The following is a 56,696-nucleotide window of genomic DNA, read 5'->3' on the forward strand; positions in this document are numbered from 1 at the left end:
GCGGCGGCCGTCGCCCCGGTGGCTGGCCCACGGCCGCCCCGGGCGCGCCCGCGCCGAACACCCCGTCGGCGCATACCCCGCCGACGAGCACCCCCGCCCCCGGCGCCCCTCCGGCGGCCCAGCCTCCGGCGACGTCGGCTCCCGCTCCCGCCCCCGCCTCCGCTCCCACCGGCGGTGGCCATCTCGACCCCCGTATGCTCTGGCCGAACATCCTGGACGCGGTCAAGAACCGCCGGCGCTTCACCTGGATCCTGCTCAGTCAGAACGCCCAGGTGGCCGGCTTCGACGGCACGACCCTCCAGCTCGGCTTCGTCAACGCCGGAGCCCGGGACAACTTCCTGAGCAGCGGCAGCGAGGACGTGCTGCGGCAGGCGCTGGGCGAGCAGTTCAACGTCCAGTGGAAGATCGAGGCGATCGTCGACCCCTCGGGCGGCTCCGCGCCCCCGGCGCCCGGCGGCGGCCCCTCCGGTTTCGGCGGCGGTGGCGGCTACAGCAGCGGCGGTGCCGGCGGCTACAACTCGGGCGGCGGCACGGCGACAGCCCAGCGCCCCGCCCCGTCCCAGCCGGCTCCCCCGGCCGGCCCCGCCCAGCAGTCGAGCGGCCCCGCTCCCGCCACCACCTCCACCCCGGCCCCCGCGCCGGCCGCGTCCGCCCCCCAGCCCTCCGCCCCCCAGCCGCGGCACGTCTCGGTCGAGGAGGACATCCCCGAGGACGACGATCCCGACCTCGACGAGTCGGCCCTCTCCGGCCAGGAGCTGATCGTGCGGGAGCTGGGAGCGACGGTGGTCGAGGAGTTCACGAACGAATAGCCGGGCTCGTGCGGCGACTTCCGTAGACGACGCCGCCGTCCTTGGAGGAACCTCCAGCTCAAGATCCCTCCTCGCCTCGGCGGCCCGCACAAAGGGAACCCGGTGCCTCCCGTTAGGCTGACCCCCGTGAAGGTCCTCGTCATCGGCAGCGGCGCCCGCGAACACGCCCTGTGCCACTCCCTGTCCCACGACCCCGACGTCACCGCGCTGCACTGCGCCCCCGGCAACGCCGGCATCGCCGAGGTCGCCGAGCTGCACCAGGTCGACGCCCTGGACGGCGCCGCCGTCACCGCGCTGGCCACCCGCCTCGGCGCGGAGCTGGTGGTCGTCGGCCCGGAGGCCCCGCTGGTCGCAGGTGTCGCCGACGCCGTGCGCGAGGCGGGTATCCCCGTCTTCGGCCCGTCCGGCCGGGCCGCGCAGCTGGAAGGCTCCAAGGCCTTCGCGAAGGACGTGATGGCGGCGGCCGAGGTGCCCACGGCCCGGTCGTACGTCTGCACCACACCGGAAGAGGCCGACACGGCCCTCGACGCTTTCGGGCCCCCCTACGTCGTCAAGGACGACGGGCTCGCCGCGGGCAAGGGCGTCGTCGTCACCGACGACCTCGAAGCGGCCCGGGCGCACGCCGCGGCCTGCGAGCGCGTGGTCATCGAGGAGTACCTCGACGGCCCCGAGGTCTCCCTGTTCGCCGTCACCGACGGTGAGACGGTCGTCCCGCTCCAGCCCGCCCAGGACTTCAAGCGCGCGCTGGACGGCGACGAGGGCCCCAACACCGGCGGCATGGGCGCGTACTCCCCGCTGCCGTGGGCCGACCCGAAGCTGGTCGACGAGGTGTTGCAGACCGTGCTGCAGCCCACCGTGGACGAGATGCAGCGGCGCGGCACACCGTTCTCCGGCCTGCTCTACGCCGGTCTCGCGATCACCTCCCGGGGTGTCCGTGTGATCGAGTTCAACGCCCGCTTCGGCGACCCCGAGACCCAGGTGGTCCTGGCCCGGCTCAAGACGCCGCTGGCCGGCCTGCTGATGGCCGCCGCCACCGGCAACCTCGCGCACCTGGAGCCGCTGCGCTGGAGCGACGACGCGGCCGTGACCGTCGTCGTCGCCTCGCACAACTACCCCGGCACCCCGCGCACCGGCGACCCCATCACCGGTCTCGACGAGGTCGCCGCGCAGGACGCCCCGCACGCGTACGTGCTGCACGCCGGGACCCGCCAGGAGGGGGACACCGTCGTCAGCGCCGGCGGCCGCGTCCTGTCCGTGACGGCCACCGGCAAGGACCTCACCGAGGCCCGCGACCGCGCCTACACGGCCGTCGGCCGCATCCGCCTCGACGGCTCCCAGCACCGCACGGACATCGCCGCGAAGGCGGCGGGCGCGTAACCGGCGCACGCGAGGCGGGGAAACCACCCCGCCGCCGATGAACCCCACAGGCCCCGGATCCGTCTCAGGATCCGGGGCCTGTCGTATGCGAGGGGCAGGGCCGCAAGCACGCGGGAGGCGGGGCCGCAAGCACGCGGGAGGCGGGGCCGGAATTATGCGAGAGGTGGGGGCCTGATGCTCGCTGTCCGTCATCCACCTCTCCCCAAAGCCATTCCATCGAGTGACCGATGCCCTATCCGGCTGACGGGGGCCGGAGCCCCAACTAGGGTGCGGCGCAAGCGTTCCGGCACTTGGCCCACCGGCATTGCGATGTCAGTGGCGGGTGCCACAGTGGGGGAGTGAGCAAGGGCAGCATCAGGTCAACGGGGAGGGGGTGAGGTCGGTAGTGACCGGAATGGGTGTGGAAGCAGGCGCGCAGGCCGCGCGGGCACGGGCACTGGCCGTGCTGCGCATCCGCAGCCGTGCCCTGGCCGTCGCCCTGCTGCCGGCCGCCGTCGCCGTGATCCTGCTCGCGGGCGCCGCCGGCGACCGCCTGGAGGGCCCTGTCTGGGACACGGCCCGCTGGGTGCTGACGCCGTTCGCGGTGCTCGTGCTGCTCGCCGCCGCCGGCATCGCCCTGGTCGTCGCCCGGGCCCGGCCCGCCATGAGCCCGACCGTCCCGGTCACCGAGGAGGCGGCGCCGGATCTGTACCGGATGGTGCGCGACCTCGCCGACCGCCTCGACGTCCCCGCGCCCTCGGCGATAGCGCTCACCCCGGACTGCGACAGCTGGCTGGAGGACCGTACGCACCCGGCCCACGGCCCGCCCCCGGCCGAGGAGCACCACGACATAGCGGGAGCGGGCAGGCAGGCGCACCGCCGGCACCCCGTCGCGCCGGTCCTCGTCATCGGCTCCCCGTTCCTGTGGTGGATGCGGGTGGGCGAGCTGCGCGCGGTCCTCGCCCCGGTCATCGCCGGTACGGGCCCCTCGGCCCACCCGGACATAGCCGCCGCCCGGCGCTTCGTGCGGGGTCTGGACGCCGCGGTGGCCGTGGCCTCGGCGCCCCGCCGCGAGCCGGTCTCGCGGGCGGTGCTCGCCGGGATGGGCTGGGTCGCCCGGCTGCTGCTGCGCAGCTGCCGCGTTCATGCCGCTGAGCTGGAGCGCGGTGTGGCCGCCGCCGCCGCGGAGCGTGCACAGGCTGTGGACTACGGGCTGCGGATCGTCGCCCAGGAGCAGGTGGGCCTGGCGTACGCGGGCTGGGACCGGCTGCTGACCCGGGTGGCGCTGCCCGCCTGGCGGATGGGCCGCTGGCCGTCCCGGCTGGACGCCGGTGTGGTCGCTGCGCTCACGGAGCTGTCCCGGCGTGACCGCCTGGCCGAGGGATTCGCGTCCCGGCTCGGCGAGCGGCCCGCCTGCGACCTGCTGGAGGAGCCGGGCACGGTCGACGAGGCCGCCTCCCTCCTCGCGGCCCGCCTCTTCCACGGCGGCCCCGCCGGGTCGGGGCCCGACTGGTCGCCGGTGGACTGGAGCGAGTACCCGGACGAGGTCGTCGACCGCAAGTGGCGCCTCGACGCGGCCCGCCTCCACCGCGTCCTGGACACCATGGGCGTCCGCCCCGCCCCCGGCCCCACCGCCCCCGCGACCGGCGCCCCCACCCTGTCCCGCGTCCTCGACCACCTGGCGGACCCGGGCACCGCACGGACGACCGGGAGCACCCCGGCCGGCAGCCCCGCAGGAGGCCCGGCCGTCTCCGGGCCGGACACCGCCCCCGCCCGAACCCCCGGCGCACCGGACCCCCTCGACGACGAGGACCTCTCCGGTACGACGGCCCCCAGCGCCACCCTCGCCGCCCGGCTCAGCGCCGAACTGGCCCGTGAGGAGGCCGCCCCCTCCCCGGCGGCCCCGTCGCCCGCCTCGACGTCGCCCGCCTCCGACGACGCGGCGCTCTGGGACGACCGGGCCCTGCCCCTCTTCCCCCTCCAGCCCCCGCGCACGGCCAGGGAACTGCTCGCCGACCACCTCACCGCGATGGTCTGCTGCGCCGCGATGGACACCGCCGGCGCGGCTCCCGGCCTGGACTGGCTGGACGGCCCGACCCTCCTGATCGACGGTGAGCGCACGGCCGATCTGGCCCCCAAGGTCCTCACCCTCATCGAGGACGGCGACGCCACGCCTCTGCGGGTCTGGCTCTCCCAGCTCGGCATACGCCCGGAGAAGCCCGTCCGCCTCGGCTGACCGCCGGAGCACCCCCTTCCGGTTCTGGCCAATTCGAAACGAACAGTGACGAAGCGCGCGCGTTATGTGATGTGCTGGGACCGTTCGCGTGCGGGGCAAGGGCTTGCGACATACGACAAGCACATAGGCACGACGGCATCACAGCCACCGCGGAACACCACAGCGCACCACAGAACACCGCACACACCACACCGGCACATGGCACACCGGCAGGCGCCACCACGGGGGCAAGGGGAGGGGAAGCAACCATGGGTTCGGAGCAGATCCGCCGCTGGGAGTCGGGAGCGCTGGCGCACGCCGTGACGGATCCCTTCGGGCAGGGCCCCGTCCCGTGGCTGCGCGGTCACGTGACGTACTTCGACGACTCGGGTCAGGTCGTCCCCTGGTACGTGGACCAGGACGCCCCCCACCCGTCCAAGAAGGGCAGCCGCTCGGGCGGCCCCCGCGCGGCCGACGACGTCCACCGTCAGATCAAGGGCTTCACCTCCACCGGAGCGGTCGCGCCCGGCGAGGCCATCGACTTCCACATCACCGTCGACCCGCCCCAGCAGTTCGCCGTCGACATCTACCGCATCGGTCACTACGGCGGTGACGGCGCCGCGAAGATCACCACGAGCCCGCGTCTGTCCGGCATCGTCCAGCCCGCGCCGCTCACCGCGGACCGCACGGTCTCGTGCCACCACTGGTGGCTGTCGTGGCGCCTCCAGGTCCCGTCGTACTGGAACGTCGGCGCGTACGTCGCCGTCCTGACCACCGCCGACGGCTACCGCTCGCACGTCCCCTTCACCGTCCGCCACGACCAGCCCGCCGACCTGCTGCTCGTGCTGCCCGACGTCACCTGGCAGGCCTACAACCTCTACCCCGAGGACGGCCGCACAGGCGCCAGCCTCTACCACGCCTGGGACGACAAGGGCCGGCTGCTCGGCGAGTCCGAGGCCGCCACGACGGTCTCCTTCGACCGTCCGTACGCGGGCGCCGGCCTCCCCCTCCACGTCGGTCACGCCTACGACTTCATCCGCTGGGCCGAGCGCTACGGCTACGACGTCGCCTACGCCGGCGCCACCGACCTGCACGCGGGCCGCGTCGACCCGGCCCGCTACCGGGGACTGGTCTTCCCGGGCCACGACGAGTACTGGTCGGCGGACATGCGCCGGACCGTCGAGCGCGCCCGCGACGCCGGCACCTCGCTGGTCTTCCTCTCCGCCAACTCCATGTACTGGCAGGTGGAGCTCGGTCCCTCCCCGTCCGGAGTCCCCGACCGGCTGCTGACCTGCCGCAAGCGCCGGGGGCCGGGCAAGCCGGTGCTGTGGCGGGAGATCGACCGGGCGGAGCAGCAGCTCCTGGGCATCCAGTACGCCGGGCCCGTCCCCGAGCCGCACCCGCTGATCGTGCGCAACGCCGGGCACTGGCTGTGGGAGGCGACCGGGGCGCATGAGGGCGACGAGATCGAGAACCTGGTGGCGGGCGAGGCGGACCGCTACTTCCCGCGCACCCCGCTCCCCGAGCACGAGGAGCGCATGCTGCTCGCTCACTCCCCGTACACCGACAAGGAGGGCGTCCTCCGCCACCAGGAGACGTCCCTGTACCGCGCGCCCTCCGGTGCCTGGGTCTTCGCAGCAGGAACGTTCGCCTGGTCCCCGGCCCTGGACCGCCCCGGTCACGTCGACCCGCGTGTCCAGCGCGCCACCGCCAACCTCCTGGACCGCATCTGCAAACGCGACTGACCCACTGTCCGCGATCAAGCCCGGGTACGGGAGAATCGAGCCACTTGGACAGAACCACGGGGAGGAACCGTGTCCGGATTCGTCGAAAAGCCCGAACCGATCCAGGTTCCGGGCCTGGTGCATCTGCACACCGGCAAGGTGCGCGAGCTGTACCGCAACGAGGCGGGCGACCTCGTGATGGTCGCCAGCGACCGCATGTCCGCCTATGACTGGGTGCTGCCGACCGAGATCCCCGACAAGGGCCGGATCCTCACCCAGCTCTCCCTGTGGTGGTTCGACCGGCTCGCCGACCTGGTCCCGAACCACGTCCTGAGCACGGAACTGCCCGCGGGCGCCCCCGCCGACTGGGCGGGTCGCACCCTGATCTGCAAGTCGCTGCAGATGGTCCCGGTCGAGTGCGTGGCCCGCGGCTACCTCACCGGCTCGGGCCTCGCCGAGTACAACGAGACCCGCACGGTCTGCGGTCTCGCCCTGCCGGAGGGCCTGACCGACGGCAGTGAACTGCCCGCCCCGATCTTCACCCCGGCCACCAAGGCCGCCGTCGGCGAGCACGACGAGAACGTCTCCTACGAGGAGGTCGCCCGCCAGGTCGGCGCGGACACCGCGGCCCGGCTGCGCCAGGCGACCCTCGCCGTCTACTCCCGGGGCCGGGACATCGCCCGCGAGCGGGGCATCATCCTGGCGGACACCAAGTTCGAATTCGGCTTCGAGGGTGACGACCTGGTCCTCGCGGACGAGGTCCTCACAGCGGACTCCTCCCGCTTCTGGCCGGCCGACCAGTGGCAGCCGGGCCGTGCGCAGCCGTCGTACGACAAGCAGTTCGTCCGGGACTGGCTGACCTCGCCGGAGTCCGGCTGGGACCGTAAGAGCGAGCAGCCGCCGCCGGCCCTGCCCCAGCAGGTCGTCGACGCGACCCGCGCCAAGTACGTGGAGGCGTACGAGCGCCTGACCGGTACGACCTGGGCGTGAGGAAGTAGCGCACGAAGAAGCCCCCCGGCCGGAGCCGGGGGGCTTCTCGATGGAGCGAACGACGAGGTTCGAACTCGCGACCTCAACCTTGGCAAGGTTGCGCTCTACCAACTGAGCTACGTTCGCATGCGCCGTGGCGCGAGAACCACTATACCCAACCTCGCTCCCGCGCGAGCCGCACGGCCGCATGCCGGTTCTCCGCCCCGAGCTTCGACACGGCCGACGACAGATAGTTCCGTACGGTCCCCTGCGACAGCGCGGCCCGCTCGGCGATCTCCGCGACGGGCGCCCCGTCGGCGGCCAGTTCCAGGACCTCGGCCTCCCGCGCGGTCAGCGGCGAGTCCCCGGCGGCGATCGCGTCGGCGGCCAACTCCGGGTCGACGTAGCGGTTCCCGGCGTGCACCGTCCGGATGAGCTCGGCGAGCCGCTGCGCGCTCACGGTCTTGGGCACGAACCCCCGCACCCCCGCCTCCAGCGCCCGCTTCAGATGCCCGGGCCGCCCGTGGCTGGTGACGATGAGGACCCGGCAGCCGGGCAGTTCGGCCCGCAGCGATGTGGCGACCTTCACACCGTCGGCCCCGGGCATCTGGAGGTCGAGCACGGCGACATCGGGCTTGTGCGCCCGGGCCATCGCCATCGCCTCGGGCCCGGTGGCCGCCTCGGCGACGACGACCAGGTCGTCCTCCAGCGACAGCAGAGCGGCGAGCGCCCCCCGGATGAGGTGCTCGTCGTCGGCGAGCAGCAGCCGGATGGGTTCCACGGTTATCACGAGGTGACCTCACTCACAGGCCGCGCCGCGATGACGGCGGGGGCGGCGCCGGGAGGGGCGGGCGGCGACGGCAGCGGGATCTCCGCCGTCAGCCGGAACAGCCCGCGCCCCGCCGGGCCGGCCTCCAGCGTCCCCTCGATCTCCGCCAGGCGTTCCCGCAGCCCGGCGAGCCCCGAACCGGACGGCCCGGCCCCGGGTTCCTTCCCTGCCTCGCTCACGCCGTCGTTCTCCACGGACAACACCACGCGCCCCTCCAGCACCCGCAACCGCACGTCGCACCGCCGTGCGTCCCCATGCCGCAGGACGTTCGTCGCGGCCTCCCGCACCACCCAGCCCAGGGCGGACTGCACCGCGGCCGGCAGCCCGGCCACCGGTGCCCCGCCGACCGTGCAGTCGATGCCGGCCGCCGCCAGCACCCCTTGCGCACCGGCGAGTTCCGAGGTGAGGTCGGCTTCCCGGTAGCCGCGCACGACCTCCCGCACCTCGCGCTGCGACTCCTGCGCGAGCCGCTGCACCTCGACCATCTGTGTCACGGCCTCCGGCCGCCCCCGCTGGGCCAGCTGCACGGCCAGCTCGCTCTTGAGGGCGATCACGGCCAGGTTGCGCCCCATGACGTCGTGCAGATCCCGCCCGAACCTCAGCCGCTCCTCGGCGACGGCGAGCCGGCTCCGGGTCTCGCGGGCCTCGTCGAGTTGGTAGACGGCATTCAGCAGCCAGATGGAGAAGACGGCGGTGAAGGCGATGAACATGCCGCCGATCAGCACGATCAGCGCCGTGAGAAGCGCCGTGAGCGCGGGGGCGCCGAGCGCGAACGCCACGGTCCAGGTGCCTGCCGCGAAGCCGCCCGCGATGGCGAACGCGCGCCGCCGGTCGCGGACGCCGAGCGCGATGATGCCGGGACCGAAGATCAGGATCACCCCGAAGACGCCCCCGGCGGCGGTGTCGACGTCCTCGCCCTTGGGCCCGTGCTCGGCGATGCCGATCGCGGCGACGGCGATCGCGGCGGTCACGGCGGCCAGGGTGCACAGCAGCCCGGTGGGCTGGGGCCTGCGGCCTCGTGTCCAGTCGATCGACCGGGAGACGGCCACGAAGCAGAGACCGGCGTGCACGGCCACCACCGCCATGACGGCACTGCCCAGCCGTGCCCCGAGCGGAGCCACGGACGTGAGCCCGACGGAGAAGAACTCCATCACCGCGAAGAGGTGGAACGACCCCCGCGTGTACGTCTCGACCTTCTCCGGCGTGCTCTTGTGCCGCCACCACCTGCCCGGCGTGCGCATCGGCCCGTCACTCCCCCTCCGGTCAGCGCCGCGGTTCCCAGCGGAACCACCGCCGTACAGCAAACACCGCGATGAGGATCCAGGCCATCGCCGTCGCGAGAGCGCCCAGCGCCTCGTACCCGGAGAGATTCCCGGCCCAGCCGCCGCGCACCAGCGTGACCACGGGCGTCAGCGGCAGCAGCTCGCACACGGAGGCCACCTTGTCCGGCAGCAGCTCCAGCGGTACGAACATGCCGGAGCCCATCATCGAGACCAGCAGCAGCGGCATGGGCGTGGCCTGGGCGCTCTCGCCCGTCCTGGTGAAACTCGCGGTGGCCGCGGCGAGGGCCGAGCACATCACGAGCCCCAACAGCAGGCCGAGCACGACCAGATGGGGCGCCGACGGGGCGGACAGGTCCAGCAGGGCGACGCAGCCCGCCGTCAGCAGCAGGCACTGCGCCAGCCCGGTGAGGACGGCCGGCAGCGCGGAGCCGGCCAGGATCTCGGCGTCTCGCAGCTCGCCGGTGCGCAGCCGCTTCAGGACGAGCTCCTCACGCCGGACGACGAACACGCCGACGAGCACCGAGTAGACGGCGAACAGCAGGGAGAAGCCGACCGCGGCGGGCAGCACCAGCGTGCCGGTGCTCAGCCCCGCCCCGGCGAGGTCCATCTCCTCCGCCGCCGACCGCACGCTGACCGGCATCACCAGCGGTACGAACAGCGCGGCGACGAGCGCGCCCCTGGTGCGCCCCAACAGGGTCAGTTCGGCGCGGGCGAGAGCGGTCATCCGGCTCAGCGGGGTCGTCGCGGCCGTGGCGGGCCGGAGCGTCGTCTGCGTGGCGCTCATGCCGCGTACTCCTTCGTCGTCATGCCGGTGGCCCGATCCGCCGGGACGTTCTTGGCGATCCCGAGGAACGCCTCCTCCAGGGAGGCCGAGCGCACGTCCAGGCGGCGCAGCTCCACCCCGGCCTGCGCAGCCCAGACCAGCAGCTCGGTGGCCGTCCGCTGCAGTTCGCGGGTGCGGAGCCGGACGATCCGGCCGTCGGTCTCGTGCCCGGCCACGCCCAGCTCGGGAAGCGGCGGGAGATCGCCGACGAAGTAGCCGTCGGGCAGTTCGAAGGAGATCCGCGACGGTTCCGCGGCGGTCACCTCGGCCGGTGTCCCGGTGGTGGCGATCCGGCCGTCGTGCATGATCGCGAGCCGGTCGGCGAGGTTCTCGGCCTCCTCCAGGTAGTGCGTGGTCAGCAGCACGGTCGTCCCGCCGTCGCGCAGTGCGCTCACCAACTCCCAGGTGGCCCGGCGGCCTTCGGCGTCCAGGCCGGTGGACGGTTCGTCGAGGAAGAGCACCTCGGGATCGCCGAGCAGGGCGAGGGCCAGGTCGAGGCGGCGCCGCTGGCCGCCGGACAGCTGCTTGACCCGGGTGCGGGCCTTCGTCTCCAGGCCGACCAGCGCCAGCACCTCCGAGGGGGGCCGGGCCCCGCTCACGCAGCCCGCCCACATCCGCGCCGTCTCCGCGACGGTGAGCTCGGAGGGGAAGCCGCCTTCCTGGAGCATCACGCCGGTGCGGGGCCGTACGGCGGCCCGTTCGGTGTACGGGTCGTGCCCGAGGATCCGTACCCGTCCGCCGGCCGGAGCGGCGAGTCCCTCCAGGAGTTCGACGGTGGAGGTCTTGCCCGCGCCGTTGGTGCCGAGCAGCGCGAAGATCTCCCCACGTCGGACGGAAAAACTGATTCCGCGTACCGCCTCGAACCCGCCCCCGTACACACGTCGCAGGTCAGTGACCTCAATCACGTGTTCGTGTCCGTTGGTTTCCATGCTTCAAGCGTCCCGGCCGGGCGGGCCCGGGAGCAGTGCGCGCTGTCATCTTTCGGCATGACAAATGTCAGGCGAACGCTCGCGTGCACGAAGAAGACCCCGGTCCTGATGGACCGGGGTCTTCTTTCCCGAGCGGACGACGAGGTTCGAACTCGCGACCTCAACCTTGGCAAGGTTGCGCTCTACCAACTGAGCTACGTCCGCATTTGCTCCCGATCAGCTTTCACCGACCGGTGCAGGCACCAGCCTACCTGATCCACAAGAGTGGTTGGTATGGCGATGCAGAGCGGGTGACAGGAATCGCACACTGCGCCTTCCCCCTGGAAGGGGGATGTTCTACTACTGAACTACACCCGCATGTTTCCGTGAGCTGGGCCTTTCGGCCTCGCCCCTCGGCGTGCTCCAGACTCTAGCTGATCAGCCCGGGTGCTGCGCAAGTCGGTTGCCGCGAGGGGCGGGTGGCCGGCCGTGGGGACGGGGCTCGACGGGCCGTCACTGCGCGGCGGTGAACGCCTCGTAGACCTTCTTGGGGATGCGCCCGCGCGCGGGGACCTCCATCTTGTTGGCCTGGGCCCAGGCGCGCACGGCCGAGGGGTCGGGGGCGACCTCCGTCTGCCGGTAGGCCTTGCCCGAGCGGGACCGCTTGCGGCCGGCCTCCACGTAGGGCGCGAGCGCCTGCCGCAGTTCTCCGGCGTTGACTTCGCTCAGGTCGATCTCGTACGACTTGCCGTCCAGTCCGAAGGCGATCGTTTCCGTCGCTTCCGAGCCGTCGATGTCGTCAAAGAGAGTGACCACGACCTTCTGCGCCACGAATATCGGTCCCTTCATGCGGCACTTTGCCAATTCATTTGTACAGTGCCTGGCAATACATTGTGAAGCCCGACTAAATCCTTCCGCGTGTCAGAAGGTAATGGCTGCCGGGTGTCGATCCGGAATCTTTCCCGAAAATTTCGCGTGTGGGTCCGTCGATGCCGGATCGTGATGACGGTCACGTAGTTTCCTACAAGTCAACGCGCGTAGAAATTTTGTGCGGGTAGTCTGAAGGAACCTGCTCAGCACCACACACCGGGAGTGCCAGTGGCACGCGTCGTAGTCGACGTCATGCTCAAGCCGGAGATCCTCGACCCCCAGGGCCAGGCGGTGCAGCGCGCACTGCCGCGGCTGGGATTCGACGGGATCTCGGACGTCCGCCAGGGAAAGCGTTTCGAACTGGAAGTTGACGGGCCGGTCGACGAGGCCGCCCTCGCCCGCATTCATGATCTTGCGGAGTCCTTCCTCGCGAACACCGTGATCGAGGACTTCACGATCCGCGTCGAGGAAGTCGCGGAGGCCGTGAAGTGACCGCTCGTATTGGCGTCGTCACTTTTCCCGGCAGTCTGGACGACCGTGACACGCAGCGCGCGATCCGGGTCGCGGGCGCCGAACCGGTCGCCCTGTGGCACAAGGACAAGGACCTCAAGCAGGTCGACGCCGTGGTGCTGTGCGGTGGTTTCTCCTACGGCGACTATCTGCGCGCCGGGGCCATCGCCCGTTTCTCGCCGGTGATGGAGCCCCTGCTGGAGCAGGCGAAGGCCGGTCTGCCGGTGCTCGGCATCTGCAACGGCTTCCAGATCCTCACCGAGGCCCATCTGCTGCCGGGCACGATGCTGCGCAACGACCACCTGCACTTCATCTGCCGCGACCAGAAGCTGCGCGTGGAGAACGCCGAGACCTCCTGGACCACCGACTACTCGGCCGGCCAGGAGATCCACATCCCGCTGAAGAACAACGACGGGCAGTACGTCGCCGACGCGTACACGCTCGACAAGCTGGAGGCCGAGGGCCGCGTCGCCTTCCGCTACCTGGACTTCAACCCCAACGGCTCGCAGCGGGACATCGCCGGCGTCACCAACGCGGCCGGCAACGTGGTCGGCCTCATGCCGCACCCCGAGCACGCCGTCGAGCCTCTGATCGGCACCGGCCGCACCGACGGCCTCCCGTTCTTCACCTCGATCCTCAAGAAGCTGGTCAACGCATGAGCCGGACGCCTCTGGACACGGTCGAGCACGCGGCCGCGACCCCCGACGTCGAGCTGCCCTGGGCCGAGCTGGGCCTGAAGAAGGACGAGTACGAGAGGGTCGTCGAGATCCTCGGCCGCCGCCCCACCGGCGCGGAGCTGGCCATGTACTCGGTCATGTGGTCCGAGCACTGCTCGTACAAGAGCAGCAAGGTGCACCTGCGTCAGTTCGGCGAGAAGGCCCCCGAGTCCGACGCGATGCTCGTCGGCATCGGCGAGAACGCCGGTGTCGTCGACGTCGGCCAGGGCTACGCGGTCACCTTCAAGGTCGAGTCGCACAACCACCCCTCTTACGTCGAGCCCTACCAGGGCGCGGCCACCGGCGTCGGCGGCATCGTCCGCGACATCATCGCGATGGGCGCCCGCCCGGTCGCGGTCGTCGACCCGCTGCGCTTCGGCGCCGCCGACCACCCCGACACCAAGCGCGTCCTGCCGGGCGTCGTCGCGGGCATCGGCGGCTACGGCAACTGCCTGGGCCTTCCCAACATCGGCGGCGAGGTCGTCTTCGACGCCTGCTACCAGGGCAATCCGCTGGTCAACGCCGGTGCCATCGGCGTCATGCGGCACGAGGACATCCACCTCGCCAAGGCGTCCGGCGCGGGCAACAAGGTCATCCTCTACGGGGCCCGCACCGGCGGCGACGGCATCGGCGGCGCGTCGATCCTCGCCTCGGAGACCTTCGACGACGCCAAGCCGAGCAAGCGCCCGGCCGTCCAGGTCGGCGACCCCTTCCAGGAGAAGCTCCTCATCGAGTGCACCCTGGAGGCCTTCGCCGAGAAGCTGGTCGTCGGCATCCAGGACCTCGGCGCGGCGGGCCTGTCCTGCGCGACGAGCGAGCTGGCCTCGAACGGCTCCGGCGGTATGCGCGTCACCCTGGACGACGTCCCGCTGCGCGACTCCACGCTCTCGCCCGAGGAGATCCTCATGAGCGAGTCGCAGGAACGCATGTGCGCGGTCGTCGAGCCGGAGAAGGTCGACCGCTTCCTGGAGATCTGCGAGAAGTGGGACGTCATCGCCACCGTCATCGGTGAGGTGACCGACGGCGACCGCCTGGAGATCTACTGGCACGGCGGCAAGATCGTCGACGTCGACCCGCGCACGGTGGCGCACGAGGGCCCGGTCTACGAGCGCCCCTACGCCCGCCCCTCCTGGCAGGACGAGCTCCAGGCGGACGACGCGAACAAGCTGCCCCGGCCGGAGACCTCCGAGGAGCTGAAGGACCAGGTCCTGAAGCTGGTCGGCTCCCCGAACCAGGCCTCCAAGTCCTGGATCACCAGCCAGTACGACCACTTCGTGCAGGGCAACACCGTCCTCGCCCAGCCCGAGGACTCCGGCATGATCCGGATCGACGAGGAGACCGGCCTCGGCGTGGCCATCGCCACGGACGGCAACGGCCGGTACGCCAAGCTCGACCCGTACCACGGTGCCCAGCTTGCCCTGGCGGAGGCGTACCGCAACGTCGCCACCACCGGTGCGAAGCCGCTGGCCGTCTCCGACTGCCTGAACTTCGGCTCGCCCGAGGACCCGGCGGTGATGTGGCAGTTCGCGGAGGCCGTGCGCGGTCTGGCGGACGCCTGCCGGCAGCTGGGCACCCCGGTGACCGGCGGCAACGTGTCCCTCTACAACCAGACGGGCGAGGCGGCCATCCACCCGACCCCGGTCGTCGCGGTCCTCGGCGTCATCGACGACGTGGCCCGTCGCACGCCCGTCGCCTTCCAGGAGGAGGGGCAGCTGCTCTACCTCCTCGGCGACACGCGTGAGGAGTTCGGCGGCTCGGCCTGGTCGCAGGTCGTGCACGACCACCTCGGTGGCCTGCCGCCCAAGGTCGACCTGGAGCGCGAGCGCCTGCTGGCGGAGATCCTGATCTCCGCCTCCCGTGACGGCATGATCGACTCCGCGCACGACCTGTCCGACGGCGGTCTGATCCAGGCGGTCGTCGAGTCGGCGCTGCTGGGCGGCAAGGGCGCCCGCCTGATCGTCCCGGACGGTCTGGACGCCTTCACCTTCCTCTTCTCCGAGTCGGCCGGCCGCGCGGTCGTGGCCGTGCCCCGTTCCGAAGAGGTCCGCTTCAACGACATGTGCGGTGCGCGGGGCCTGCCCGTCACCCGCATCGGTGTCGTCGACGGCGACACCGTGGACGTCCAGGGCGAGTTCGTGCTCACCCTGTCCGAGCTGCGCGAGACGCACGAGGGCACGATCCCGGCGCTGCTGAAGTAGGCAACCGCTCCGAAGCCCCCGCCCGGTCCGCCGGGCGGGGGCTTCGCCGTGCCCCGGGGGGACGTCTGCGGCGACCCTTGCACGTAATTACGTAGTTCCGTAAAATCAAAGAATGGACCTGGAACAACGCGTCGCCGACCTTGAGCGCCGTCTGGCGGCCCTGGAAGGCGCCCGGCACACCGGCCCCCGCATCGACGGGGGCGACTTCTGGGCTCTGAACGGGCTGAGGGAACAGCTGTCCGAGGCGGGGGTGACCGACGGCGGTGTCCTCTACACGGGCTCCGTGGGCCTGCCGACGGGCGAGGAGTACTCCTGGCAGATGACTCTCCTCACGGAGGACCTGCTGGAGGGCGACTGGACGACGGCTGCCGAGTCGTTCGCGGCGCTCGGCCACCCGGTCCGGATCCGCCTGCTCCGCGAGATCCTCGGCGGCCGGCGCACCGCCACCGAACTCGCCGAGCTGGACGAGGTCGGCACGACCGGCCAGATCTACCACCACCTGCGCCAGCTCACCGCCACGGGCTGGCTCCACACGACCGGCCGGGGCCGCCACGAGGTGCCACCGGGGCGGGTCGTACCCCTCCTGGTGGCCCTGGCGACGACCCGCCCGTAGAAGCGACGGAACGAGGGGGACGGACATGTCCGCACGCAAGCTCGGCACGACAGCTTTCCGAGGGCTCCAACTGGCCTTCGTCGGCATGGTGATCGTCCACGTCCTGACCGGCTGGGACTACGCCGTGTGGTGGGACCTCCTCCCCCTGGTCCTGGCGTACGTCGTGATCACGGTCACCAACCGCTGGGGCGGCACACCGGACGCCCCCGGCGTCGCCCGTGAGCCCCTTGAGGTCGCCGTGCCCGTCACCGGGCGCTGGTCCGCGCTGAACAGCCCGGCCGACCGCACACCGAGTCACGGTGTGCACGCCCACGGTCAGACGTACGCCATCGACGTCCTGGCCGAGCCGGAGCCGGGCGCCCGCCCGGCCTTCGCCTGGTTCTGGCCGCTCGCCCGCCCGCCCCGGAACTTCCCGGCGTTCGACGCCCCCGTCCTCGCGGTGGCCGACGCCACGGTCGTACGGGTCACCGACGGGCAGCGCGACCACCTCAGCCGCACCTCCCTGCCCGGCCTGCTGTACCTGATGCTCGTCGAGGGCTCGATACGCGAGATGGCGGGCGTCCACCGCCTCCTCGGCAACCACGTCGTGCTCGACCTCGGCGACGGCACCCACGCCGCCTACGCCCACCTTCAGCGCGGCTCCCTCACCGTCCGCGAGGGCGACCGCGTCCGCGCCGGACAGGTGATCGCCCGCTGCGGCAACTCCGGCAACTCCTCCGAACCGCACCTGCACTTCCAGCTGATGGACGGCCCGGACCCGGACGCGGCCCGGGGTGTCCCCTTCACCTGGCACGGCATCGGGGTCCCCCGCAACGGAGAGACCTTCGAGGCACCCCCCACGGTCACTGCACGCGCCTAGGCTGATCCTCATGCCCCCGGCCAAGAAGCGCACCCGCAGCTACGACCCCGTCAAGATCCGCGCAGCCGTGCTCGCCCAGTTCGGGAACGTACGGCAGGCCGTCCTGGGGCTCACCCCCGAGCAGCTGGGCCTGCCGACCAGGCTCGGGGACTGGACGGTGCGGGAGCTTGCCGCGCACGTGACCATGGCGGTGGAGACGGTCAGCCGCAACCTCGACCGCGAGGAACCGGCGCAGGCGGACCTGGCCCTGCTCGACTGGCCCTTCGCCACCGCCGCCCGCGCCCCCGGCATCGCCGACGACACCCGGCGGCTCGCCGATGCCAACCCGGACCTCGACGCCCTCTACGCGAGCACCGCGGAGCGCCTCACCAAGGCCCTGGCCGACGCCCCCGGCACTCGCCTGCTCCCGACCCGCACCGGCGCCCTGCCCCTCGCCGACTACCTCGTCACCCGCACCGTCGAGCTCGTCGTCCATACCGACGACCTCAACGCCGCCGTCCCCGGCCTGGACATCCCCTACGACCGGCAGGCCCTGGCCGCCTGCACCCGGCTGCTCGCCGACGCGCTCGCATCGAAGGCGCCCGGGGGTTCGACGGAGGTGCGGGTGCCGCCGTACGCCGTGGTGCAGTGCGTGGAGGGGCCCCGGCACACCCGGGGCACCCCGCCCAACGTCGTCGAGACCGACCCGCTGACCTGGATCCGGCTGGCCACCGGTCGGGTGGGATGGGCACAGGCCGTCCAGGACGCCAAGGTCAGCGCGAGCGGAGAACGGGCGGACCTGTCGGCCCATCTGCCCCTGATGACATAAGGGGAACCGATCCCCCCGGGTCGTCCGTCGAAGTGGCATGGACAGGCAGAAGCAGCGCATGACCCTGACGGCCGCCGCCATGCTCGTCCCGCTCATGGCGGCCTGTGGCAGTGAGAAGGCGGACGGCGGCAGCGGCTCGGTCGGTGCCGAGCGGCCGGTCACCGGTGTGCGATGGAGCGTGGACAGCGTCACCGCGGACGGCCGGACGCAGCAGGCCCCCGCCGGGGCCCACGTGACCATCGACAAGGGCCGGGCCGAGGGCAGCTTCGGCTGCAACGACTTCAGCGCCGAGGCCACCGTCGACGGCGACCGCGTCCGGCTCGGCAAGACCATGGCCACCGAGATGGCCTGCGAGAACAAGCCCATGGCGTTCGAGAAGACCCTCGCCCGCGCCTTCTCGGACCAGGAGCTGAAGGCGAAGGCGGACGACGACCGTCTCACCCTCACCACCGCCGGGGGCGACACCGTCCGGCTGACCGAGGCGAAGGACGCTCCGCTGGCCGGCACCAGGTGGACCGTCACGACACCGAAGGCCGACGGCCGCGCCCACCTCACCTTCGACGAGAAGAACGGCACCGTCTCCGGCCGCCTCGGCTGCAACAAGGTGAACGCCAAGGCCACGGTCAGCGACGGCCATATCACCCTCGGCCCCCCGGCCACGACCCGAATGATGTGCGAAGACTCACTCATGGCCGACGAGAAGACCCTGCTGCGACTTTTCGACGGGAAGTCGAAGTACCGAGTCGATCACCAAACCCTCACGCTGACCAGCAAAAACGGGACGAGTGTGCGAGCGGTCGCCGAGCAGTGATCCACCGGAAAGTCCGGTATCCCCAATTCGGACCAGTGGTCGACCTCGCCTACACTCGGTGGCGTGCCACGTGGTGACGGACGACTCAACCACGACCTGCTCCCCGGTGAGAAGGGCCCCCAGGACGCTTGTGGCGTCTTCGGTGTCTGGGCTCCGGGCGAAGAGGTCGCCAAGCTCACGTACTTCGGGCTCTACGCCCTCCAGCATCGAGGCCAGGAATCCGCGGGAATCGCGGTCAGCAACGGCTCACAGATCCTCGTCTTCAAGGACATGGGCCTGGTCTCCCAGGTATTCGACGAGACCTCCCTCGGTTCGCTCCAGGGTCACATCGCGGTCGGACACGCCCGCTACTCGACCACCGGTGCCTCCGTCTGGGAGAACGCCCAGCCGACCTTCCGCGCGACCGGACACGGATCCATCGCGCTCGGCCACAACGGCAATCTCGTCAATACCGCCCAGCTCGCCGAGATGGTCGCCGACCTGCCCAAGCAGGAAGGCGGTCGCACCCCGCGCGTCGCGGCGACCAACGACACCGACCTGCTCACCGCGCTCCTGGCGGCCCAGGTCGACGAGGACGGCAAGCCGCTGACCATCGAGGAGGCCGCCCACGCGGTCCTCCCGCAGGTCAAGGGAGCCTTCTCGCTCGTCTTCATGGACGAGCACACCCTGTACGCGGCCCGCGACCCGCAGGGCATCCGCCCGCTGGTCCTCGGCCGCCTGGAGCGCGGCTGGGTGGTCGCCTCCGAGTCCGCCGCCCTCGACATCTGCGGCGCCAGCTACGTCCGCGAGATCGAGCCGGGCGAGTTCGTCGCCATCGACGAGAACGGCCTGCGCACCTCCCGCTTCGCGGAAGCGAAGCCCAAGGGATGTGTCTTCGAGTACGTGTACCTGGCCCGCCCGGACACCGACATCGCCGGCCGGAACGTGTACCTCTCCCGCGTGGAGATGGGCCGCAAGCTCGCCAAGGAAGCCCCGGTCGAGGCCGACCTGGTGATAGCGACCCCGGAGTCCGGCACCCCCGCGGCGATCGGCTACGCGGAAGCCTCCGGCATCCCCTTCGGCGCCGGCCTCGTCAAGAACGCCTACGTCGGCCGGACGTTCATCCAGCCCTCGCAGACCATCCGCCAGCTGGGCATCCGTCTGAAGCTGAACCCGCTGAAGGAAGTCATCAAGGGCAAGCGCCTGGTCGTCGTCGACGACTCGATCGTGCGCGGCAACACCCAGCGCGCCCTGGTCCGCATGCTCCGCGAGGCGGGCGCGGCCGAGGTCCACATCCGGATCTCCTCGCCGCCCGTGAAGTGGCCCTGCTTCTTCGGTATCGACTTCGCCACCCGCGCCGAGCTCATCGCCAACGGCATGACGATCGACGAGATCGGCACCTCCCTGGGCGCCGACTCCCTGGCCTACATCTCCATCGACGGCATGATCGAGGCGACCACCATCGCCAAGCCGAACCTGTGCCGCGCCTGCTTCGACGGCGAGTACCCGATGGAGCTCCCGGACCCCGAGCTGCTCGGCAAGCAGCTGCTGGAGACGGAGCTGGCCGCCGGCCCGGCCGCCACGGCCGCCGCCGACGCGATCCGCCGCCCGTAGACGGCCCGTAACACCTGCCGTACGACACAAAGGTTCTTATCGTCATGCCTGACACAACTGGTGCCAGCTACGCAGCCGCGGGCGTCGACATCGAAGCGGGCGACCGCGCCGTCGAACTGATGAAGGAGTGGGTGAAGAAGGCCCAGCGCCCCGAGGTCCTCGGCGGCCTCGGCGGCTTCGCCGGCCTCTTCGACGCCTCCGCCCTGAAGAAGTACGAGCGCCCCCTGCTGGCCTCCGCCACGGACGGCGTCGGCACCAAGGTCGACATCGCCCGCCAGCTCGGCGTCTACGACAGCATCGGCCACGACCTGGTCGCCATGGTCATGGACGACATCGTGGTCTGCGGAGCCGAGCCGCTGTTCATGACCGACTACATCTGCGTCGGCAAGGTCCACCCCGAGCGGGTCGCCGCCATCGTCAAGGGCATCGCCGAGGGCTGTGTGCTGGCCGGATGCGCCCTGGTCGGCGGCGAGACGGCCGAGCACCCGGGCCTGCTGGGCGAGGACGACTTCGACGTCGCCGGCGCCGGTACGGGCGTCGTGGAGGCCGACCGGCTGCTCGGCGCGGATCGCATCCGCACGGGTGACGCGGTGATCGCCATGGCGTCCTCCGGGCTTCACTCGAACGGGTACTCCCTCGTCCGCCACGTCCTGCTCAACCAGGCGGGCCTGGCGCTGGACGCGCACATCGAGGAGCTCGGCCGCACCCTCGGCGAGGAGCTGCTGGAGCCGACGAAGATCTACTCGCTGGACTGCCTGGCCCTGATGCGCACCACCGAGGTGCACGCCTTCAGCCACGTCACCGGCGGCGGGCTCGCCGCCAACCTGGCGCGGGTCGTCCCGGACGACCTGCACGCGATCGTGGACCGCTCCACCTGGACGCCGGCCCCGATCTTCGACCTCGTCGGCCGCACGGGCAGCGTCGAGCGCCTGGAGCTCGAGAAGACCCTGAACATGGGCGTCGGCATGATCGCGATCGTGCCCCAGGAGTCCGTGGACGTGGCCCTGGCGACCCTCACCGACCGCGGCGTGGACGCCTGGGTGGCCGGAGAGATCACGGACCGGGGCGAGCACCCCACCGGTGCCGCCCTGATCGGTGACTACGCGAGCTGAGGCACGGGGGCCGTGACCCTGCAAGCAGCACAGAACCCGGTCGGTGACCGAAGTCACCAACCGGGTGAGTGCTCAGTGCAGGGTCAAGCGCCGCGACGATGCTGCGAGGACTGGTCGTCCTCGTCGTCGTCGTCCTCGTAGAGGTCGGCGTACCGTGCGTACAGGTCGTCGTCCTCATCGTCTTCGAACGGCTCGCCGTTAGGCGGCTGCGGATTCGAAGGCGATGCACCCAGCTCCTCAGCCAGGCGTGAGAGGTCAGTCCCACCGCTGTTGTACTTCAGCTGGCGGGCGACCTTCGTCTGCTTGGCCTTGGCCCGGCCGCGCCCCATGGCTCGACCCCCTCAACGACGGGGCTCGACGGCCCCAGAGTCTTGACACGCGTTCATGGTCCGGCACGGACTCTCCGCGGAGAGACCGGTCCGTAGGGCTTCCACGGTACCTGAGCCCGGGCCCATACGGTACGTCGCCCGCATGACGTGCCCGCGCCCAGGACCTTCGAGGCGCCCCGTCCTCGCTGGTCAACCGCGATTTTAACCACTTATCGGCGGTCGACCCGCCGGTAGAAGTGAGAGTTCTCTCTAACTGCCCACCGGCGGGTACCGGTCAAACGTACGAGGCGCCCCGGACGGCCCGGCTCAGCGCGCCCGGCGGGCCAGGGCCGCGTCGTGCATCCGCTGCTCGGCGATCCGGTCGGCCGCCGCGGCCGGCGGAATGCCGTCCTCCTTCGCACGTGCGAATATGGCCAGCGTGGTGTCGAAGATCTTCGACGCCTTCGCCTTGCACCGGTCGAAGTCGAAGCCGTGCAGCTCGTCGGCGACCTGGATGACCCCGCCGGCGTTCACCACGTAGTCCGGCGCGTAGAGGATCCCGCGGTCGGCGAGGTCCTTCTCCACGCCCGGGTGGGCGAGCTGGTTGTTGGCGGCGCCGCAGACCACCTTGGCGGTCAGCGCGGGCACGGTGTCGTCGTTCAGGGCACCACCGAGCGCGCAGGGGGCGTAGATGTCGAGGCCCTCGGCGCGGATCAGGGTCGCGGTGTCGGCGACGGCCGTGACCCCCGTCGGGTGCGCCGCGAGGATCCGGCCCACGGCCTCCTCGCGCACGTCCGTGATGACGACCTCGGCGCCCTCCGCCCGCAGGTGCTCCACCAGGTGGTGGCCGACCTTGCCGACGCCCGCGATGCCGACCCGCTTCCCGCGCAGCGAGGGGTCGCCCCACAGGTGCTGCGCGGAGGCCCGCATGCCCTGGTAGACGCCGTAGGCGGTGAGGACGGAGGAGTCCCCGGCGCCGCCGTTCTCGGGGGAGCGGCCGGTCGTCCAGCGGCACTCGCGCGCCACGACGTCCATGTCGGTCACGTATGTGCCGACGTCGCAGGCGGTGACGTACCGGCCGCCGAGCGAGGCCACGAACCGGCCGTAGGCGAGGAGCAGCTCCTCGCTCTTGGTCTTCTCCGGGTCGCCGATGATCACGGCCTTGCCGCCGCCGTGGTCGAGACCGGCCATGGCGTTCTTGTACGACATCCCGCGGGCGAGGTTCAGCGCGTCGGCGACGGCCTCGGCCTCGTTCGCGTACGGGTAGAAGCGCGTACCGCCGAGCGCGGGGCCCAGAGCGGTGGAGTGGAGGGCGATGACGGCCTTGAGGCCGCTCGCGCGGTCCTGGCAGAGCACGACTTGCTCATGTCCGCCCTGGTCCGAGTGGAACAGGGTGTGCAGTACATCAGCAGGTGCGCCGGTTACGTCGGTCACGGTGGTGACTCCTGAGTAGGTGCGGCGGGTGGAGACCAGCTCCCGTGGGGGTCCCCCCGCGCTTTTGGCTGTGGGGGAGGGTGGCGGGGACTGTTGAGCATGAGATTAGAGCCTGGTGGCCCCGCCGGCCGCACAGTGCACAGGATCACCTCCGACCGGAGTACAGCCGTGCGACGATTTGCATAGATTTCCCGCGCGATCGTGAGTGGGTTCCGCAGGTTTTCGCGGCGGTGCGCGGGGGAGGGAGCAGGCGTGCCCAAGGTGACCTCGGTGATCGTCCCCTACGCGACCTACCTGCGCGTGTACGAACCGCTGGCCGCCTTCCCCGAGCCGGAGCGCAGCCACTGGGCCCGTTACGCCCGCCGCACGGACCGCCCCTCGTACCAGGACGAACTCCGGCGCGCCCTGGCCGACTTGGCCCCCACCCCGCCGGTGGCGGTGCCGGTGCACGAGAGCGAGGACGCCTTCGTGCTCGACGTCGACGGCGTCGTCTGTGTCTGCCCCTGGCGCACCCGGCTGCGCGGCTGGCTGGCCCTGGACGAGCTCAGCGAGGAGCTGCCCCCGCCGGTCATGGACGCCGTCCTGCCGCCCGTCCTGCGGCGCCAGGCCGCCCAGGACTACGAGCGCTGGCTGGCGATCAACCCGGACGCCCGGCCGTGGATCCGTACGGCCACCTGGCAGGTGCCGATCAACTGGTTCGTGCTGGTCTCCGACGACGAGCGCGAGTACGACAAGGGTGCATCCGTCGGCAGCCCGCCCGTGCTGCGCTACCGCACCCCCATGGTCCAGGCCCGGCGTCGGGTGGCCCGGGGCCTGCGCGCCCTGAAGGAGGCCATGGACGAGGGGCCGCTGATCGACGGCCTGATGGACGTCGGCCGCTGGCTGGAGGAGTTCCACCCGCGCTCGCTCGTGGAGCTGGACTACGGCGGCCTGGTGCACGCGGTGCCGGCCGGGGCGCTGGAGGACGACCACTCTGCGGCGGACGTGGCCGAGGGCATCGCCGCGCTGCGCAGGGGCGACGGGGCCGCCGCGGGAGAGGTGTACGCCCGGCTCGTGGAGCGGTGGCGTTCGGTACGGGATCTGCGGTCGGCCAACTGACCCCTGACCTTGATGTCCGTACAGACCGCTCGCATTCGGTCACGAACTGACGTTTGACGAACCGCCCGATTTGGGGTTTCGTCCTCGCACCGAGTTCCTGAAGCGGGCTGCGCGTCTCCTGAGGCTTCGTCAACAAGGGACGTAGGGCTCGATCCGGGCAGACCTCTCAAGTAGGCCAAGCGTGACGGACTACACGTACGAGGCTCTTGCGTCCCTTGCCCCTCCTCATGCCAAAATAGGACAAGGAGTCCGGGGAGGGCTCCTTCCGTCCCATGGTCTTGCATTATGGGCGGAATCTCAGCATTGCACGCTTTGGGGGGTCTCGTGACTTCCTGATCACCCTGTGACTGATCGTCACAGCGGTGTGACTGTCCGCTATGGCATGGTCCATCGGCTTCCGTCGCTGATGAACACCTGGAGGGGCAATTCCATCGGTTTGGCCGACGCGGCTGGACAGATGGTGTAGTTGTAGTGCCGAGGACAAGCCGTTCGTCCTATAACCGACTCGACTCGCGTCCGCCATTTCGGGCAACGCGGGTCAAGGTGCAGAATTTAGAGGAAAGAACCGAGAAGGTTCGGTTCTCCCGAGGAGGCCGCTCATGACCGCTCGCACCCCTGATGCCGAGCCGCTGCTGACCCCCGCTGAGGTCGCCACCATGTTCCGTGTGGACCCGAAGACGGTCACGCGGTGGGCGAAGGCCGGCAAGCTCACGTCGATCCGCACGCTCGGCGGGCATCGGCGCTACCGCGAGGCCGAGGTCCGCGCTCTGCTCGCGGGCATCCCGCAGCAGCGCAGCGAGGCCTGAACAACTGAATAACCGGGCAAACCGGCTGGTTCCCCCAACTGGCCGCGGTGTCCGGACCACAGCTCCAAACGACGCGGGTCCTGCCCCAACAGGCCCCACGCCCAAGCCGTTCAAGGCTTTCCAGGCATACAGCAGGGTGCGTCGTCGGTCGCGCTGGACTCCGCCGGGTCCAGCGCGATCTTTTTTGTGCGCCCGCGACGGTTCTGCCGATCCCGCTGTGAGCAGCCTTGTAGGAGCCTGGGGAAGGGTGTCGGATCAGCCGTGTGCGGCACCTCGGGGAGGGTGCAATTGCACATATTAAATTGACCCTTTGTAGGCGGGGTGTAAGTACCGCACTTTTCAAAACTCATGCGGTGACACCCGTCACATACCAAGCGGCTTGTTAGCTCCGCCGCAGGTGCTGTAGAGAAGCCGCCGCCCCCAGCTGCCCCTCTCCGCGCGGGTGTTGGGACGGCTCGTGGATCACGCGGGTGCCGGGCTCTCGCCCTCCTGGGTCCGGGCCGCGCCCTGGGCGGCACGCGGCGCGGACTCCAGCGCCAGCCGCAGCAGGTGATGGCAGATCGGGCAGTGCCGGGTGAGGTGCCGGTACGACGACGCGGCCGACAGGTGCGCGCGCAGCAGAGCCCGCGTCTCGTGCCTCGCCGCTGCCGCCATGTGCCACCTCCAGGAGGCCGCACGGACGACGGCCCTGGTTCTGGGGTACCGACGGATTGAGGGGTCGTCAAGACAGCGTGTGGCGGCCCGAATGGCCTACGAGGAGGCCAGGGCACACAAAAGAGCCCGGATCCGAAGATCCGGGCTCTTTCACTGCGGTCCTGACGGGATTTGAACCCGCGGCCTCCACCTTGACAGGGTGGCGAGCACTCCAAACTGCTCCACAGGACCAGGTTTCGCGGCGCCATTCGTGCGTTGCGCTGCGAGAAGAGACTGTACAGGAGGGTGAGCCCCGGGTCGAACTCACCCTGCGTACAGGTCCCGTCACGGTGCCGCCGCGTCGATCGCCTTCACGATCCGCTTGTCGGAGACGGGGTACGCCGTGCCCAGCGCGTGGGCGAAGTAGCTGACCCGGAGCTCCTCGATCATCCAGCGGATGTCCAGGACCGACGACGGGACCGGCCGCCCCTGCGGCATCTGCTCCAGGAGCCAGGCGTACTCGTCCTGCATCTCCTGGACCTTCTGCATGCGCGTGGTGTCCCGCTGGACGTTCGTCGGCATCTGCTGGAGGCGCCGGTCGGCCGCCACCAGGTAGCGCATCAGGTCCGGCATCCGCCGCATCCCCGCCTCCGTCACGAAGCCGGGCTTCACGAGCGCGTCCAGCTGCCCCCGCACGTCCTGGAGGTTCGCCAGCAGCGCGGGGCTGCGTACGGCCTTCAGACGGCGCTCACAGGCCTGCCAGGCGGCCAGGACCTGCTGCACCTGCCCCACCGTGCGGACGGTCGTGTCGACGATCTCGGCGCGCACCTTGTCGTACAGCTTCCGGTACGACTCCTCGTCCCACGCCGGCCCGCCGAAGTCCCCGATCAGCTTGTCCGCGGCGGCCATCGCGCAGTCGTCGAACAGACCCTGGACCGAGCCGTGCGGATTCGCCGACAGGGCCAGCTTCTGCGCGTTCGTCAGGCGGTCGCTCGCGAATTTCGCGGGATTCACCGGGATGTTGCGCAGGATCAGCCGGCGCGTGCCCTTCCACATCGCCTGCGCCTGCTCCGCCTCCGTGTCGAAGAGGCGCACGGAGACCGTGTCGCCGTCGTCGACCAGCGCCGGGTACGCCTTGACCGGCTGACCGGCCCGGCGGGTCTCGAAGACGCGGGTGAGGGTGCCGATCGTCCAGTCCGTCAGGCCCGAGCGCTCCAGGGACTCTCCGCCCGAGCGCTCGGCCGTCGCCGCGGCCGCCTGAGAGAGGGCCTTGCGGGCCTTCGGGCGCAGCTTGAGCTTCAGCGCCTCCAGGTCCTTGTCCTCGGCCAGTTTGCGCCGCCGCTCGTCGACGATCCGGAACGTGACCTTCAAGTGGTCGGGGACCTTGGACAGATCGAAGTCGTCCTCCTCGAAGGGCACCCCGACCATGAGCCGCAGCTCGCGGGTCATGGTCACCGTGAGGGGCTCCTGGAGCGGGACGGCCCGGTCCAGGAACGCCTTCGCGAAGTTCGGCGCGGGGACGTAGTTCCGGCGGACCGGCTTGGGCAGGGACCGGATCAGCTCCGTCACCAGCTCCTCGCGCAGCCCCGGGATCTGCCAGTCGAAACCCTCGGCCGTGACCTGGTTGAGGACCTGGAGCGGGATGTGGACGGTCACACCGTCCGCGTCCGCGCCCGGCTCGAACTGGTACGTCACCCGGAACTTGAGGTTCCCCTGGCGCCACGAGTCGGGGTAGTCGGCCTTGGTGACCTCGCCCGCCTTCTCGTTGATGAGCATCTCGCGCTCGAAATCGAGGAAGTCCGGCTGCTCGTGCCGCTTGTGCTTCCACCACGAGTCGAAGTGGGCGCCGGACACGACGTGTTCGGGGATCCGCTGGTCGTAGAAGTCGTACAGCGTCTCGTCGTCCACCAGGATGTCCCGGCGCCGGGCGCGATGCTCCAGCTCCTCGACCTCCGTGAGCAGGCGGCGGTTGCTCGAGAAGAACTTGTGGTGCGTACGCCAGTCGCCCTCGACCAGCGCGTTGCGGATGAACAGCTCACGGCTGATCTCCGGGTCGATCCGCCCGTAGTTGACCTTCCGCTGCGCCACGATCGGCACGCCGTACAGCGTGACCTTCTCGTACGCCATCACCGCGGCCTGGTCCTTCTCCCAGTGCGGCTCGCTGTAGGTGCGCTTGACGAGGTGCGCGGCGAGCGGCTCGACCCACTCGGGCTCGATCTTCGCGTTGACGCGGGCCCAGAGGCGGGACGTCTCGACGAGCTCGGCGGACATCACGAAACGCGGCGGCTTCTTGAACAGGGCCGAACCCGGGAAGACCGCGAACTTCGCGTTGCGCGCCCCCAGATACTCGTTCTTGGCGCCTTCCTTGACGTCCTTCATGCCGACGTGCGACAGCAGGCCGGCCAGGAGGGAGACGTGGATGCGGTCGGCCGGGGCGTCGTCCTCGTTGAGGTGGATGCCCATCTGCTTCGCGACCGTGCGCAACTGCGTGTAGATGTCCTGCCATTCGCGGATGCGAAGGAAGTTCAGGTACTCCTGCTTGCACATCCGGCGGAAGGAGGACGACCCCCGCTCCTTCTGCTGCTCACGGACGTAGCGCCAGAGGTTGAGGTAGGCCAGGAAGTCGCTGGACTCGTCCTTGAAGCGGGCGTGCTGCTGATCGGCCTGGGTCTGCTTGTCGGCGGGGCGCTCGCGCGGGTCCTGGATGGACAGCGCGGCGGCTATGACCATGACCTCGCGCACACAGCCGTTCTTGTCCGCCTCCAGGACCATCCGGGCCAGCCGGGGGTCGACGGGCAGCTGCGCCAGCTTGCGGCCGGTCTCCGTGAGCCGCTTGCGCGGGTCCTTCTGCGCCGGGTCCAGGGCGTTCAGCTCTTGGAGCAGCTGGACGCCGTCGCGGATGTTGCGGTGGTCCGGCGGGTCGATGAAGGGGAACTTCTCGATGTCCCCGAGGCCGGCCGCGGTCATCTGGAGGATCACGGAGGCGAGGTTGGTCCGGAGGATCTCCGCGTCCGTGAACTCCGGGCGGGCCTCGAAGTCGTCCTCGCTGTACAGGCGGATGCAGATGCCGTCCGAGGTACGGCCGCAGCGGCCCTTGCGCTGATTGGCGCTGGCCTGCGAGACCGGCTCGATGGGCAGCCGCTGGACCTTGGTGCGGTGGCTGTAGCGGGAGATCCGCGCGAAACCGGGGTCGATGACGTATTTGATCCCCGGGACCGTCAGCGACGTCTCGGCGACGTTCGTGGCCAGAACGATCCTGCGGCCCGTGTGCGGCTGGAAGACGCGGTGCTGCTCCGCGTGGGAGAGCCGGGCGTAGAGCGGCAGGATCTCCGTGAACCGGTAGTTCTTCTTGGTGAGGGCGTCCGCCGTGTCCCTGATCTCCCGCTCACCGGAGAGGAAGACGAGGATGTCGCCCTTGCCCTCCTTCTGGAGCTCCTCCACGGCATCGGTGATCGCGGTGATCTGGTCGCGGTCGGCGTCGTCGCCGTCCTCCTCCAGCAGCGGCCGGTAGCGGACCTCCACGGGATACGTACGTCCGCTGACCTCGATGATCGGGGCGTCGCCGAAATGCCGCGAGAACCGCTCCGGGTCGATCGTGGCCGAGGTGATGACGACCTTGAGGTCCGGGCGCTTCGGCAGCAGCTGGGCCAGGTAGCCCAGCAGGAAGTCGATGTTGAGGGACCGCTCGTGGGCCTCGTCGATGATGATCGTGTCGTAGGCGCGCAGCTCGCGGTCGGTCTGGATCTCGGCGAGCAGGATGCCGTCCGTCATGAGCTTGACGAAGGTGGCGTCCGGGTCGACCTGGTCGGTGAAGCGCACCTTCCAGCCGACTGCCCCGCCGAGCGGGGTGTCCAGCTCCTCGGCGACCCGCTCGGCGACCGTGCGCGCGGCGATCCTGCGCGGCTGCGTGTGCCCGATCATGCCGCGTACGCCGCGCCCGAGCTCCAGGCAGATCTTGGGGATCTGCGTCGTCTTGCCGGAGCCCGTCTCACCGGCGACGATCACGACCTGGTGGTCGCGGATGGCGTCGGCGATCGCGTCCTTCTTCTGGCTGACCGGCAGCTGCTCGGGGTACGTCACCTCGGGCACGAGGGCACGCCGCCCGGCCATCCGTTCCTCTGCCTTGCCGACCTCCGCCTCGATCTCGGCGAGCACGGCGGCCCGCGCCTCCGGCTTACGGATCTTGCGCGCACCTTCGAGCCTGCGCCCGAGCCGGTGCGCATCACGCAGGGACAGCTCGGTCAGGCGGGGGGCGAGGGCGCCGAGGGCGGGGGCGGGGTGCGTAGACATACGGGATCCAGGATCTCATCCCCTGCAAAACGGAGGCGAACGGATTTCGACCAGCCCACACAGACGATCTTCGAGCAGTTGACCGAGCAGCCATTCGATCGAGTGATCGAAGATCGATCACCTGACCACAACTCCAACCCGCCCTAGATGCCAAGACGTGAAGCTGGTCATCCGCGTCAAACTCCTCCCGACCCCCGAACAAGCATCGGCACTTCAGGCAACCCTCCACGCCTGCAACGCGGCCGCCAACCACGTCTCCCACACCGCCTTCACGGCGGGGTGAGCTGCGAGCTGGGGAGCCCTCTCTCCGGTAGCGGACGCGGACGCTCGTACTCGGGCGTGATCACGGGCATACAACAAGGCCCCGATCCGAAGATCGGGGCCTTAGCTGTGGCTGGGGCCGGGGTCGAACCGGCGACCTTCCGATTTTCAGTCGGACGCTCGTACCAACTGAGCTACCCAGCCAAGAGGTTTCACGTGAAACCTCAGCGGTCCTGACGGGATTTGAACCCGCGGCCTCCACCTTGACAGGGTGGCGAGCACTCCAAACTGCTCCACAGGACCAAGCTTCGTACGACAGTGTCGCACAGGGTGGTGCGTGCCCCCAACGGGATTCGAACCCGTGCTACCGCCTTGAAAGGGCGGCGTCCTAGGCCGCTAGACGATGAGGGCTATCGGCCCGCCTGGGCGCTTCTCAGCGCGTCGGGGACGTGAGAAGCATATGGGATGGCGGGAGCTATCGCCAAAACGGTTTAGGGAGAGGGCGACGGGGCGGCCTCCGTGGGGGTGCTCGGGGAGGGGGTCGCGCCGGGTTGGTTCTCCTTCGGGAGGTGGCGGCTGACCTCGGCCGTCGTGAGGCCGAGACCGCCCAGTTCGATCTCGTCCCAGGCCTGGAGGTGGCGGGTGTCCCGGTCGAAGTAGAGGATCGACGCCTCGATGGGGTCGGGGTGCTTGCCCTCGATGGCGCGCAGGCCGCTGCCGCCTGTCGAGCCCTCGATGCGGAGCCGGGTGCCGTACTTGAGGATCTCCATCTCGTCGTGGTGGAGGTGGCCGGCCAGGACGAGGGGGACCTCTCCGTCGACCCCGCGGGCGGCGGCCGGCTCGTGGGCGATGGCGACGTCCACCGGGGTGCCGGCCGCGCTCTGGTCGCGCAGGGCCGTGGCCAGGCGGGCGCCGGCCAGTTCCTGGGACTGCCGGGCGCCGATCTGCCGGGAGCGGTCGGGGGTGAACTGCGGGTCGCCGATGCCGGCGAAGCGCAGGCCCTTGATCGTCTGGGCCTTACCGTCGTCCAGGACGTGGACGTTCTTCAGGCCCTGCAGATAGCGCTGTGTGATCATCGAGTCGTGGTTGCCGCGGACCCAGACATAGGGGGCGCCGAGGTCCTCGATGGGGTCCAGGAAGCCGTTCTCGGCGGCCGTGCCGTGGTCCATCGTGTCGCCCGAGTCGACGATCACGTCGACCTTGTACTGCTCCACGAGCGAGGCGATGATCTTCCAGCTCGCCGGGTTCAGATGGATGTCGGAGACGTGCAGGACCCGGATCGTGGAGGGGTCGGGCGCGTAGGCGGGGAGCGTAGAGGTGGCGTCGTAGAGCTTGGTCACGTTGGTGACCAGGCGGGCCAATTCCTTCTGATAGACGTCGAATTCCGTGACGATGCTGCGGGCGTTGCCGACCAGGGAGGGGGCCGAGGTGAGCAGGCCGGAGAACTTGGGTTCCAGGACGGAGTCGGGGCGCCAGGTGGCGTAGGCGGTGCCGCCCGAGGCGGCGAGCAGGGTGAGGGCCAGGCCGCCGGCGGCCATCGCGCGGCGGGGGCGGCGATAGACCGCGAGGCCCAGGGCGGTGGCGCCGACGACGACCGCGACGCCGGATCGCACGGCCAGGTCGAGGGTGCCGCGGCCGACGTCCTCGGTGACCTCGTCCTGGAGGCCGGAGAGGCGTTCGGGGTGGTCGACCAGGGCCTGGGAGCGGTCCGGGTCGAGCTGGTCGACGTTGACGTCCAGGCGGACGGGCGCGATGTGGCTGTTGAGTTCGAGGGCGCCCAGCGGCGAGATGTTGATCTTCGTCCCGCCGGTGAAGGACGGGCGCAGGGTCATCGTGGTGTTCATGGGGCCGACCGGGACCCGGACGTTGCCCACGACCAGCAGGCCCAGCCAGGCGCCGAGGAGGACGACGGCGACGAGTCCCACCGCACGGGTCCAGGGGTGCGGCTGCGCCACGAGCTCGATCGTGGTGGGCGCCTGGCGGGAGCGGTAGCGGCGGGCCAGGGCGCGCGGGGCGTTGCGGATGGGTTTCAGGACACTCAGGACTGCGGCGGGGACGCGGGCCATTGATCCCGTATGCCCAAGTGCGCGGCCGGATATGCGGCGCCGGGAGGCTCTCGTACGGCGGGGGTGTGGCCGACAATGGGCCTGTGCTGGAGATGACGCGTGAGGAGTTCGAGGAGCTGGTCGCCGAGGCGCTCGACCGGATCCCGCCGGAGTTGACCCGACTGATGGACAACGTCGCGGTGTTCGTCGAGGACGAGCCGCCGGCGGACGATCCCGAGTTGCTCGGGCTGTACGAGGGGACTCCGCTGACCGACCGGGGGGAGTGGTACGCCGGTGTGCTGCCGGACCGGATCACCGTCTACCGGAATTCGACGCTGCGGATGTGCGAGTCGCGGGAGGACGTCGTCGCGGAGACGGAGATCACCGTGGTGCACGAGATCGCGCACCACTTCGGCATCGACGACGAGCGCCTTCACGCCCTGGGCTACGGCTGACCGGGTTGTGAATGCGGGGCGCGTGTCCTCTTGTGGGCGGCGGGAGTTGGAGGTGTTGACTCCATCACCCTTTCCGGAGGTGGCCCCGTGCGCCCCTTGTACGTACCCGTCCGACTGGCCGCCACGGTCGTGGCGGTCGCCGCTGCCGCCGGCTGCATGAGCGTCGGCGACGATGCGGGTGGGAGCGTCAAGCCGTCGCACTCCGCCGGGCAGCGGGGCGGCGAGGCGCCCGACGGCGGGCCGGCGGTGTCGGGCGGTGGCGCGGGGTTCGGCGCGGCCGGTGCTGAGGGGGAGCGCAGGCGCGGCAAGGGCGAGAAGCGCAAGAAGGGCAAGGGGGGCGGGGCGGGGGCGTCGGCGTCCCCCGAGGCGTCGCCGAGCGCCGACGCGAGCCCGACGGCGCCGGGGCAGGTGGAGCCGGGGAAGCCGCCGCGGCCGACGGTGAAGCCGCCGGCCCCGCCGACGCCCACCCGGACGGCCGAGCCGGAGCCCACGCCGACGCAGCAGGAGCCGACGACGTCTCCGGAGCCGACGCCGGAGCCGTCGTCGTCGGCGCACGAGCCGCCGGGGCCGCAGCTCGCCCAGCGGGAGCCGGCGCCGGAGGCGGGGGCGCCGGCGTAAGGGGGCGGAAGGGGCGCCGGAAGTTTCCTCCTGGGGCGGGAACAATCCCGGCCGGGGGGTGGTTGGAGTCCTCGGGACGCTGTCCGGTCGTCGGGCGGCTGCCCACTGCCGTCTGCACAGTCCGGTTTGCCTTGTGGGGCCCGGAGTGCGTATGGTGGCAGATCGTTTGATCCCATCTTGCCCGGCGCCACTGCAGAGCGCGCCGTGTGGCGCGTACTCTCCCTTGCCGTGGTGGACCGCATTGAGGCGGTCGTATTGCGAATCGCGAATCACGGAGTTGACGGGCGCGTGCCGACTGAGACTCCGGAAGGTTTCGCATTCGCATGTCCATCGCCAGTACTGATCACGTCGTCGTGCCCGAGAACGAGGCAGCCGAGGACGCCCCCGAGGTCACCTTCGCGGACCTCGGTCTCCCCGAAGGCGTTGTGCGCAAGCTCGCGCAGAACGGCGTGACCACCCCCTTCCCGATCCAGGCCGCGACCATTCCGGACGCCCTGGCCGGCAAGGACATCCTCGGCCGTGGCCGTACCGGCTCCGGCAAGACCCTGTCGTTCGGTCTGCCGACCCTGGCGCGTCTCGCCGGCGGCCGCACCGAGAAGCACAAGCCGCGCGCGGTCATCCTCACCCCGACCCGTGAGCTCGCGATGCAGGTCGCGGACGCCCTCCAGCCCTACGGCGACGTCGTCGGCCTGAAGATGAAGGTCGTCTGCGGCGGTACGTCGATGGGCAACCAGATCTACGCCCTGGAGCGCGGCGTCGACGTCCTCGTCGCGACGCCGGGCCGGCTGCGCGACATCATCAACCGTGGCGCCTGCTCCCTGGAGAACGTCGAGGTCGCCGTCCTCGACGAGGCTGACCAGATGTCCGATCTGGGCTTCCTGCCCGAGGTCACCGAGCTGCTCGACCAGGTCCCGGCCGGCGGCCAGCGGATGCTGTTCTCGGCCACGATGGAGAACGAGATCTCCACCCTGGTCAAGCGTTATCTGAGCAACCCGGTCACGCACGAGGTCGACAGCGCCCAGGGCAACGTCACGACCATGTCGCACCACATCCTCATCGTGAAGCCCAAGGACAAGGCGCCGGTCACCGCCGCGATCGCCTCCCGCAAGGGCCGCACGATCATCTTCGTCCGCACCCAGCTGGGCGCCGACCGTATCGCCGAGCAGCTGTGCGACGCCGGTGTGAAGGCCGACGCGCTGCACGGCGGTATGACGCAGGGCGCGCGCACCCGCGTGCTGGAGGACTTCAAGAAGGGCTACGTCAACGCGCTCGTCGCGACCGACGTCGCCGCCCGCGGTATCCACGTCGACGGCATCGACCTGGTGCTGAACGTGGACCCGGCCGGGGACCACAAGGACTACCTGCACCGGTCCGGCCGTACCGCGCGTGCGGGCCGCTCCGGCACCGTCGTGTCGCTGTCCCTGCCGCACCAGCGGCGCCAGATCTTCCGGCTGATGGAGGACGCGGGCGTCGACGCCTCGCGTCACATCATCCAGGGCGCCGGTGCCTTCGACCCGGAGGTCGCCGAGATCACCGGTGCCCGGTCGATGACCGAGGTGCAGGCCGAGTCCGTGGGCAACGCCGCGCAGCAGGCCGAGCGTGAGGTCGCCCAGCTCACCAAGGAGCTGGAGCGGGCGCAGCGGCGTGCGAACGAGCTGCGCGAGGAGGCCGACCGCCTGATCGCCCGGATCGCCCGCGAGCAGGGTGAGGACCCCGAGGCCGCGGTGGCCGAGGCCCAGGCTGCGGTGGTGGCCGCGGCGGCCGAGGTGTCCGTGCCCGAGCAGCCGGCGGCGCAGGACGTCGACCGGGCGGACCGGGACGACCGTGGTGGTCGTGGCTTCGAGCGTCGTGACGACAGCCGTGGTGGCGGTTTCCGCCGGGACGACCGTCGTGATGACCGGGGTGGCCGTTCCTTCGAGCGTCGTGACGACCGTGGTGGTCGTGGCTTCGAGCGTCGTGACGACAGCCGTGGTGGCGGTTTCCGCCGGGACGACCGTCCGGGCCGCTCCTTCGAGCGCCGGGACGAGCGCGGTGGGCACCGTGGCAGCGACCGCCCGTTCAATCGCGACCGCCAGGGCGACCGCCCCGGCTTCCGCTCCTCCGGCCACGACCGCCCCTCCGGCCGTCGTGACGACCACCGCGGCGGCGGTTCGTTCCAGCGCCGCGAGGACAAGCCGCGCTGGAAGCGCAACGGCTGACATCAGCGCATGAGGAGCGCCGTGCTCCGCCCCAACGGGCGGGCCACGGCGCTCCGTCGTTGCGGCGCGGGCTGCGCGGGGGCCGGGCTGACCCGCCCGGACGGGCCGGTTCATGTCCCTCATCGGCCCAGTTCGTCCCTCCGGCAGGGCCGTGACCCCGATACCCGATCGGAGTCCCGGCGTCGTCCGGCTATGCTCGTGGGGGCGACATCGCCTGGGCCCTTAGCTCAATTGGCAGAGCAGTGGACTTTTAATCCATTGGTTGTGGGTTCGAGTCCCACAGGGCCTACAGAAGAGCCCCGGTCCGGATCATCTCCGGGCCGGGGCTCTCGCCGTTGCTGGGGGCGTGTCAGCTCGTGGTCAGCATGCCCGACCGCAGGCGTGCCACCGTGCGTGAGATCAGCCGGGAGACGTGCATCTGCGAGATGCCGAGCCGGGCGCCGATCTCCGCCTGGGTCAGTTCCTCCACGAAGCGCAGGTGGAGGATGAGGCGCTGGCGCTCGTCGAGTTCGGCGACGAGCGGGGCCAGGGCGTGGAAGTCCTCGACGAGTTCGAGGGCCGGGTCCTCCTCGCCGATGAACTGCGACAGCGTCGTGTCGCTCTCGTCCGGGTCGCCGGTGACGGTCGCGTCGAGGGAGGAGGAGAGGTAGCCGTTGGCCGCGATCTGGGCCTCGACGACCTCCTCCTCCGACAGGTTCATCAGGGCCGCCAGTTCGGCCACCTTGGGGGCGCGGCCGAGGCGGGAGGACAGTTCCTCGGTGGCCTTGGCGAGTTCCGTACGGGCCTCCTGGAGGCGGCGCGGCACATGCACGGCCCAGGACGTGTCCCGGAAGAACCGCTTGATCTCGCCGATGATGTACGGCACCGCGAAGCTGGTGAACTGCACCTCGCGGGAGACCTCGAACCGGTCGATGGCCTTGATCAGCCCGATGACGCCGACCTGGACGATGTCCTCCATCGACTGCCCGCTGGTGCGGAACCGGCGGGCCGCGAAGCGCACCAGCGACATGTTCATCTCGATGAGCGTGTTGCGGGCGTACTGGTATTCGGGCGTGCCCTCCTCGAGGACGGCGAGCCGGTCGAGGAACTGCCCGGTCAGCCCGCGCGCGTCCTGCGGGGCGAGCTTCTGGGGTTCGGCGATCTGCGGCAGCTCCTCACCGGTGTAGGTGGCGGAATCCGTCGTCGTGCCGATGCGCATGGTCGCCGTCACGGGCCCTCCCTCTCAGTCCGGCCCGCTCCGATCCCCCGACAGGCCACCTCAAGCGCCGCTACCCGCCCTCGCCCCGGTCATGCCTGGCATATGCCCCGGCGAGACCTTGACCACAGTCGGCGCAGGTCGAGGCGGTGTCGGGGTACCCGGACCGGTACTGCGACGGCACGGGCAGGGAGGGTGGGCGGTGGGGTGCGCGAGAAAAAGCCATGGGGCTCACGGAACGGACAGTTGTCGTTTGACAACTATAGGTGGAGGGCAACAGCCTAGGCGTGCCGGACGTGCGCGGGGAAGGGACCGGAAGGTCCGACTCCGTGCGACGGCGAGAATTTCAGGCAGTCCGGGTACCGGACGAGCGGGAGTCTTCGGAGTCGTCGTGTATCTGGGCCGCCGCCGCGTCGCAGAACGCCTCGAGACCCTGCAGCAGCGCGACCCGCTTCGCCGCGGGCATCTGGTCGAGCACCGCGCGCAGCGCGTCCTCCCGGCGCGTGCGCAGGTCGGCCAGGAAGGCGCGGCCCCGGCCGCTGAGGTGCAGGCGGACCTCGCGCCGGTCGGCCGGACTCACCTCCCGCTCGACGAACCCGGCCGCCTGCAACCGGTCGCACAGCCGGCTGGTCGAGGGCGGTGTGGAGGCGAGCGAATCGGCGAGCGTCCGCAGGTTGATGCCCTCGTGGTGTTCGAGCATGAGCAGCACCCGCAGTTGGGACGCGGAGGCCGGCGCGGTCGAGGCCCGGCCCCACAGGACTTCCAGCAACTCCGCAGCCGTGGAGGTCACACGGGCGACCTCAGCGGGCTCGGGGCGGGGTCGGAGGGAAGTCACAGTCACACTCTCGCAGGCACCGGGATGGCCGTCAGCGTACTAGGCGTGTCGTGAACCGCCCGGGACCTGCCTCCCGCCCGTGGACAAGGACCGTTTCCCCGGACGCTCGGCGTCCCACCGAGGATGGTGAAAGACCACCGTGACCACGATCACGAGCAGATTCGTGGCCGCCGAGCGCGCCCTGCGCACGGCGGCGCCCCATCAACTGCTGGACGCGGTCCGTCGCGTACTGACCGATCAGTACGCGGCGGACTCCGTCGAGCTTTTCCTGGCCGACTACGGACTGACGGTGCTTCAGCCGGTGTCCGTGCTGCCGCACACCCTCCAGCCGGTGTCCGTGCACAACAGCCCGGCGGGCCGGGCCTTCGGTGCCCAGGAGCCGTACGTGGAGAGCCCCTCGGGCAATCACGTACGCGTGCATCTGCCGGTCACCGTGCGGGGCGACCGGCTCGGCGTGCTGACCGTCACCCTGCCGGGCCCGGAGCACGCCGAGGACTGTCTGGGCGAGCTGGCCGAGATCGCCGAGGTGCTCGGGCACGAGGTCTACGTGGCCGAGCGCGACACCGACCTCTACCTCCAGGCGCGCCGCCGGGACCGGCTCACGCTGGCCGCCGAGATGCAGTGGCAGCTCCTGCCCGGCCGCTCCTGTACCCGCCCCGAGTATGAGCTGGGCGCACAGCTGGAACCGGCGTACGCGATCTTCGGCGACAACTTCGACTGGTCCGCCTCGGCCGACCGGCTCAGCCTCTACGTCACCAACGGCATGGGCGAGGGCATCGAGGCCTCCCTGCTGACGAATCTGGCGATCAACGCCCTGCGCAACGCGCGCCGTGCCGGGCTGTCCATCGACGACCAGGCGGCCCTGGCCGACCAGGCGGTGTACGCCCACTACCGGGGCCGCTGCTACCTCTCCGTGCTCATGCTCGACTTCGACCTGGCCACCGGCCGGGTCCGGGCGGTGGACGCCGGGTCGCCGCAGATGCTGCGGCTGCGCCGGGGCGCGGTCGAGCGGGTGCCGTTCGACGCCCAGCTGCCGCTGGGCATGTTCGAGGAGACGGATTACGTGATCCAGGAGTTCCGGGTCGAGCCGGGCGACCGGCTGGTCTTCGTCAGCGACGGGGTCTACGACGTCGCCTCCCCGGGCGGCGAGGCCTACGGGGACGCCGCCCTGGCCCGGGCGATCCAGTCGACCCGGCTGCTGCCGGCCGCCGAGGTGCCCCGGGCGATCCTGCGCGAACTGACGGGGCACCGCGGCGAATCCACCCCGGACGACGACGCCCTCGTGGTGTGTCTGGACTGGCGTGGCCGGTAACGGACGGGGAAGGCGCAGGTGGGGGGCGCCGGTGGGCAGTTGTTTGGTGGTGCCGAACACCGGCACTAATGTTTGTCATACGGCAAGTAACGGCTGAGGCGCCGTCGGGCGACTCGGTCCGGCCCGTGCAAGGGAGCGATGCAAGTGTCGGTGTCGGAAGAGAACGCGGAACGGGAACCGGCCGCTCACCAGGTGAGCGCCTTTCTGGAACGGCGCCGGGAGCAGATCGCGCAACGCTGGGCGGACGCGGCGCTGTTCCGCACCGTCTTCACCGTCTCACGCGACGAGGCCGTGGAGGCGGGCAGGGCCGTGACCGCGGCGCTGGCGGCCGTGGCGGCCACGGGGCGGCTGGATGACCTCAGGGCGCCCGGATTCGAGGCCGTGCGCGACCAGTTGGGACGCATGGCGGCCTCCCGCGCCCGGACGGGCATGGACTTGGACGGCGTCGCCGGCGAGGTGGCCGCGCTGCGCGAGCCGGTGACCGAACTGCTGCGCGCCGAGTTCCCGGAGCCGTACGCCCCCGAGGCCCAGGAGGCCGTGCTGGCGCTGACGGTGCTCATGGGCACGCTGCGCCTGGTCGTGATGGAGACGACGGTCAGCGCGGGCGAGGAGCTGATCGCCCGGCAGCGCGAGCAGCTGCACGAGGTGGCCACCCCGGTGATCAAGCTGTGGGAGAGCACCGTCGCCGTCCCGCTGATCGGCACGCTGGACAGCGCGCGCAGCCAGGTGGTCATGGAGAGCCTGCTGGACGCGATCGTCGCCGAGCGCGCCCGGTACGCCATCCTCGACATCACCGGCGTGCCGACGGTCGACTCACTGGTCGCCCAGCACCTGATGAAGACCGTGGCGGCGGCGCGGCTGATGGGTGCCGAGTGCATCGTGTCCGGTATCCGGCCCGCGATCGCGCAGACCATCGTCCACCTGGGCATCGACCTCGGCACGGTGCTCACCCGATCGAGCCTGGCGGACGCGCTCGCCTACGCGCTGAGCGAGCAGGGGGTCGAGATCGCACCGCTGCGGGCGGCCGGCGCGACGGCGGACGCGGGCACGCGGTGACCGGGTTCGCGGGACACGGGCCCGCGGTCGGACACGGCTTCACCGTGCCGGTCCTCCAGCTGGGCGACGTCCTGCTGGTCACCCTCCAGGGGGAGCTGCACGACGGGATGGCCGAGCAGCTCCAGGAGGACATCACGGCCCGGATCTCGAACACCCGGGTGAGCGGCGTCGTGATCGACATCTCCGGTGTGGAGATCGTCGACTCGTTCCTGGGCCGGGTCCTCGCGGAGATCGCCGCCGGAGCCAAGCTGCTGGCGGCCCGTACGGTCCTGGCCGGGATGCGCCCGGCCGTGGCGATCACCCTGGTCGAGCTGGGGCTCACTCTGCCCGGCCTGCGGACGGCCCTGGACGTCGAACGTGCGATGGAACTGCTCGGCGTGACCACGCGCCGGGGCGAGGGGAGTCCATGATGCAGGCTTCCCGCCATGCCGGTCCCGCCGACCTGCCGATCGGCTCGGACGCCGATCTGGCGTGGGTGCGGCAGCAGGTCCGGCAGGCAGCCGCCGAGCTCGGCTTCGGGCTGGTGCAGCAGACCAAGCTCGTCACCGCGGCGAGCGAGCTGGCCCGCAACACCCTCGTGCACGGGGGAGGCGGCCATGTGCGGATCACCCCGCTGGACGCCGGGTCGACGCACGGGCTGCGGCTGGACTTCGTCGACACCGGGCCCGGCATCCGGGACCTGGACCAGGCGCTGACCGACGGCTACACCAGCGGCGGCGGGCTCGGGCTGGGCCTGAGTGGCGCCAAGCGGCTGGTGCAGGAGTTCGAGGTGGACAGCCGGCCGGGTGAGGGGACCACCGTCACCGTCACCGCCTGGGCCACCGTCGTACCGCCCTCCCGGACGGTGCCGTGATGAGCAGGGTCTGGGACGTGCCGGTGGAGGACGACTCGACGCGGGTGCGGGACGTGCGGGTGGCGGCCGAGGAGGCCAGCGCCTGCGCCGGTCTGCCCGCGAACCGCACCGCGACGGCCGCGCTCGTCGCGACGGAGCTGGCGACCAATCTGCTGCGGCACGCGGAGGGCGGTCGCGTGCTGATCAACCTCGTTGAGCGTGCGTACGACGACGGCCGGCAGCGGACGGCCGTGCAACTCGTCGCGCTCGACCACGGACCCGGCATCCCCGACGTCGCGGCGGCGATGCGCGACGGCTACAGCACGACCGTCGCAGCTTCGCTGGGAGCCGGGCTCGGGACGTGCCGGCGCATAGCGAACGACTTCGATCTGCACAGCGCGCCCGGCCGGGGCACCGTCGTGATGGCCCGGATCGGCCACGAGCCCGCCGTCCGCAACCAGGGTCCGCCCCCGCTGGGCCCGCGGACCGGGGGTGTCAACGTCCCCCTCGGCCGGGCTGAGGACTCCGGGGACGCCTGGGGGCGGGTGCGCGGCGGGGACCGGCTGACCCTGCTGCTCGCCGACGGGCTCGGGCACGGGGCGAAGGCTGCCGAGGCCTCCGCGGCGGCAGTGAAGGAGCTGCGCGGTCTGGCCGAGCTGCCGCCCACCGAGATTCTGCGAAGCCTGGGCCGGGCCCTGCGCCCCACCCGGGGCGCGGCCGTCGCCGTGGCCCAACTCGACCTGAAGGAAGCACAGCTGAGCTTCGCCGGGATCGGCAACATCGGTGCCCGGCTGCGGACCGAGGGTGCGTGGAAGCCGCTGCTGTCCCACCCTGGCATCGTGGGCGCGCAGGCGCCGGCGTCCGTGCCCGTGCAGCGGGTGCCCTGGCATGCGAACAGCCTGCTGGTCCTCCACAGCGACGGCCTGCCGAGCCGCTGGACGCCGCCCGACGACGGCGTACTGCCCGGCTGCGACCCGGCGGTGGCGGCCGCGGTGGTGCTCCGCGACGCGGGGAGCGCGGCCCGGCCGGCGCGGGACGACACGTGCGTGGCGGTCCTGACCGCAGGCGGCGTGAGCCGCCACGGCTCGGGAGCCTGAGAGCCCCCGAAGCCCGGGGTGCGTGCCCTGTTCGCTCGCTCGGACCGGCCGCTGTGGCCGTCCGCCCGGCTCGGGCCGGCCGACGGTGTTCGCGTCGTCCGGGCTGACGGGCGGTTCGGCCGCCGTGCTCCGGCTGTGCGGCCTGGTCGCCTGACTCGGGTCGGCCGGTAACCCGGTCGCTGCGCTTGGGTGGCCCGGCGCCCGGCCGGCCTCACCCGGGTTGGCCCGTGCGGCCCGTCTGTCTCACCCGGCTGACCTGTGAACCGTCCGTCCCTGCCCGGTCTCCGGCGTGGCCCGCCGGTTCCTCAGCGGTCGGCGGAGCCGTGGGCGTCGGGTGACTGCGTGTTCCGGGCCGTCAGGAAGGCCCGCAACCCCCTGCTCAGCGCTGCCCGTTCGGCCGGTTGCATGGCCGACAGCGCTGCCGTCAGGGCCTGGGTGCGGCGGTCGGCGACATCGCACAGGACGTGCTGTCCGTGTTGCGTGAGCCACAGTTGCACCTCGCGGCGGGTGTCCGGGTGCGGGGCGCGTTCCAGCAGGCCGGCCGCCGCGAGACGGTCGCAGAGGCGGCTGGCCGTGGGAAGGCCGATGTCCAGGCCGTCTGCCAGGGCCGTCAGATTCAGCCCCGGCGCCGCCTGCACGGTGCGCAACGCCCGCAACTGGTGCAGGGACAGGCGCAGGAACGCCTCCTGGGCGGCGACCGACCACAGCGCCGTCAGACTCTCCACGGCATCGGCGATCTGCGATGCGACGGCCTCCGGGCCATCGCCCGGACTCCTCGCCCGGTGGTCGCCGGGGCCGCCGAGATCGGTCACGAAACGGTCACTTCCATAAAGCTCCGGGTACTGATGAGGTCGCCCTCTTCCAAAGGCTGTACCCGATGAACCGAGAGGCAAGCAGCCCGGTTCAGTGCCCGGCCCGGCCGGCGGCGGCTCAGCCGGCGCTGAGCTCCGTCAGCGCGGCGAGCGGCAGCGTGTGCTGGGTCTGGAGGACCTTGGCGCGCAGGTAGCGGACGTTGTGTGCGGTGGTGAAGACGCCCGTGGGGATCCGGTCGCGGACGTCGACGCCCAGGGCCCGCAACTGGCCCGCCTTGTCGGGGTTGTTGGAGAGCAGGTCCAGTTCGCCGATGCCCAGGGCCCGGAGCATCTGGGCGGCGGCCGTGTAGTCGCGGGCGTCCTCCGGCAGCCCCAGCGCCGCGTTCGCCTCGTACGTGTCGAGCCCCTCGTCCTGGAGGGCGTACGCGTCCAGCTTGTTGTAGAGGCCGATCCCGCGGCCCTCCTGGCGGAGGTACAGCAGCACGCCGCCGCGCTCGGCGATGGCCTCGACCGCCTCGCGCAGCTGCGGGCCGCAGTCGCAGCGGGCGGAGCCGAACACGTCCCCGGTCAGGCACTCGGAGTGCAGCCGCACCAGCGGGACCGGGCCGGGCTCGCCGAGGACCACGGCCACGTGCTCCTGGCCGTCGGCCAGCCCGTGGAAGGTGACGAGCTCGGCGTCCGCCTCGTAGCCGTCGTGGAAGCGCAGCGGGACCCGGACGCGGGAGCGCGGGGTGGCGATGACGGCGGGGGTGTCGGGCATGCGGGGCCTCCGGGTTCCGTTTCCTGTTCGGCTGCACAGCCGTACTGTTTCAGATTTGAAGCAGGTCCACGTCCGGAACCCTACTCGTGCTTTAAATTTGAAGCAATCAGGATCCGGCATGGTGTGATGCGCGTCACGAACAGGTCGGTGACGACCTCCGCCGCCAGGGCACCTCGTCCGCCGTCGGCCGTGCACCGTCCTCCTGGAGCCCCTGCGCGATCGCCGCGGAGATCTCCTCCAGCTGACCCACCTGCTCCTCGCTGAGCCGGTCGAACAGGAAGCTCCGCACCGTGTCGACATGCCCGGGGGCCGCCCGCTCCAGCATGGCGAACCCCTCGTCCGTCAGCGCGGCGATGCTGCCCCGCTTGTCGTACCGGCAGGCCTCGCGCCGCAGCAGGCCGTCCTTCTCCAGCCGGGTCACCGCGTACGTCAGCCTGCTGCGCGTGATCTTCAGCCGCTCGGCGAGATCGGTCATGCGCAGCCGCCGTTCCGGGGACTCCGACAGGACGGACAGGATGGAGTAGTAAAGGTGCGGCATGCCGGCGTCCTGCTGGAGCTGCCGGTCGATCGCGTCCTCCAGGAGCAGGGAGGCGGCGATGTACGCGCGCCAGGCACGTTGCTCCTCGGGGGTGAGCCAGCGAGTCGTCATGCCACCAGTGTAGGTTTGTTTCAAACTTGAACCAAGCCCGCCTCGGTGACCCTGTCCCGCCTTGGCGAATCTGTCCAGTCCCGCCGTCCCGACCAGCCGCGGAGCGTCGATGCCACACCCGTACGTCCTGCTGTCCGCCGCCGTCTCCCTCGACGGCTACCTGGACGACACCGGACCCGACCGCCTGCTCCTGTCGAGCCCGGCCGACTTCGACCGGGTCGACGAGGTCCGCGCCGGGGTCGACGCCATCCTGATCGGCGCCGGCACCATCCGCGCCGACAACCCGCGGCTCCTGGTGAACTCCGGGGAACGCCGGGCCGTCCGCCGGGCCGCCGGGAAACCGGAGTACCCCCTGAAGGTCACCGTCAGCGGCTCCGGCGACCTCGATCCGGACGCCCGCTTCTGGCACACCGGCGGCGAGAAGCTCCTCTACACGACCGACCGGGGCGCCGAACGCGCCCGTGCCCAGGGCCTGGCCGCCGACGTCGTCCCGCTCGGCTCCGACCTCGACTGGCGGCGGCTGCTCACGCACCTGCACGACGTGCGGGGCGTGCGGCGGCTCATGGTCGAGGGCGGCGGCCTGATCCACACCCAGTTGCTCACCCAGGGCCTCGCCGACGAACTCCAGCTGGTCCTCGCGCCGCTCTTCGTGGGCGACCCCGGGGCACCCCGGCTCTTCGGCCCCGGCGGCTACCAGGGCGGCCGGCTCCGGCTGCTGGAGTCGCGGCGGATCGAGGACGTGGTCCTGATGCGCTACGAGCCGACCGCCCCGGGCACCGGCGCCCTGCCCGCCGCCGCCGACCACCACTGGCTGGCCCTCGCCTGCGATCTGGCCGAGCGCTGCCCGCCGTCGGACACGGCGTTCAGCGTGGGCGCGGTCGTGGTCGCCGCCGACGGCACGGAACTGGCCCGCGGCCACTCCCGCGAGGCCGGCGACCCGGTCGTGCACGCCGAGGAGGCGGCTCTCGCCAAGATCGACCCGGCCGACCCGCGCCTGCCCGGCGCGACGGTGTACAGCAGCCTGGAGCCCTGCGCCCGCCGCGCCTCCCGCCCCGCACCCTGCGCCCGGCTGATCCTCGACGCGGGCGTACGGCGGGTCGTCACGGCCTGGCGCGAGCCCGACACCTTCGTGACGGACGCCGACGGCAGCGGCCTCCTCGCGGCCCAGGGCGTGGAGGTCGTCGTCCTCCCGGAACACGAGGAGCGGGCCAAGGCCCCGAACCGCCACCTGCCGGGCTGAGCACCGGCCGATCCGTGGGTGTGCACGAGTGGTCCCGCGGATGGCGTACACTGGAATCACAACGACGCGGGGTGGAGCAGCTCGGTAGCTCGCTGGGCTCATAACCCAGAGGTCGCAGGTTCAAATCCTGTCCCCGCTACTGAAGGCCGAGGGCCGGAATCCTGACGCCCCGTCAAAACCCGTCAGTCACTTGCGAAGCGGTCAACTCGCCCGATTTACTCCGGTCATGGCGGGTAAGTCCGCGCGAAAAAGGTTAATGATCAAGCGGAATCGCTGGAATACCCCTCGCGCCTCCATTAACGTTCGATAACGCAGCGCGGTCGTCCCAGCCGTCACAGAAGGCGGCTCCGTGCGCACGCGCCGAATCCCGAAAGGGAACCGGGGAACCACCACTTGGGGTGAATCGGGCGGATACCACCGTGGAAGCACGGTTGGTATACGCGCGTAGGAGACCTTCCTGCTCCGAACCCGTCAGCTAACCCGGTAGGCGAGAAGGAAGGAAAGGAGCACGCCCACGTGGCGTCCAACCGGCCTGCCCCCGCGGCCCCGTTCGCGCCGAAGCGCGACACCGACACCTTCGGCTACGGCGGTCAGCGCACCGACGAGGGCCCGTTCCAGGAGTGGAACCCCACCGAGGAGTCCATCCGTCCCGTCCGTGGCCGGCATCGCGTCACCAAGCAGCGCGGCGGAGGCCTCGCCCGCAGTTCCACCGTCCTGGGCGTCGGCGTCATAGCCGCCGTGGGTGCCGGCGGCATGGCCAGCGCCCAGACCGGCAAGCCCCCGGTGTCCATCTCCGTCCCGGACCTGCCCTCGGTGGGTTCCCTCATCTCGGACGACGACACCCCCGAGGGTTCCGCCACCCCGCTCAGCAGCCTCGGCACCGCCACGGCCGCCCCCGAGCAGGGCAAGAGCACCTCCGGCGCCGGCGCAGGTGAAGCACTGCGCGCCCGGATCATGGCCCAGGTCGAGCACCAGCAGGACCAGATCGAGACCAAGGCCGCCGAGGACGCCGCGGCCGCCGCCCAGAAGGCAGCCGCCGAAGCGGTCGCCAAGGCGGAGAAGGAAGCCAAGGCCAAGGCCGCCGCGGCCAAGGAGAAGGCGGAGGAGGAGGCCAGGAAGAAGGCCGAGGCCGAGCGCCTCGCCGCCCTGGCCAAGCAGTTCACGCTGCCGACCTCCTCGTACACCATCACCTCCAGCTTCGGCCAGGCCGGCGCCTACTGGTCCTCCGGCTACCACACGGGCCTGGACTTCGCCGCCCCCACGGGCACGCCGATCAAGGCCGTCCACAGCGGCACCATCACCGAGGCCGGCTGGAACGGCTCGTACGGCTACAAGACCGTCCTCACCCTCGATGACGGCACCGAGATCTGGTACGCGCACCAGTCCTCCATCGGCGTCAGCGTCGGCCAGAAGGTCAGCACGGGCGAGGTCATCGGCCGTGTCGGCGCCACCGGCAACGTCACCGGGGCCCACCTTCACCTGGAGGTCCACTCCGGCGGTTCCGCGAGCGGCATCGACCCGATGGCGTGGCTGCGGGGCAAGGGACTGAACCCGTAAGCCGTACCCACCCGTTGAAGCACCGGCGGCCCTGACGACGACCCCCCGACGTCAGGGCTGCCGGATTTTCCGGCATGCACGGCCGAGTGGGGGAATGGGCGGCTCCGGTACCGGCGTTGACGTGAAGCATGACTTCTCTGCGCAAGCTCGGCCCTTCCGACCTCGAGGTCTTCCCGCTCGCCCTCGGCGGCAACGTCTTCGGCTGGACCGCCGACGAGGACCAGTCGTTCGCCGTCCTCGACGCCTACACCGCCGCCGGCGGCAACTTCGTCGACACCGCCGACTCCTACTCGGCCTGGGTCGAGGGCAACCGGGGCGGTGAGTCCGAGACCGTGCTCGGCAAGTGGCTGAAGGCCCGCGGCAACCGGGCGGACGTCGTCGTCGCCACGAAGGTCAGCCAGCACCCCGAGTTCCGCGGCCTGTCCGCCGCCACCATCAAGGCCGCCGCCGATGCCTCCCTGCGGCGCCTCGGCACCGACTACATCGACCTGTACTACACGCACTTCGACCAGCCCGACGTGCCCGTCGAGGAGATCATCGGCGCGCTCGACACCCTCAGGAAGGCCGGGAAGGTGCGGCACATCGCCGCCTCCAACATCTCCGCCGAGCGGCTGCGGGCGTCCCTGGAGTTCTCCGACCGCGAGGGGCTCGCCCGGTACGTGGCCCTCCAGCCCCACTACAACCTGGTCTCCCGCGACACCTACGAGGGCGAGCTCCAGGATCTCGCCGAGCGGGCCGGCCTGGCCGCCGTACCGTACTTCGCGCTCGCGTCCGGCTTCCTCACGGGCAAGTACCGGCCCGGCACGACGGTCGACAGCGCACGAGCGGGGAGCGCGGCCAAGCACCTGGAGACCGACCGGGGGCAGCGGGTGCTCGCCGCCCTCGACGAGATCGCCGCGGCGCACGACGTGCCCGTGGCCACGGTGGCTCTGGCCTGGCTCGCCGCGCAGCCGACCGTGGTGGCGCCGATCGCCTCCGCGCGGACTGTGGAGCAGCTGCCCGCGCTGACCGGTGTCGGCGGGCTGACGCTCTCGGAGGATGAGATCGGACGGCTCACCGAGGCTTCGGCCTGACTCGGCCGGGGTCGGGCTGGCTCGGGCTGGCTCGTCCTGGCTCGGCCTGGCTTGGTCTCACGCGGCCTGAGTCGGACGAGAGGTCTCAGGAGCGGTACGGGTTGTACGCGGGGTACGGCGTCGGCTGCGGGCCGTACCCGTACACCCCGTACACCGGCCACGGCGGGGCCGTCACCGGGACCGGAGGGGCGGTGATCCGCGCCGCGTGGTCCAGCGCGGGGCGGGCCACGTCCCGGCGCCGCCAGAGCTCGCCGAGCAGTTCCCCCTCCCGTACGGCGAAGTCGGGCCCGGCACGGCCCCGCCGGGCCCGGTGCCGCAGGAACGCCAGGGACGTCGCGTACGCCTCGTAGCGCGCCACCTCCCGCGCCGCCGGCTTGCCCACGTGACGGCGGGCGTACTGGCGGGCGATCTGCCGGGCCCGCATCGAGCCCAGCGCGTACGGCTCGGCCGGGGTCAGCCAGCCGGCCACGGCGTAGGCGGGCAGCTCCGCCCGTACGGTCTGCAGCTCCCGCTGCCGGGTCCAGATCACCAGCCACGTCAGCAGTCCGAAGATGGGCACCATGAACGCCGCGTACACGGCGAAGAACCCGTACTCGCCGAAGGCCGAGGAGCCGTTCCACATCGCGTGCATGCCCATCGCGAGCAGCAGCCCGCCGAGCGGGAAGACGACGCGGCGCAGGGGCCGGCGGTCCGCCGAGAGCGCGGCGATGCCGAAGCCGATGCCCGACAGGACCGTGAACAGCGGGTGCGCGAACGGCGACATGACGATGCGCACGAAGAAGGTCGCCGCCGTGACGGAGGCGATGCCGGTGCCGCCGGTGAGCTGGTCGGTGCCGAAGGCCGTGCCCAGGTAAAGGATGTTCTCCGTGAAGGCGAAGCCGGTCGCCGTCACGCCGGCTATGACGACCCCGTCGAGGATCCCGGTGAAGTCCCGGCGGCGGAAGAGGAAGACCAGGAGGACGGCCGCCGCCTTGGCCGACTCCTCGACCACCGGGGCTATCACCGTCGCGCCGAGGGTGTCCGCGCTGGACGGGTCCGCCGTCGCCGTCGCTATCCATCTCGTCGCGAAGCTGTTGGCGACGATCGCTATCAGCGCCGCCGCGCAGGCGCCCCAGGCGAAGCAGAACAGCAGGTTCCGCCAGGGACCGGGCTCCACCCGGTCCAGCCAGCGGAAGGCGGCTATCAGCAGGGGCACCGGCAGCACGGCCAGCCCCAGCCCCACCAGGAAGCCCTCCGTGCCGGTCTCCTCGCGGACCAGGGCGAGGATGACCAGGCCGGATATCGCGAGGAGCGTGCTCAGTGCGCCGTAGCGCACCCAGGCGCGCTCCCACCAGTGGGCGTGCCGCAGGGAGCCGGCCGTGCCCGGGCCGGCGAGGGGTGCGCCGTCGGCGGGACCGCTGGGATACGACGGATGTGGGGGGCTGGTGGCCACGGCATTGACCCTAACGACGGATGGGCGCTGTCCGCAGGCGGAAGTGCCAGGGGTGGTCAGGCGCCGGCGGGGGGCTGGTCCACGTGCTGTACGCGACGGAAGAGGAGGTCGTTCACGACATGTCCCTTGTCCAGTCCCTGGCCCTCGAAACGGGTCAGCGGACGGAAGTCGGGACGCGGCGCGAAACCGCCGTCCGCCTGCGTGTTCTCGAAGTCGGGGTGGGCCGTGAGGACGTCGAGCATCTGCTCGGCGTACGGCTCCCAGTCGGTGGCGCAGTGGACGAACGCGCCCGGCCCGAGACGGGTGGCGGCCAGGGTGAGGAAGTCGGGCTGGATGATCCTGCGCTTGTGGTGCCGCTTCTTCGGCCAGGGGTCGGGGAAGTAGACGCGCAGACCGCTGAGGGAGTCCGGGGCGAGCATCTCGCGCAGGAGGATGATCGCGTCGCCGTTGCCGACCCGGATGTTGGACAGGCCGTTGCGGTCGGCGAGGTTGAGCAGATTGCCCTGGCCGGGGGTGTGAACGTCGACGGCGAGGATGTTCGTGGCGGGGTCGGCGGCGGCCATCTGGGCGGTGGCCTCGCCCATGCCGAAGCCGATCTCCAGGACGACGGGGTTGTCGTTGCCGAACAGCTCGGGCAGGTCGAGGGTGCGGCTGCCGTCGATGTCGAGGCCCCACTTGGGCCACAGCCGCTGCAGGGCATCCGCCTGACCTGCGGTGACCCGGCTGCGCCGCGGCTGGAAACTCCGGATCCGCCGCTCGAAGTGCGATCCGGCGGGGTCGGCCTTGGGCCCGTCGGGAAAGCGCGGCTCTCCCTTGGCCCGGGTACCCCGGACGGAGACACCCGGGGTGTGCGGGTGCGGGTGTGGGTGCGGGGCCGGGGTTTCGGGGGTGTTCGCGGAGTCAGACACAGTGCTACTGATTTTACGGTTGCGGTGCTTCGCCTGACGCCGGGTGTGGGTCGGGGCCGCGCCGGGGGGTGTCCGTCCTCGGAACGGCGCGATGGGGTGTCATACCGGCTGACTGGCGTTGACGCGCCAACCGCTACGGGCGGACACCCCCCGACACGTCCCCTGCTCGCCGTACGCGGGTGCGGGTCCGCGCCGCCTGCGGGCATGCGTGCCGCCTGGGGCGGCACGGGTAGGCGATGGGGGTCCCCCCTGCTCGAGCGAAGCCGAGAGCTTGGGGGAGGCACCCCGCTCCGCCGGGTTGCGGACCCACCCGGCCTCAGCGGCAATGCCCGGCACCTGTGAGTCTCACAGCGCGCTCAATGCCCTGCGCGCCACCTCCCGGCCGATCGGCAAGGACGCCGTGGCCGCAGGGGACGGTGCGTTGAGGACATGGACGGTTCTGGCGCCCTCGCGGATCAGGAAGTCGTCGACCAGGGTTCCGTCGCGGAGAACCGCCTGTGCGCGCACGCCCGCGGCCGTCCGTACGAGGTCGCCCTCGGACACCCCGGGCAGCAGCCTGCCCACCGCCTCCGTGAAGGCCCGCTTGGACAGGGAGCGCCGCAGCTCGCCGGCCCCGTACCGCCAGTGCCGGCGGGCTATCTGCCAGGAGCCGGGCCAGGCCAGGGTCGAGCCCAGCTCGCGCGGGCGGACCGTGCCCCACCCGTAGCCCTCGCGGGCCAGCGCCGGCACCGCGTTGGGTCCGACATGGACGCCCCCGTCGATACCCCGCGTGAGATGCACCCCGAGGAACGGGAACGCCGGGTCGGGCACCGGGTAGACCAGGCCGCGTACCAGCTCGGGCCGGGCCAGCTCGTAGTACTCACCCCGGAACGGCACGATCCGCATGTCCGGGTCGTCCCCGGTGAGCCGGGCGATCTCGTCGCACTGGAGACCGGCGCAGTTCACCAGGACCCGCCCGCGTACGACGTCCCCCGAGGCCGTGAGCACGGCGACCCCCCGCTCCGGGCGCCGGTCGACCCGCACGACCCGGGTGCCGTAGCGGATCTCCGCGCCCGAGCCGTGGGCCAGCTGGCGGGCGACCGCGACGAAGTCGCAGATGCCCGTCGTGCCGACGTGTATCGCGGCGAGGCCCCGCACCTCCGGCTCGTACTCCGCGATCTGGGACGCGCCCAGCTCCCGCACCGGGATCCCGTTCTCCCGGCCGCGCTGTACGAGGGCGTGCAGGCGGGGCAGCTCCGCGCGGTCGGTGGCGACGATCAGCTTGCCGGTGACGGCGTGCGGGATGCCGTACTCGGCGCAGAACTTGACCATCTCCGCCGCGCCCCGCACCGCGTACCGCGCCTTGAGGGAGCCGGGGCGGTAGTAGATGCCGCTGTGGATGACGCCGCTGTTGCGGCCGGTCTGGTGGCGGGCCGGGCCGGGTTCCTTCTCCAGGACGGTGACACGTGTGCCCGGTGCGGCGCGTGTGATCGCGTACGCGGTCGACAACCCGACGATTCCGCCGCCGATCACCAGCACGTCACAGTCGTATGTGCTCCGCACGCGCACCACCTCCCGCCTCGATACTGCACTGCGCCACTGACAATGCCTTCAAACGCGGGACGGGCGGCACACCTGCTCTTTCTACGCCGGGGCCATCAGCAGCGGCCGTGCACGCTCACGAAGCTCCACCACCCGGGGCTCGTCGCCGTACGGCTCCAGCCGGTGCAGGAGGTCCTTCACGTACTCGGTGGTACGGGCCGAGGAGATCCGCCCGGCGACCTCCACCGCCCGCACCCCCTGCTCGCACGCCGCGTCCAGATTGCCCGACTCCAGTTCGGCGACCGCCGAGACGACCAGGCGCAGGCCGTGCGAGCGGACGAACTCCTCCGTCGGCTTCGACAGGGCCTGCTCGGTGAAGCGGCGGACCTGCCGGGGTGCCTTGAGGTCGCGGTAGCACTCGGCCGCGTCGGCCGCGAAACGGTCGTAGGAGTAGAAGCCGAGCCAGCTCGGGTCGTTGTCGCCGGGGCGGGCGCGCTCCAGCCAGCTCTCGGCCGCCTTGAGGGCGCCGCCGGCCGCGGGGGCGTCGTTGGCGCGGGCGTGCGCGCGGGCCTCCACGAGGCGGAAGAAGCTCATGGTGCGGGCCGTGGCCAGGCCGCGGTTGCGTTCGAGGGCGGCCTGGGCGAGGTCCACGCCCTCGTCGCCGAAGCCGCGGTAGGTGGCCTGGAGGGACATGGTGGCCAGCACGTAGCCCCCGAGGGGGACGTCCGCCGCGGCCCGGGCCAGGCGCAGGGCCTGGATGTAGTAGCGCTGGGCCGCTTCCTGCTGGCCCGTGTCGAAGGCCATCCAGCCGGCGAGCCGGGTGAGTTCGGCGGAGGCGCCGAAGAGGGCCCGGCCGACCTCGTCGGAGTACGAGCCGAGCAGCAGCGGGGCGGCCTCCACCCTTAAGCACTCGGGGACCATGGACGAACGCCAGTCGCCGCCGCCGTACTTGGAGTCCCAGCGCCGCGCGTCCTCGGCGGCCTCCCGCAGCTTCTGCACATCACTGTGGCCGACTTTGAGCGGTGCGCCGGAGCCCTCGCCGGGGCCCACGTCACGCGCGACCGAACTGTCGGCCGGGGTTATCAGCCATCGTGAGGCGGGCGTTGCGTATGCGCTCACTGCGAACGATCCGGCGAGCGACTGCCAGATGCCGCCGGAACCGGCCCGGCGGCCTGCGAGGTCGAGGCGGTAGAGGTCGGTCGCGGACCGCACCGCCTGACCGACGTCGCGCGGGAAGGCGAGGCCGACTTCGGGGGCGGGGTCCGCGTCCGCCAGGCCGATCTCGTGGAGCGGCACCGGGCGGCCGAGCTTCTGGCCGATGGCGGCGGCGATGAGGTGCGGAGCAGCACCTTGCGGCACCATGCCCTTCGACACCCAGCGCGCCACCGACGTCTTGTCATAGCGAAGTGTCAGTCCTCGCTGGGCGCCAAGGTCGTTGACGCGTCGCGCGAGGCCTGCGTTGCTGATTCCCGCGAGGGCGAGAACGGCGCCGAGTTTTTCGTTCGGCCCGCGTTGCTCCCTGGACATGCGCCACCCCTCGACACAGACGGCTGCCGCGCTGGCATAACCATGCGGCATTCGTAAACCCAGCGTAGTTCGCCGCATCCCAAGCGTTAAGGGGCATTGTTCCGGTTGGCGGGATTGTGGTCCGTACTGAAGTGCGGTTCAGATACGGGCTGTTGCGACGTGCTCCCACTGTGTGGCCGTGCGCCTGTCCGTGCGCTCTTCTCCGGCCATCGCGGGAGCGGTTCCATGGTCATTGCGTGGGTCGGCCCGCTGTACTGGATCCAGTGGGCTGGGGGACACCGCCGCCTTCATCCCCGCGGGCGGCGGAACGGTCCGGGAGGCGTGCTCCGTCTCCCGGACTGCGCGACCGGGTGGCAGAGCGCGCAGCCTGTACGGAGCGTGTTCGAGGCTGCCCGCGCGATATCGATTTGGCTGAAAAGCGACCCCCTCGGCCGTGGGGTATCAAGCCTCCTACCACGGCAGTTGAGGGCGCGCCGGGCGTGATTGGGGCGCGTTCCGGGGGCGCATTCGCGTCGCAGTCGTACCGGGGACATGTCGCCGGTACGCCTTGATTCTTGGCCGCCCCTTTGTTTTCCGCGCTCCTGGCCGCCGTCGATTCCGACTGCCGTTCGTGCCCGACTCGTCATGAACGTGCGGGTGTTCGGGGTCCCGAAAGGGGTTGGGCGGCTCCGCCGGGGCGCATTCGGCGGAGCGCAAGCGGCGTCGGCACCCTCTGGAACGCTTCCTTCATGGCAGCATGGTGAACCGGTTCGTACGGTGCACTGGTTGTCCACAGCCTGTGGAGGCGGCGATGCGGTGGTTGGTGGGGTGGAGCAGCACCGCCGCGGGAGCCGTCGCTGCCGGTTCGGCGGGGGCCACCGGCAGCGAGGGTGAGACGCTGCATCCGGTGGGGTCCCAACTCCTGTGGGGCGACCCCGATCCGCTGTGGGCGGTCGGCGACTGGCGCCCCGACGAGGTGCGGGTCGTGAAGGCCGACGACCGGACCAGGATCGCCGTCCTCGGCATCTGCGGCGCCACCGACGAGCAACTGCGCGTCGCGCTGTTCGCCGCGCGCGGTGGCGCGCTCCGGCATCTGACCGCCTGGCCGGGCAGCTACACCGCGATCGTCCAGGTCGGCAGACGGATCACCGTCTGCGGCGACCTCGCGGGCGCGCGGCCCGTGTTCCACACGCCCTGGGCCGGCGGCACGGCGTACGCGACCGCCGCGCTGCCGCTGGCCGACCTCATCGAGGCCAACCTGGACTTCGGGCATCTCGCCGCGCTGCTGGCCGCCCCGGACGTGCCCGCCGCGCTGCACGACTCCACGCCGTACGACGGCGTGAAGCGCATTCCGCCCGGGCACGCCCTCATCCTGCGCGCCGGGGCGCGCGAGATCGCCGGGTACGAGCCGGTCGCCTCGCTGGCCGTGGCGGCGCCTCCAGCCGATCCCGACAGCGCGGTCGACGCGGTGCGCGACGCGCTCGTGGAGGCCGTACGGGCGCGGCTGTCCGCGCCGCGGCACGTCCCCGGGGCGGACATAGACCCGGGTCCGGTGCCCGGCATGGGCCCCGCGGAGCGGCGGGCCGCGCGGGGGATGCCGGTGCCGGGCATCGGCGCTGACCTGTCCGGCGGGCCGGCCTCCGGGGCCCTGGCACTGCTGGCCGCGGGCCTGCCCGGGATGCCGGGCACGGTGCTGGGACACGGCACGGGCGCGGGCGAGCGGCTGCTCGCCGTCACGTTCAACGACCTCGCCGTCGGCGGGCGGGAGGCCGAGCTGGAGCGGGCGGGCGCGCTGGCGGCGAACCCGCGGCTGCACCACGTCGTCGTGGCGGGCGGCGAGGAGACCCTTCCGTACGCCGACCTGGACGGGCCGCTGACCGACGAGCCCGGGCCGTGCCTGGTGTCCGCGGCGCGTCACCGGGCCCGGCTGGCGGCGGGCAGCGCGGACCACTTCACGGGCTACGGTGCGCGCCAGGTCCTGGACGCCCATCCCGCGCGCCTCGCCGACCTGCTGATGGACCGCCGGCGACGTCATCTGGTACGGCCGGTCGCCGCCCTGACCAAGGCCGACGGATCGGTGCTGGTGCCGGCGCGGGTGTACGCGGCGGCGCGGCGGTTGTCCCGGACGCCGTACCGGTCGGGCGTCGAGTCCCTCGCCGAGCGTCTGCTCGACCCCCGCTCCGACGACGGCCTCGACGCGCCCGGCGGCGCGCTGGATGCCTCGCTCGCCGCGCTGACCTGGGGCAGACCCGGGCCGGCGGCGCGCTGGCTGACTGGTGAGGCACTCGCTGAAGTATCGGTTCGCCTTCAGGCGTCGACGCACCGGTCGGAGCTGGTGGGGCCGGGGCAGCGGCCGGGAGACTTCCGGGCGCGTGCGGCGCTGGCGCGTCATGCGGCGGATCTGCGGGTGCTGGAGCAGGCCGCGGAGGTCCGCTTCCAGCGGCTGCACGCGCCGTTCCTGGACAACCAGGTCGTCCGCGCGGCCCGGGCGCTGCCCGAGGCGCTGCGGGTGCGGCCGGGGGCGCGGGCGGCGATCCTTCGTACGGTGCTGGAAGGGGCCGGTGTCCGGGAGCTGCCGCCCGGCTGGGGCGCCCCGACCCAGGCGACGGAGGCGGCCGCGGAGCGTACGGGGCTGCGTGTGGCGGCGGACTCCCTGGTCTCCCTGTTCGACACTCCGCTGCTGGCGCAGGCGGGTCTGGTCGAGGCCCGGGTGGTCCGCAAGGCGTTGCGCGGCGCGGCGGCGGGTGAACCCCTGCCCCTGGACGGCCTCGCGGACCTGGTCTCCCTGGAGCTGTGGCTGCGCCGCCTGCTGTCCCGCCGCGGCACGTGCTGGACGGGGACACCGGCGAGGCAGCGGGCGGTACCGGCGGGGATCGCACCGCAGCGAGGGGCGTTGGGGGCGGGGGCCGGTGGGGGGCGGCGGGTGTAGTCGCCCGTGCGGGGGCGCGTGCGCTTCGCCTTCGCGTCGGGGGTGGGTCGGGGCCGCGCCGGGGGGTGTCCGTCCTCGGAACGGCGCGATGGACCTACTTGCCGACTGACTGGCGTCGACGCGTCAATCGCTAGTCGCCAACTGCCGTACGTACGGCGGCGACTGGGAGGCCTCCGTCGCCCTGATGTTCCGTGCGCACACGGTCGTCGACGGCCCCGGCGGCCTGGAGGGCGTCGACGACGACCTGGCGGAGCTGCGGGCCCTCAGCCGCCGCGTGGGTGACCGCTGGCTGCGTGCACAGGTGTGCAGCGCGGCCGGTGAGGCCGACAATGGCGCGCAGCCGCTTCGAGGACGCCGAGGGCGAGTACGAGGAGGCCCTGCGGCTCGCCTACGAGGTGGGCGCCTACGCCGAGTCGCCGTTCCTCATCGCCCGGCTCGCCGAGATCGCCTACCGCCGGGGAGACCGGGGGGCCGCGGCGGCGTTGCTGGACGAGGCCACGGCCGCCGCCGAACGGTACGGCGTGCGGGACTCCAAGGCGTACATCCCGCTGATGCGCGCCCAGATGGCGTTCGAGGAGGGCCACACCGACCGGGCGCGCGCGTGGTGCGAGGAGGCCCGGGCGGACACCGGCACCGGCACTCCGCCGCCCCAGTTCATGGTGATGCTGCTCCTGCTCGACGCCGCGATCACGGCTCGGGAGTCCGGCGCGCGATCCGCTCCGCCCATGGCGACCGGACGGAGCCCTGCGCGAAGCCGTGGCCAAGCGGTGCTCGGACGTGATCCGGGCCACGGTGGTGGACGGCGTCGCGGGGCTGCTGGCCGACCTCGG

General features: G+C 71.5%; 49 protein-coding genes, 9 tRNA genes, 1 pseudogene and 1 riboswitch (1 of these 60 running past the window's edge). Of the genes and pseudogenes, 32 read left to right on the top strand and 27 right to left on the bottom strand.

Annotation, left to right across the window (positions count from 1 at the left end):
* The 5 genes and pseudogenes from OO68_RS39170 to OO68_RS39190 all read left to right on the top strand — a co-directional run.
* Nucleotides 1-809 (top strand): annotated as a pseudogene (locus OO68_RS39170) (DNA polymerase III subunit gamma and tau); the annotation flags it as partial.
* A gap of 126 nt (nt 810-935) precedes the next feature.
* Nucleotides 936-2,186, top strand: coding sequence for a phosphoribosylamine--glycine ligase (gene purD, locus OO68_RS39175; protein WP_033314260.1), 1,251 nt, complete (start codon nt 936-938; stop codon nt 2,184-2,186).
* Between the two features lie 394 nt (nt 2,187-2,580).
* Entirely contained in the window at nt 2,581-4,401 is a 1,821-nt protein-coding gene (locus tag OO68_RS39180) for a M48 family metalloprotease (protein ID WP_209442671.1), read from the top strand.
* Between the two features lie 248 nt (nt 4,402-4,649).
* On the top strand, nt 4,650-6,125 hold the full coding sequence (locus OO68_RS39185; RefSeq protein ID WP_033314262.1) for a N,N-dimethylformamidase beta subunit family domain-containing protein: 1,476 nt from the start codon (nt 4,650-4,652) through the stop codon (nt 6,123-6,125).
* A gap of 69 nt (nt 6,126-6,194) precedes the next feature.
* Nucleotides 6,195-7,094, top strand: a complete 900-nt coding sequence (locus OO68_RS39190) for a phosphoribosylaminoimidazolesuccinocarboxamide synthase (RefSeq protein ID WP_033314263.1) — start codon at nt 6,195-6,197, stop codon at nt 7,092-7,094.
* A 50-nt stretch (nt 7,095-7,144) separates the two neighbouring features.
* On the opposite strand, the gene OO68_RS39195 is transcribed toward OO68_RS39190, so the two are convergent.
* The 8 genes from OO68_RS39195 to OO68_RS39230 form a co-directional block, all read right to left on the bottom strand.
* Nucleotides 7,145-7,220: transfer RNA gene (locus OO68_RS39195), tRNA-Gly, on the bottom strand.
* A 22-nt stretch (nt 7,221-7,242) separates the two neighbouring features.
* Complete coding sequence (locus OO68_RS39200; protein WP_033314309.1) at nt 7,243-7,845, bottom strand: response regulator transcription factor; 603 nt, start codon at nt 7,843-7,845, stop codon at nt 7,243-7,245.
* Nucleotides 7,846-7,859: 14 nt separating this feature from the next.
* Entirely contained in the window at nt 7,860-9,143 is a 1,284-nt protein-coding gene (locus OO68_RS39205) for a sensor histidine kinase (RefSeq protein WP_033314264.1), read from the bottom strand.
* 22 nt (nt 9,144-9,165) lie between these two features.
* Nucleotides 9,166-9,969, bottom strand: coding sequence for an ABC transporter permease (locus tag OO68_RS39210; RefSeq protein ID WP_033314265.1), 804 nt, complete (start codon nt 9,967-9,969; stop codon nt 9,166-9,168).
* Nucleotides 9,966-10,937 (bottom strand): ABC transporter ATP-binding protein, encoded by a 972-nt coding sequence (locus tag OO68_RS39215; RefSeq protein ID WP_033314266.1) that lies wholly within the window; start codon nt 10,935-10,937, stop codon nt 9,966-9,968. Before OO68_RS39215 ends, OO68_RS39210 begins: the two co-directional genes overlap by 4 nt.
* A 131-nt stretch (nt 10,938-11,068) precedes the next feature.
* A tRNA-Gly gene (locus tag OO68_RS39220) sits at nt 11,069-11,141 on the bottom strand.
* A gap of 81 nt (nt 11,142-11,222) precedes the next feature.
* Nucleotides 11,223-11,294: transfer RNA gene (locus OO68_RS39225), tRNA-Gly, on the bottom strand.
* 135 nt (nt 11,295-11,429) lie between these two features.
* Nucleotides 11,430-11,747 (bottom strand): histone-like nucleoid-structuring protein Lsr2, encoded by a 318-nt coding sequence (locus OO68_RS39230; RefSeq protein WP_033314310.1) that lies wholly within the window; start codon nt 11,745-11,747, stop codon nt 11,430-11,432.
* Nucleotides 11,748-12,014: 267 nt separating this feature from the next.
* On the opposite strand from OO68_RS39230, the gene purS reads away from it, so the two are divergent.
* From purS to purM, 9 genes are all read left to right on the top strand, one after another.
* The gene (purS, locus tag OO68_RS39235; RefSeq protein WP_033314267.1) at nt 12,015-12,278 is read left to right on the top strand and encodes a phosphoribosylformylglycinamidine synthase subunit PurS; all 264 of its coding nucleotides are present in this window, start codon (nt 12,015-12,017) and stop codon (nt 12,276-12,278) included.
* Nucleotides 12,275-12,955 carry a phosphoribosylformylglycinamidine synthase subunit PurQ gene (gene purQ / locus OO68_RS39240; RefSeq protein WP_033314268.1) on the top strand — a complete coding sequence of 227 codons (681 nt, stop codon included), beginning with the start codon at nt 12,275-12,277 and terminating at the stop codon, nt 12,953-12,955. The genes purS and purQ overlap by 4 nt, the downstream gene beginning before the upstream one ends.
* On the top strand, nt 12,952-15,210 hold the full coding sequence (gene purL / locus OO68_RS39245) for a phosphoribosylformylglycinamidine synthase subunit PurL (RefSeq protein ID WP_033314269.1): 2,259 nt from the start codon (nt 12,952-12,954) through the stop codon (nt 15,208-15,210). Before purQ ends, purL begins: the two co-directional genes overlap by 4 nt.
* Nucleotides 15,211-15,322: 112 nt before the next feature.
* A complete protein-coding gene (locus tag OO68_RS39250) occupies nt 15,323-15,823 on the top strand; it encodes an ArsR/SmtB family transcription factor (protein ID WP_033314270.1) in 501 nt (166 codons plus the stop codon).
* Between the two features lie 25 nt (nt 15,824-15,848).
* Nucleotides 15,849-16,682, top strand: coding sequence for a M23 family metallopeptidase (locus tag OO68_RS39255; protein WP_033314271.1), 834 nt, complete (start codon nt 15,849-15,851; stop codon nt 16,680-16,682).
* Nucleotides 16,683-16,692: 10 nt separating this feature from the next.
* Nucleotides 16,693-17,490: a maleylpyruvate isomerase family mycothiol-dependent enzyme gene (locus tag OO68_RS39260; RefSeq protein WP_033314272.1), complete on the top strand. Its 798-nt coding sequence runs from the start codon at nt 16,693-16,695 to the stop codon at nt 17,488-17,490.
* Between the two features lie 37 nt (nt 17,491-17,527).
* The gene (locus OO68_RS39265; protein ID WP_033314273.1) at nt 17,528-18,301 is read left to right on the top strand and encodes an META domain-containing protein; all 774 of its coding nucleotides are present in this window, start codon (nt 17,528-17,530) and stop codon (nt 18,299-18,301) included.
* A 63-nt stretch (nt 18,302-18,364) separates the two neighbouring features.
* The gene (gene purF, locus OO68_RS39270; protein WP_033314274.1) at nt 18,365-19,894 is read left to right on the top strand and encodes an amidophosphoribosyltransferase; all 1,530 of its coding nucleotides are present in this window, start codon (nt 18,365-18,367) and stop codon (nt 19,892-19,894) included.
* Between the two features lie 44 nt (nt 19,895-19,938).
* On the top strand, nt 19,939-21,006 hold the full coding sequence (gene purM, locus OO68_RS39275; protein WP_033314275.1) for a phosphoribosylformylglycinamidine cyclo-ligase: 1,068 nt from the start codon (nt 19,939-19,941) through the stop codon (nt 21,004-21,006).
* Nucleotides 21,007-21,089: 83 nt separating this feature from the next.
* On the opposite strand, the gene OO68_RS39280 is transcribed toward purM, so the two are convergent.
* Together OO68_RS39280 and OO68_RS39285 are read right to left on the bottom strand one after the other, a co-directional pair.
* Nucleotides 21,090-21,335, bottom strand: coding sequence for a DUF3073 domain-containing protein (locus OO68_RS39280; RefSeq protein ID WP_030251636.1), 246 nt, complete (start codon nt 21,333-21,335; stop codon nt 21,090-21,092).
* Nucleotides 21,336-21,641: 306 nt separating this feature from the next.
* Nucleotides 21,642-22,748 carry a Leu/Phe/Val dehydrogenase gene (locus OO68_RS39285; protein ID WP_033314276.1) on the bottom strand — a complete coding sequence of 369 codons (1,107 nt, stop codon included), beginning with the start codon at nt 22,746-22,748 and terminating at the stop codon, nt 21,642-21,644.
* A 252-nt stretch (nt 22,749-23,000) separates the two neighbouring features.
* On the opposite strand from OO68_RS39285, the gene OO68_RS39290 reads away from it, so the two are divergent.
* Nucleotides 23,001-23,846, top strand: coding sequence for a DUF8083 family protein (locus tag OO68_RS39290; protein ID WP_033314277.1), 846 nt, complete (start codon nt 23,001-23,003; stop codon nt 23,844-23,846).
* Between the two features lie 599 nt (nt 23,847-24,445).
* Nucleotides 24,446-24,652 carry a developmental transcriptional regulator BldC gene (gene bldC, locus OO68_RS39295; RefSeq protein WP_003949541.1) on the top strand — a complete coding sequence of 69 codons (207 nt, stop codon included), beginning with the start codon at nt 24,446-24,448 and terminating at the stop codon, nt 24,650-24,652.
* Between the two features lie 462 nt (nt 24,653-25,114).
* On the opposite strand, the gene OO68_RS39300 is transcribed toward bldC, so the two are convergent.
* The 3 genes from OO68_RS39300 to hrpA form a co-directional block, all read right to left on the bottom strand.
* Complete coding sequence (locus tag OO68_RS39300) at nt 25,115-25,306, bottom strand: DUF6274 family protein (protein WP_033314278.1); 192 nt, start codon at nt 25,304-25,306, stop codon at nt 25,115-25,117.
* 156 nt (nt 25,307-25,462) lie between these two features.
* Nucleotides 25,463-25,537 (bottom strand) — tRNA-Asp (locus OO68_RS39305).
* Nucleotides 25,538-25,630: 93 nt separating this feature from the next.
* The gene (hrpA, locus tag OO68_RS39310; protein WP_033314279.1) at nt 25,631-29,575 is read right to left on the bottom strand and encodes an ATP-dependent RNA helicase HrpA; all 3,945 of its coding nucleotides are present in this window, start codon (nt 29,573-29,575) and stop codon (nt 25,631-25,633) included.
* A gap of 157 nt (nt 29,576-29,732) precedes the next feature.
* Here hrpA and OO68_RS48390 point away from each other — a divergent pair, with 157 nt between their 5' ends.
* Nucleotides 29,733-29,858, top strand: a complete 126-nt coding sequence (locus tag OO68_RS48390; RefSeq protein ID WP_280922565.1) for a helix-turn-helix domain-containing protein — start codon at nt 29,733-29,735, stop codon at nt 29,856-29,858.
* Nucleotides 29,859-29,966: 108 nt separating this feature from the next.
* Here OO68_RS48390 and OO68_RS39315 read toward each other — a convergent pair.
* From OO68_RS39315 to OO68_RS39330, 4 genes are all read right to left on the bottom strand, one after another.
* A tRNA-Phe gene (locus OO68_RS39315) sits at nt 29,967-30,040 on the bottom strand.
* Nucleotides 30,041-30,064: 24 nt separating this feature from the next.
* Nucleotides 30,065-30,139, bottom strand: a tRNA-Asp gene (locus OO68_RS39320).
* Between the two features lie 35 nt (nt 30,140-30,174).
* Nucleotides 30,175-30,247: transfer RNA gene (locus tag OO68_RS39325), tRNA-Glu, on the bottom strand.
* A gap of 80 nt (nt 30,248-30,327) precedes the next feature.
* Nucleotides 30,328-31,902 (bottom strand): metallophosphoesterase family protein, encoded by a 1,575-nt coding sequence (locus tag OO68_RS39330; RefSeq protein WP_033314280.1) that lies wholly within the window; start codon nt 31,900-31,902, stop codon nt 30,328-30,330.
* An 83-nt stretch (nt 31,903-31,985) separates the two neighbouring features.
* Here OO68_RS39330 and OO68_RS39335 point away from each other — a divergent pair, with 83 nt between their 5' ends.
* The 4 genes from OO68_RS39335 (at nt 31,986) to OO68_RS39350 (ending at nt 35,441) form a co-directional block, all read left to right on the top strand.
* Nucleotides 31,986-32,336 (top strand): metallopeptidase family protein, encoded by a 351-nt coding sequence (locus OO68_RS39335; protein ID WP_033314281.1) that lies wholly within the window; start codon nt 31,986-31,988, stop codon nt 32,334-32,336.
* Nucleotides 32,337-32,423: 87 nt separating this feature from the next.
* Nucleotides 32,424-32,954, top strand: a complete 531-nt coding sequence (locus tag OO68_RS39340) for a hypothetical protein (protein ID WP_033314282.1) — start codon at nt 32,424-32,426, stop codon at nt 32,952-32,954.
* Nucleotides 32,955-33,277: 323 nt separating this feature from the next.
* Nucleotides 33,278-35,152 carry a DEAD/DEAH box helicase gene (locus OO68_RS39345; RefSeq protein WP_033314283.1) on the top strand — a complete coding sequence of 625 codons (1,875 nt, stop codon included), beginning with the start codon at nt 33,278-33,280 and terminating at the stop codon, nt 35,150-35,152.
* A 216-nt stretch (nt 35,153-35,368) separates the two neighbouring features.
* A tRNA-Lys gene (locus tag OO68_RS39350) sits at nt 35,369-35,441 on the top strand.
* Nucleotides 35,442-35,501: 60 nt separating this feature from the next.
* On the opposite strand, the gene OO68_RS39355 is transcribed toward OO68_RS39350, so the two are convergent.
* A complete protein-coding gene (locus OO68_RS39355; RefSeq protein ID WP_051814990.1) occupies nt 35,502-36,350 on the bottom strand; it encodes an RNA polymerase sigma factor SigF in 849 nt (282 codons plus the stop codon).
* A 343-nt stretch (nt 36,351-36,693) separates the two neighbouring features.
* Nucleotides 36,694-37,188 carry a MarR family winged helix-turn-helix transcriptional regulator gene (locus OO68_RS39360; protein ID WP_167345945.1) on the bottom strand — a complete coding sequence of 165 codons (495 nt, stop codon included), beginning with the start codon at nt 37,186-37,188 and terminating at the stop codon, nt 36,694-36,696.
* 133 nt (nt 37,189-37,321) lie between these two features.
* On the opposite strand from OO68_RS39360, the gene OO68_RS39365 reads away from it, so the two are divergent.
* From OO68_RS39365 to OO68_RS39385, 5 genes are all read left to right on the top strand, one after another.
* The gene (locus OO68_RS39365) at nt 37,322-38,494 is read left to right on the top strand and encodes a PP2C family protein-serine/threonine phosphatase (protein ID WP_245237398.1); all 1,173 of its coding nucleotides are present in this window, start codon (nt 37,322-37,324) and stop codon (nt 38,492-38,494) included.
* 138 nt (nt 38,495-38,632) lie between these two features.
* The gene (locus tag OO68_RS39370; RefSeq protein WP_033314286.1) at nt 38,633-39,550 is read left to right on the top strand and encodes an STAS domain-containing protein; all 918 of its coding nucleotides are present in this window, start codon (nt 38,633-38,635) and stop codon (nt 39,548-39,550) included.
* Nucleotides 39,547-39,960 (top strand): STAS domain-containing protein, encoded by a 414-nt coding sequence (locus OO68_RS39375; protein ID WP_033314287.1) that lies wholly within the window; start codon nt 39,547-39,549, stop codon nt 39,958-39,960. The genes OO68_RS39370 and OO68_RS39375 overlap by 4 nt, the downstream gene beginning before the upstream one ends.
* Entirely contained in the window at nt 39,960-40,403 is a 444-nt protein-coding gene (locus OO68_RS39380; protein ID WP_033314288.1) for an anti-sigma regulatory factor, read from the top strand. The genes OO68_RS39375 and OO68_RS39380 overlap by 1 nt, the downstream gene beginning before the upstream one ends.
* Nucleotides 40,403-41,479, top strand: a complete 1,077-nt coding sequence (locus OO68_RS39385) for an ATP-binding SpoIIE family protein phosphatase (protein ID WP_033314289.1) — start codon at nt 40,403-40,405, stop codon at nt 41,477-41,479. The genes OO68_RS39380 and OO68_RS39385 overlap by 1 nt, the downstream gene beginning before the upstream one ends.
* Before the next feature lie 305 nt (nt 41,480-41,784).
* Here the strand turns inward: OO68_RS39385 and OO68_RS39390 are convergent, their stop codons facing one another.
* From OO68_RS39390 to OO68_RS39400, 3 genes are all read right to left on the bottom strand, one after another.
* Nucleotides 41,785-42,291 (bottom strand): MarR family winged helix-turn-helix transcriptional regulator, encoded by a 507-nt coding sequence (locus OO68_RS39390; protein ID WP_033314290.1) that lies wholly within the window; start codon nt 42,289-42,291, stop codon nt 41,785-41,787.
* A gap of 118 nt (nt 42,292-42,409) precedes the next feature.
* Nucleotides 42,410-43,051, bottom strand: coding sequence for a GTP cyclohydrolase II (locus OO68_RS39395; RefSeq protein WP_033314291.1), 642 nt, complete (start codon nt 43,049-43,051; stop codon nt 42,410-42,412).
* 133 nt (nt 43,052-43,184) lie between these two features.
* Nucleotides 43,185-43,700 carry a MarR family winged helix-turn-helix transcriptional regulator gene (locus OO68_RS39400; protein ID WP_033314292.1) on the bottom strand — a complete coding sequence of 172 codons (516 nt, stop codon included), beginning with the start codon at nt 43,698-43,700 and terminating at the stop codon, nt 43,185-43,187.
* A gap of 109 nt (nt 43,701-43,809) precedes the next feature.
* Here OO68_RS39400 and OO68_RS39405 point away from each other — a divergent pair, with 109 nt between their 5' ends.
* From OO68_RS39405 to OO68_RS39420, 4 genes are all read left to right on the top strand, one after another.
* The gene (locus OO68_RS39405; RefSeq protein ID WP_033314293.1) at nt 43,810-44,940 is read left to right on the top strand and encodes a dihydrofolate reductase family protein; all 1,131 of its coding nucleotides are present in this window, start codon (nt 43,810-43,812) and stop codon (nt 44,938-44,940) included.
* Nucleotides 44,941-45,005: 65 nt separating this feature from the next.
* Nucleotides 45,006-45,079: transfer RNA gene (locus tag OO68_RS39410), tRNA-Met, on the top strand.
* Between the two features lie 209 nt (nt 45,080-45,288).
* Nucleotides 45,289-45,445: riboswitch (cyclic di-AMP (ydaO/yuaA leader) on the top strand.
* Nucleotides 45,446-45,456: 11 nt separating this feature from the next.
* A complete protein-coding gene (locus OO68_RS39415; protein WP_033314294.1) occupies nt 45,457-46,497 on the top strand; it encodes a M23 family metallopeptidase in 1,041 nt (346 codons plus the stop codon).
* A gap of 128 nt (nt 46,498-46,625) precedes the next feature.
* Complete coding sequence (locus OO68_RS39420) at nt 46,626-47,570, top strand: aldo/keto reductase (RefSeq protein WP_033314295.1); 945 nt, start codon at nt 46,626-46,628, stop codon at nt 47,568-47,570.
* Nucleotides 47,571-47,655: 85 nt separating this feature from the next.
* Here the strand turns inward: OO68_RS39420 and OO68_RS39425 are convergent, their stop codons facing one another.
* The 4 genes from OO68_RS39425 to OO68_RS39440 all read right to left on the bottom strand — a co-directional run bounded on the left by OO68_RS39425 (nt 47,656) and on the right by OO68_RS39440 (nt 52,958).
* Nucleotides 47,656-49,002, bottom strand: coding sequence for a PrsW family intramembrane metalloprotease (locus OO68_RS39425; RefSeq protein ID WP_033314296.1), 1,347 nt, complete (start codon nt 49,000-49,002; stop codon nt 47,656-47,658).
* 56 nt (nt 49,003-49,058) lie between these two features.
* Nucleotides 49,059-49,910, bottom strand: coding sequence for a tRNA (guanosine(46)-N7)-methyltransferase TrmB (gene trmB / locus OO68_RS39430; protein ID WP_033314297.1), 852 nt, complete (start codon nt 49,908-49,910; stop codon nt 49,059-49,061).
* Nucleotides 49,911-50,255: 345 nt separating this feature from the next.
* Nucleotides 50,256-51,461 (bottom strand): L-2-hydroxyglutarate dehydrogenase, encoded by a 1,206-nt coding sequence (gene lhgD / locus OO68_RS39435; protein WP_033314298.1) that lies wholly within the window; start codon nt 51,459-51,461, stop codon nt 50,256-50,258.
* 72 nt (nt 51,462-51,533) lie between these two features.
* Nucleotides 51,534-52,958: an NsdA family TPR-like regulatory protein gene (locus tag OO68_RS39440; RefSeq protein ID WP_033314299.1), complete on the bottom strand. Its 1,425-nt coding sequence runs from the start codon at nt 52,956-52,958 to the stop codon at nt 51,534-51,536.
* Between the two features lie 790 nt (nt 52,959-53,748).
* Between OO68_RS39440 and OO68_RS39445 the strand changes: the two genes are divergently transcribed.
* The gene (locus tag OO68_RS39445) at nt 53,749-55,866 is read left to right on the top strand and encodes an asparagine synthase-related protein (protein ID WP_033314300.1); all 2,118 of its coding nucleotides are present in this window, start codon (nt 53,749-53,751) and stop codon (nt 55,864-55,866) included.
* A gap of 448 nt (nt 55,867-56,314) precedes the next feature.
* On the opposite strand, the gene OO68_RS48540 is transcribed toward OO68_RS39445, so the two are convergent.
* Nucleotides 56,315-56,524 (bottom strand): hypothetical protein, encoded by a 210-nt coding sequence (locus OO68_RS48540; RefSeq protein ID WP_033314301.1) that lies wholly within the window; start codon nt 56,522-56,524, stop codon nt 56,315-56,317.
* A 98-nt stretch (nt 56,525-56,622) separates the two neighbouring features.
* Here OO68_RS48540 and OO68_RS48545 point away from each other — a divergent pair, with 98 nt between their 5' ends.
* A protein-coding gene (locus tag OO68_RS48545; RefSeq protein ID WP_033314302.1) for a hypothetical protein crosses the window boundary here: on the top strand, nt 56,623-56,696 show its beginning. The gene runs 235 nt beyond the window's last position; 74 of the gene's 309 nt are visible here — the first part of the coding sequence; it begins with the start codon at nt 56,623-56,625; its stop codon lies off the right edge, out of view.

Source organism: Streptomyces iakyrus (assembly GCF_000717055.1).
GTDB classification, from domain to species: domain Bacteria; phylum Actinomycetota; class Actinomycetes; order Streptomycetales; family Streptomycetaceae; genus Streptomyces; species Streptomyces iakyrus.

Bases quoted from the DNA above. Each gene is read 5' to 3' on its own strand.
- OO68_RS39395 (WP_033314291.1), bottom strand. From the start codon at position 43,051: ATGCCCGACACCCCCGCCGTCATCGCCACCCCGCGCTCCCGCGTCCGG.
- bldC (WP_003949541.1), top strand. From the start codon at position 24,446: ATGACCGCTCGCACCCCTGATGCCGAGCCGCTGCTGACCCCCGCTGAG.
- OO68_RS39205 (WP_033314264.1), bottom strand. From the start codon at position 9,143: ATGCGCACGCCGGGCAGGTGGTGGCGGCACAAGAGCACGCCGGAGAAG.
- OO68_RS39385 (WP_033314289.1), top strand. From the start codon at position 40,403: ATGAGCAGGGTCTGGGACGTGCCGGTGGAGGACGACTCGACGCGGGTG.
- OO68_RS39210 (WP_033314265.1), bottom strand. From the start codon at position 9,969: ATGAGCGCCACGCAGACGACGCTCCGGCCCGCCACGGCCGCGACGACC.
- purL (WP_033314269.1), top strand. From the start codon at position 12,952: ATGAGCCGGACGCCTCTGGACACGGTCGAGCACGCGGCCGCGACCCCC.
- OO68_RS39300 (WP_033314278.1), bottom strand. From the start codon at position 25,306: ATGGCGGCAGCGGCGAGGCACGAGACGCGGGCTCTGCTGCGCGCGCAC.
- OO68_RS39280 (WP_030251636.1), bottom strand. From the start codon at position 21,335: ATGGGGCGCGGCCGGGCCAAGGCCAAGCAGACGAAGGTCGCCCGCCAG.
- OO68_RS39330 (WP_033314280.1), bottom strand. From the start codon at position 31,902: ATGGCCCGCGTCCCCGCCGCAGTCCTGAGTGTCCTGAAACCCATCCGC.
- OO68_RS39250 (WP_033314270.1), top strand. From the start codon at position 15,323: ATGGACCTGGAACAACGCGTCGCCGACCTTGAGCGCCGTCTGGCGGCC.
- OO68_RS39370 (WP_033314286.1), top strand. From the start codon at position 38,633: ATGCAAGTGTCGGTGTCGGAAGAGAACGCGGAACGGGAACCGGCCGCT.
- OO68_RS39440 (WP_033314299.1), bottom strand. From the start codon at position 52,958: ATGTCCAGGGAGCAACGCGGGCCGAACGAAAAACTCGGCGCCGTTCTC.
- OO68_RS39355 (WP_051814990.1), bottom strand. From the start codon at position 36,350: ATGCGCATCGGCACGACGACGGATTCCGCCACCTACACCGGTGAGGAG.
- OO68_RS39345 (WP_033314283.1), top strand. From the start codon at position 33,278: ATGTCCATCGCCAGTACTGATCACGTCGTCGTGCCCGAGAACGAGGCA.
- OO68_RS39185 (WP_033314262.1), top strand. From the start codon at position 4,650: ATGGGTTCGGAGCAGATCCGCCGCTGGGAGTCGGGAGCGCTGGCGCAC.
- OO68_RS39445 (WP_033314300.1), top strand. From the start codon at position 53,749: ATGCGGTGGTTGGTGGGGTGGAGCAGCACCGCCGCGGGAGCCGTCGCT.
- OO68_RS39265 (WP_033314273.1), top strand. From the start codon at position 17,528: ATGGACAGGCAGAAGCAGCGCATGACCCTGACGGCCGCCGCCATGCTC.
- OO68_RS39420 (WP_033314295.1), top strand. From the start codon at position 46,626: ATGACTTCTCTGCGCAAGCTCGGCCCTTCCGACCTCGAGGTCTTCCCG.
- purM (WP_033314275.1), top strand. From the start codon at position 19,939: ATGCCTGACACAACTGGTGCCAGCTACGCAGCCGCGGGCGTCGACATC.
- OO68_RS39260 (WP_033314272.1), top strand. From the start codon at position 16,693: ATGCCCCCGGCCAAGAAGCGCACCCGCAGCTACGACCCCGTCAAGATC.
- OO68_RS39180 (WP_209442671.1), top strand. From the start codon at position 2,581: ATGGGTGTGGAAGCAGGCGCGCAGGCCGCGCGGGCACGGGCACTGGCC.
- OO68_RS39380 (WP_033314288.1), top strand. From the start codon at position 39,960: ATGCAGGCTTCCCGCCATGCCGGTCCCGCCGACCTGCCGATCGGCTCG.
- OO68_RS39255 (WP_033314271.1), top strand. From the start codon at position 15,849: ATGTCCGCACGCAAGCTCGGCACGACAGCTTTCCGAGGGCTCCAACTG.
- OO68_RS39215 (WP_033314266.1), bottom strand. From the start codon at position 10,937: ATGGAAACCAACGGACACGAACACGTGATTGAGGTCACTGACCTGCGA.
- OO68_RS39400 (WP_033314292.1), bottom strand. From the start codon at position 43,700: ATGACGACTCGCTGGCTCACCCCCGAGGAGCAACGTGCCTGGCGCGCG.
- OO68_RS48540 (WP_033314301.1), bottom strand. From the start codon at position 56,524: ATGAACTGGGGCGGCGGAGTGCCGGTGCCGGTGTCCGCCCGGGCCTCC.
- hrpA (WP_033314279.1), bottom strand. From the start codon at position 29,575: ATGTCTACGCACCCCGCCCCCGCCCTCGGCGCCCTCGCCCCCCGCCTG.
- OO68_RS39405 (WP_033314293.1), top strand. From the start codon at position 43,810: ATGCCACACCCGTACGTCCTGCTGTCCGCCGCCGTCTCCCTCGACGGC.